General features: G+C 62.6%; 59 protein-coding genes and 1 tRNA gene. 31 read left to right on the top strand and 29 right to left on the bottom strand.

The genetic code is table 11. From position 1 onward, the window contains the following. Positions 1 to 117: 117 nt before the first annotated feature. The 6 genes from D3M59_RS09500 to D3M59_RS09470 all read left to right on the top strand — a co-directional run bounded on the left by D3M59_RS09500 (position 118) and on the right by D3M59_RS09470 (position 5,849). Positions 118 to 1,170, top strand: a complete 1,053-nt coding sequence (locus tag D3M59_RS09500; protein WP_233543221.1) for a potassium channel family protein — start codon at positions 118 to 120, stop codon at positions 1,168 to 1,170. Positions 1,171 to 1,245: 75 nt separating this feature from the next. After that, positions 1,246 to 2,661 (top strand): 30S ribosomal protein S12 methylthiotransferase RimO, encoded by a 1,416-nt coding sequence (rimO, locus tag D3M59_RS09495; protein ID WP_119533430.1) that lies wholly within the window; start codon positions 1,246 to 1,248, stop codon positions 2,659 to 2,661. A gap of 229 nt (positions 2,662 to 2,890) precedes the next feature. Continuing rightward, on the top strand, positions 2,891 to 3,100 hold the full coding sequence (locus tag D3M59_RS09490) for a cold-shock protein (RefSeq protein WP_119533429.1): 210 nt from the start codon (positions 2,891 to 2,893) through the stop codon (positions 3,098 to 3,100). A 549-nt stretch (positions 3,101 to 3,649) separates the two neighbouring features. Further along, positions 3,650 to 5,047 (top strand): leucyl aminopeptidase family protein, encoded by a 1,398-nt coding sequence (locus tag D3M59_RS09480; protein WP_119533427.1) that lies wholly within the window; start codon positions 3,650 to 3,652, stop codon positions 5,045 to 5,047. 120 nt (positions 5,048 to 5,167) lie between these two features. Continuing rightward, positions 5,168 to 5,548: a MarR family transcriptional regulator gene (locus tag D3M59_RS09475; RefSeq protein WP_233543220.1), complete on the top strand. Its 381-nt coding sequence runs from the start codon at positions 5,168 to 5,170 to the stop codon at positions 5,546 to 5,548. A gap of 10 nt (positions 5,549 to 5,558) precedes the next feature. Continuing rightward, on the top strand, positions 5,559 to 5,849 hold the full coding sequence (locus D3M59_RS09470; RefSeq protein WP_119533426.1) for an SH3 domain-containing protein: 291 nt from the start codon (positions 5,559 to 5,561) through the stop codon (positions 5,847 to 5,849). Here the strand turns inward: D3M59_RS09470 and mltG are convergent, their stop codons facing one another. The 3 genes from mltG to D3M59_RS09455 all read right to left on the bottom strand — a co-directional run bounded on the left by mltG (position 5,850) and on the right by D3M59_RS09455 (position 8,411). Continuing rightward, the gene (gene mltG / locus D3M59_RS09465) at positions 5,850 to 6,767 is read right to left on the bottom strand and encodes an endolytic transglycosylase MltG (RefSeq protein WP_119533603.1); all 918 of its coding nucleotides are present in this window, start codon (positions 6,765 to 6,767) and stop codon (positions 5,850 to 5,852) included. Positions 6,768 to 6,808: 41 nt separating this feature from the next. Further along, positions 6,809 to 8,068, bottom strand: coding sequence for a beta-ketoacyl-ACP synthase II (fabF, locus tag D3M59_RS09460; RefSeq protein ID WP_119533602.1), 1,260 nt, complete (start codon positions 8,066 to 8,068; stop codon positions 6,809 to 6,811). 106 nt (positions 8,069 to 8,174) lie between these two features. Continuing rightward, positions 8,175 to 8,411, bottom strand: a complete 237-nt coding sequence (locus D3M59_RS09455; RefSeq protein WP_119533425.1) for an acyl carrier protein — start codon at positions 8,409 to 8,411, stop codon at positions 8,175 to 8,177. Between the two features lie 103 nt (positions 8,412 to 8,514). Here D3M59_RS09455 and D3M59_RS09450 point away from each other — a divergent pair, with 103 nt between their 5' ends. From D3M59_RS09450 to D3M59_RS09440, 3 genes are all read left to right on the top strand, one after another. After that, the gene (locus D3M59_RS09450; protein WP_119533424.1) at positions 8,515 to 8,991 is read left to right on the top strand and encodes a vgr related protein; all 477 of its coding nucleotides are present in this window, start codon (positions 8,515 to 8,517) and stop codon (positions 8,989 to 8,991) included. 83 nt (positions 8,992 to 9,074) lie between these two features. Continuing rightward, positions 9,075 to 11,660 (top strand): TonB-dependent receptor, encoded by a 2,586-nt coding sequence (locus tag D3M59_RS09445; RefSeq protein WP_119533423.1) that lies wholly within the window; start codon positions 9,075 to 9,077, stop codon positions 11,658 to 11,660. After that, positions 11,653 to 12,936 (top strand): FAD-dependent oxidoreductase, encoded by a 1,284-nt coding sequence (locus D3M59_RS09440; protein ID WP_158581990.1) that lies wholly within the window; start codon positions 11,653 to 11,655, stop codon positions 12,934 to 12,936. Before D3M59_RS09445 ends, D3M59_RS09440 begins: the two co-directional genes overlap by 8 nt. On the opposite strand, the gene grpE is transcribed toward D3M59_RS09440, so the two are convergent. Both grpE and hrcA read right to left on the bottom strand, forming a co-directional pair. Beyond that, positions 12,933 to 13,481, bottom strand: coding sequence for a nucleotide exchange factor GrpE (gene grpE, locus D3M59_RS09435; RefSeq protein ID WP_233543219.1), 549 nt, complete (start codon positions 13,479 to 13,481; stop codon positions 12,933 to 12,935). The genes D3M59_RS09440 and grpE overlap by 4 nt on opposite strands. After that, positions 13,478 to 14,509: a heat-inducible transcriptional repressor HrcA gene (gene hrcA / locus D3M59_RS09430; protein ID WP_119533420.1), complete on the bottom strand. Its 1,032-nt coding sequence runs from the start codon at positions 14,507 to 14,509 to the stop codon at positions 13,478 to 13,480. The genes grpE and hrcA overlap by 4 nt, the downstream gene beginning before the upstream one ends. Before the next feature lie 79 nt (positions 14,510 to 14,588). On the opposite strand from hrcA, the gene rph reads away from it, so the two are divergent. Further along, entirely contained in the window at positions 14,589 to 15,305 is a 717-nt protein-coding gene (rph, locus tag D3M59_RS09425) for a ribonuclease PH (protein ID WP_119533419.1), read from the top strand. After that, on the top strand, positions 15,302 to 15,907 hold the full coding sequence (gene rdgB / locus D3M59_RS09420; protein WP_267896957.1) for an RdgB/HAM1 family non-canonical purine NTP pyrophosphatase: 606 nt from the start codon (positions 15,302 to 15,304) through the stop codon (positions 15,905 to 15,907). Before rph ends, rdgB begins: the two co-directional genes overlap by 4 nt. Here the strand turns inward: rdgB and D3M59_RS09415 are convergent. Beyond that, positions 15,904 to 16,512: a CAP domain-containing protein gene (locus D3M59_RS09415; protein ID WP_119533417.1), complete on the bottom strand. Its 609-nt coding sequence runs from the start codon at positions 16,510 to 16,512 to the stop codon at positions 15,904 to 15,906. The genes rdgB and D3M59_RS09415 overlap by 4 nt on opposite strands. 48 nt (positions 16,513 to 16,560) lie before the next feature. Then, on the bottom strand, positions 16,561 to 17,115 hold the full coding sequence (locus D3M59_RS09410) for a CAP domain-containing protein (protein WP_199662483.1): 555 nt from the start codon (positions 17,113 to 17,115) through the stop codon (positions 16,561 to 16,563). Between D3M59_RS09410 and hemW the strand changes: the two genes are divergently transcribed. Continuing rightward, a complete protein-coding gene (gene hemW / locus D3M59_RS09405; protein WP_119533416.1) occupies positions 17,114 to 18,289 on the top strand; it encodes a radical SAM family heme chaperone HemW in 1,176 nt (391 codons plus the stop codon). The genes D3M59_RS09410 and hemW overlap by 2 nt on opposite strands. On the opposite strand, the gene D3M59_RS09400 is transcribed toward hemW, so the two are convergent. After that, a complete protein-coding gene (locus D3M59_RS09400) occupies positions 18,286 to 19,419 on the bottom strand; it encodes a penicillin-binding protein activator (protein WP_119533415.1) in 1,134 nt (377 codons plus the stop codon). The genes hemW and D3M59_RS09400 overlap by 4 nt on opposite strands. A gap of 14 nt (positions 19,420 to 19,433) precedes the next feature. Here D3M59_RS09400 and rsmI point away from each other — a divergent pair, with 14 nt between their 5' ends. From rsmI to D3M59_RS09385, 3 genes are all read left to right on the top strand, one after another. Beyond that, the gene (gene rsmI, locus D3M59_RS09395) at positions 19,434 to 20,273 is read left to right on the top strand and encodes a 16S rRNA (cytidine(1402)-2'-O)-methyltransferase (RefSeq protein ID WP_119533414.1); all 840 of its coding nucleotides are present in this window, start codon (positions 19,434 to 19,436) and stop codon (positions 20,271 to 20,273) included. 120 nt (positions 20,274 to 20,393) lie between these two features. Beyond that, positions 20,394 to 21,341, top strand: coding sequence for a glutathione synthase (gene gshB, locus D3M59_RS09390; RefSeq protein ID WP_119533413.1), 948 nt, complete (start codon positions 20,394 to 20,396; stop codon positions 21,339 to 21,341). Beyond that, the gene (locus D3M59_RS09385) at positions 21,338 to 21,973 is read left to right on the top strand and encodes a DedA family protein (RefSeq protein WP_119533412.1); all 636 of its coding nucleotides are present in this window, start codon (positions 21,338 to 21,340) and stop codon (positions 21,971 to 21,973) included. Before gshB ends, D3M59_RS09385 begins: the two co-directional genes overlap by 4 nt. On the opposite strand, the gene D3M59_RS09380 is transcribed toward D3M59_RS09385, so the two are convergent. Genes D3M59_RS09380 through fsa form a run of 3 tightly spaced genes read right to left on the bottom strand, consistent with a single transcriptional unit; the run spans position 21,974 to position 24,154 of the window. After that, on the bottom strand, positions 21,974 to 22,906 hold the full coding sequence (locus D3M59_RS09380; RefSeq protein ID WP_119533411.1) for a tyrosine recombinase XerC: 933 nt from the start codon (positions 22,904 to 22,906) through the stop codon (positions 21,974 to 21,976). Continuing rightward, positions 22,888 to 23,451 (bottom strand): DUF484 family protein, encoded by a 564-nt coding sequence (locus D3M59_RS09375; RefSeq protein WP_119533410.1) that lies wholly within the window; start codon positions 23,449 to 23,451, stop codon positions 22,888 to 22,890. Before D3M59_RS09375 ends, D3M59_RS09380 begins: the two co-directional genes overlap by 19 nt. 49 nt (positions 23,452 to 23,500) lie before the next feature. Next, positions 23,501 to 24,154 (bottom strand): fructose-6-phosphate aldolase, encoded by a 654-nt coding sequence (fsa, locus tag D3M59_RS09370; RefSeq protein ID WP_119533409.1) that lies wholly within the window; start codon positions 24,152 to 24,154, stop codon positions 23,501 to 23,503. 92 nt (positions 24,155 to 24,246) lie between these two features. Here fsa and D3M59_RS09365 point away from each other — a divergent pair, with 92 nt between their 5' ends. Next, positions 24,247 to 25,011 (top strand): enoyl-CoA hydratase, encoded by a 765-nt coding sequence (locus tag D3M59_RS09365; protein ID WP_119533408.1) that lies wholly within the window; start codon positions 24,247 to 24,249, stop codon positions 25,009 to 25,011. Here the strand turns inward: D3M59_RS09365 and D3M59_RS09360 are convergent. From D3M59_RS09360 to D3M59_RS09350, 3 genes are read right to left on the bottom strand one after another with little or no spacing between them, the layout of a single operon-like run. Continuing rightward, entirely contained in the window at positions 25,008 to 25,409 is a 402-nt protein-coding gene (locus D3M59_RS09360) for a TadE/TadG family type IV pilus assembly protein (protein WP_158581989.1), read from the bottom strand. The two genes, D3M59_RS09365 and D3M59_RS09360, sit on opposite strands and share 4 nt — an antisense overlap. Then, a complete protein-coding gene (locus D3M59_RS09355) occupies positions 25,406 to 25,822 on the bottom strand; it encodes a TadE/TadG family type IV pilus assembly protein (RefSeq protein ID WP_158581988.1) in 417 nt (138 codons plus the stop codon). The genes D3M59_RS09360 and D3M59_RS09355 overlap by 4 nt, the downstream gene beginning before the upstream one ends. A gap of 38 nt (positions 25,823 to 25,860) precedes the next feature. Beyond that, entirely contained in the window at positions 25,861 to 27,153 is a 1,293-nt protein-coding gene (locus tag D3M59_RS09350) for a TadE/TadG family type IV pilus assembly protein (protein ID WP_158581987.1), read from the bottom strand. Between the two features lie 159 nt (positions 27,154 to 27,312). Here D3M59_RS09350 and D3M59_RS09345 point away from each other — a divergent pair, with 159 nt between their 5' ends. The 3 genes from D3M59_RS09345 (at position 27,313) to D3M59_RS09335 (ending at position 28,799) form a co-directional block, all read left to right on the top strand. Further along, positions 27,313 to 28,185, top strand: a complete 873-nt coding sequence (locus D3M59_RS09345) for an IS1595 family transposase (RefSeq protein ID WP_407695450.1) — start codon at positions 27,313 to 27,315, stop codon at positions 28,183 to 28,185. Between the two features lie 81 nt (positions 28,186 to 28,266). Next, positions 28,267 to 28,539, top strand: coding sequence for a type II toxin-antitoxin system Phd/YefM family antitoxin (locus D3M59_RS09340; RefSeq protein WP_119533403.1), 273 nt, complete (start codon positions 28,267 to 28,269; stop codon positions 28,537 to 28,539). Then, on the top strand, positions 28,536 to 28,799 hold the full coding sequence (locus tag D3M59_RS09335; protein WP_119533402.1) for a Txe/YoeB family addiction module toxin: 264 nt from the start codon (positions 28,536 to 28,538) through the stop codon (positions 28,797 to 28,799). The genes D3M59_RS09340 and D3M59_RS09335 overlap by 4 nt, the downstream gene beginning before the upstream one ends. Positions 28,800 to 28,865: 66 nt before the next feature. Here D3M59_RS09335 and D3M59_RS09330 read toward each other — a convergent pair whose 3' ends face one another. Beyond that, on the bottom strand, positions 28,866 to 29,651 hold the full coding sequence (locus D3M59_RS09330) for a hypothetical protein (protein ID WP_119533401.1): 786 nt from the start codon (positions 29,649 to 29,651) through the stop codon (positions 28,866 to 28,868). Between the two features lie 186 nt (positions 29,652 to 29,837). On the opposite strand from D3M59_RS09330, the gene D3M59_RS09325 reads away from it, so the two are divergent. Both D3M59_RS09325 and D3M59_RS09320 read left to right on the top strand, forming a co-directional pair. After that, the gene (locus D3M59_RS09325) at positions 29,838 to 31,052 is read left to right on the top strand and encodes a toxic anion resistance protein (RefSeq protein ID WP_119533400.1); all 1,215 of its coding nucleotides are present in this window, start codon (positions 29,838 to 29,840) and stop codon (positions 31,050 to 31,052) included. After that, the gene (locus tag D3M59_RS09320) at positions 31,049 to 31,771 is read left to right on the top strand and encodes a hypothetical protein (RefSeq protein ID WP_119533399.1); all 723 of its coding nucleotides are present in this window, start codon (positions 31,049 to 31,051) and stop codon (positions 31,769 to 31,771) included. Before D3M59_RS09325 ends, D3M59_RS09320 begins: the two co-directional genes overlap by 4 nt. On the opposite strand, the gene D3M59_RS09315 is transcribed toward D3M59_RS09320, so the two are convergent. From D3M59_RS09315 to pgi, 4 genes are read right to left on the bottom strand one after another with little or no spacing between them, the layout of a single operon-like run. After that, positions 31,768 to 32,976 carry a CaiB/BaiF CoA transferase family protein gene (locus tag D3M59_RS09315; RefSeq protein ID WP_119533398.1) on the bottom strand — a complete coding sequence of 403 codons (1,209 nt, stop codon included), beginning with the start codon at positions 32,974 to 32,976 and terminating at the stop codon, positions 31,768 to 31,770. The genes D3M59_RS09320 and D3M59_RS09315 overlap by 4 nt on opposite strands. Continuing rightward, positions 32,973 to 34,559: a phytoene desaturase family protein gene (locus tag D3M59_RS09310; RefSeq protein WP_119533397.1), complete on the bottom strand. Its 1,587-nt coding sequence runs from the start codon at positions 34,557 to 34,559 to the stop codon at positions 32,973 to 32,975. Before D3M59_RS09310 ends, D3M59_RS09315 begins: the two co-directional genes overlap by 4 nt. Beyond that, on the bottom strand, positions 34,559 to 35,899 hold the full coding sequence (gorA, locus tag D3M59_RS09305) for a glutathione-disulfide reductase (protein WP_119533396.1): 1,341 nt from the start codon (positions 35,897 to 35,899) through the stop codon (positions 34,559 to 34,561). The genes D3M59_RS09310 and gorA overlap by 1 nt, the downstream gene beginning before the upstream one ends. Then, positions 35,896 to 37,407 (bottom strand): glucose-6-phosphate isomerase, encoded by a 1,512-nt coding sequence (pgi, locus tag D3M59_RS09300; protein ID WP_119533395.1) that lies wholly within the window; start codon positions 37,405 to 37,407, stop codon positions 35,896 to 35,898. The genes gorA and pgi overlap by 4 nt, the downstream gene beginning before the upstream one ends. Positions 37,408 to 37,487: 80 nt before the next feature. Here pgi and lepB point away from each other — a divergent pair, with 80 nt between their 5' ends. From lepB to era, 3 genes are read left to right on the top strand one after another with little or no spacing between them, the layout of a single operon-like run. Then, positions 37,488 to 38,336: a signal peptidase I gene (gene lepB / locus D3M59_RS09295; protein WP_119533394.1), complete on the top strand. Its 849-nt coding sequence runs from the start codon at positions 37,488 to 37,490 to the stop codon at positions 38,334 to 38,336. Continuing rightward, a complete protein-coding gene (gene rnc, locus D3M59_RS09290) occupies positions 38,333 to 38,995 on the top strand; it encodes a ribonuclease III (protein ID WP_119533393.1) in 663 nt (220 codons plus the stop codon). The genes lepB and rnc overlap by 4 nt, the downstream gene beginning before the upstream one ends. Continuing rightward, a complete protein-coding gene (gene era, locus D3M59_RS09285) occupies positions 38,992 to 39,885 on the top strand; it encodes a GTPase Era (RefSeq protein ID WP_119533392.1) in 894 nt (297 codons plus the stop codon). The genes rnc and era overlap by 4 nt, the downstream gene beginning before the upstream one ends. A gap of 8 nt (positions 39,886 to 39,893) precedes the next feature. On the opposite strand, the gene D3M59_RS09280 is transcribed toward era, so the two are convergent. Further along, positions 39,894 to 40,610, bottom strand: a complete 717-nt coding sequence (locus tag D3M59_RS09280; protein WP_119533391.1) for an NAD-dependent deacylase — start codon at positions 40,608 to 40,610, stop codon at positions 39,894 to 39,896. Positions 40,611 to 40,679: 69 nt separating this feature from the next. Between D3M59_RS09280 and D3M59_RS09275 the strand changes: the two genes are divergently transcribed. The 5 genes from D3M59_RS09275 to nth are packed head-to-tail and all read left to right on the top strand — an operon-like array spanning position 40,680 to position 43,578. Next, the gene (locus D3M59_RS09275) at positions 40,680 to 40,943 is read left to right on the top strand and encodes a DksA/TraR family C4-type zinc finger protein (RefSeq protein WP_119533390.1); all 264 of its coding nucleotides are present in this window, start codon (positions 40,680 to 40,682) and stop codon (positions 40,941 to 40,943) included. Between the two features lie 42 nt (positions 40,944 to 40,985). Further along, entirely contained in the window at positions 40,986 to 41,384 is a 399-nt protein-coding gene (locus D3M59_RS09270; RefSeq protein ID WP_119533389.1) for an acyl-CoA thioesterase, read from the top strand. A 35-nt stretch (positions 41,385 to 41,419) separates the two neighbouring features. Further along, the gene (locus D3M59_RS09265) at positions 41,420 to 42,178 is read left to right on the top strand and encodes a DUF72 domain-containing protein (protein ID WP_119533600.1); all 759 of its coding nucleotides are present in this window, start codon (positions 41,420 to 41,422) and stop codon (positions 42,176 to 42,178) included. Positions 42,179 to 42,199: 21 nt separating this feature from the next. Beyond that, positions 42,200 to 42,910, top strand: coding sequence for a 4-hydroxy-tetrahydrodipicolinate reductase (gene dapB, locus D3M59_RS09260; RefSeq protein WP_119533388.1), 711 nt, complete (start codon positions 42,200 to 42,202; stop codon positions 42,908 to 42,910). Beyond that, a complete protein-coding gene (nth, locus tag D3M59_RS09255) occupies positions 42,907 to 43,578 on the top strand; it encodes an endonuclease III (protein WP_119533387.1) in 672 nt (223 codons plus the stop codon). Before dapB ends, nth begins: the two co-directional genes overlap by 4 nt. On the opposite strand, the gene alr is transcribed toward nth, so the two are convergent. The 3 genes from alr to D3M59_RS09240 are packed head-to-tail and all read right to left on the bottom strand — an operon-like array spanning position 43,547 to position 45,329. After that, positions 43,547 to 44,578 carry an alanine racemase gene (gene alr / locus D3M59_RS09250; RefSeq protein WP_233543218.1) on the bottom strand — a complete coding sequence of 344 codons (1,032 nt, stop codon included), beginning with the start codon at positions 44,576 to 44,578 and terminating at the stop codon, positions 43,547 to 43,549. The two genes, nth and alr, sit on opposite strands and share 32 nt — an antisense overlap. Positions 44,579 to 44,588: 10 nt before the next feature. After that, positions 44,589 to 45,008 carry a GFA family protein gene (locus tag D3M59_RS09245; RefSeq protein WP_233543217.1) on the bottom strand — a complete coding sequence of 140 codons (420 nt, stop codon included), beginning with the start codon at positions 45,006 to 45,008 and terminating at the stop codon, positions 44,589 to 44,591. A gap of 9 nt (positions 45,009 to 45,017) precedes the next feature. Next, positions 45,018 to 45,329: a UrcA family protein gene (locus tag D3M59_RS09240; RefSeq protein ID WP_119533384.1), complete on the bottom strand. Its 312-nt coding sequence runs from the start codon at positions 45,327 to 45,329 to the stop codon at positions 45,018 to 45,020. Positions 45,330 to 45,475: 146 nt separating this feature from the next. Here D3M59_RS09240 and D3M59_RS09235 point away from each other — a divergent pair, with 146 nt between their 5' ends. Further along, the gene (locus D3M59_RS09235) at positions 45,476 to 46,378 is read left to right on the top strand and encodes a LysR family transcriptional regulator (protein ID WP_119533383.1); all 903 of its coding nucleotides are present in this window, start codon (positions 45,476 to 45,478) and stop codon (positions 46,376 to 46,378) included. On the opposite strand, the gene glmS is transcribed toward D3M59_RS09235, so the two are convergent. From glmS to phaR, 5 genes are all read right to left on the bottom strand, one after another. Then, the gene (glmS, locus tag D3M59_RS09230; RefSeq protein ID WP_119533382.1) at positions 46,379 to 48,202 is read right to left on the bottom strand and encodes a glutamine--fructose-6-phosphate transaminase (isomerizing); all 1,824 of its coding nucleotides are present in this window, start codon (positions 48,200 to 48,202) and stop codon (positions 46,379 to 46,381) included. 1 nt (position 48,203) lies between these two features. Further along, positions 48,204 to 49,559: a bifunctional UDP-N-acetylglucosamine diphosphorylase/glucosamine-1-phosphate N-acetyltransferase GlmU gene (gene glmU / locus D3M59_RS09225; protein WP_119533599.1), complete on the bottom strand. Its 1,356-nt coding sequence runs from the start codon at positions 49,557 to 49,559 to the stop codon at positions 48,204 to 48,206. A gap of 94 nt (positions 49,560 to 49,653) precedes the next feature. Continuing rightward, positions 49,654 to 50,226, bottom strand: a complete 573-nt coding sequence (locus D3M59_RS09220; RefSeq protein ID WP_147416736.1) for a hypothetical protein — start codon at positions 50,224 to 50,226, stop codon at positions 49,654 to 49,656. 306 nt (positions 50,227 to 50,532) lie between these two features. Next, positions 50,533 to 50,946: a hypothetical protein gene (locus D3M59_RS09210; protein WP_119533379.1), complete on the bottom strand. Its 414-nt coding sequence runs from the start codon at positions 50,944 to 50,946 to the stop codon at positions 50,533 to 50,535. Continuing rightward, positions 50,943 to 51,464, bottom strand: coding sequence for a polyhydroxyalkanoate synthesis repressor PhaR (gene phaR, locus D3M59_RS09205; protein WP_119533598.1), 522 nt, complete (start codon positions 51,462 to 51,464; stop codon positions 50,943 to 50,945). Before phaR ends, D3M59_RS09210 begins: the two co-directional genes overlap by 4 nt. A gap of 129 nt (positions 51,465 to 51,593) precedes the next feature. Here phaR and D3M59_RS09200 point away from each other — a divergent pair. After that, a tRNA-Arg gene (locus D3M59_RS09200) sits at positions 51,594 to 51,670 on the top strand. 207 nt (positions 51,671 to 51,877) lie between these two features. Here D3M59_RS09200 and D3M59_RS09195 read toward each other — a convergent pair. Then, positions 51,878 to 55,480 (bottom strand): beta strand repeat-containing protein (locus D3M59_RS09195; RefSeq protein ID WP_407695446.1); only part of this gene is annotated, 3,603 nt, incomplete at its 5' end.

Raw genomic sequence — 55,480 nt, 5'->3', positions numbered from 1 at the left:
ACTGCCCCTTAACCATCCCGTCGAAGATGGGCCGCATCTAGTCGGCTCCTCCCGCCTTGGCCAGTCTGCCCCATGAAGGCTTTACCGCGCCCCCGACCCGGCATTAAGCTGCCGCCTATGCAACGTCGGCTGCGCGTCATGTCCTCACCGCCCGGCGTGCTCCGGCAGAAAAGCCAGCTCAGTGCCTGGTCGCAGTTCGGCATTCGCATGGGCCTGCTGCTTGTGCTGCTGGCCTTCATCATCGCCGTCCATTGGATCGAGCGGGACTCGTTTCGCGACAATCTCGACGGGGAAATGAGCTTTGCCGACATCATCTATTTCACGATGATCTCGGCCACCACGACCGGCTACGGCGACATCGTGCCCGTCACCGAGCGCGCCCGCCTGTTCGACGCGCTGGTCGTGACGCCCATTCGCATCTTCTTCATCCTGATCCTCGCGGGCACCGCCTACACCTTCGTCATCAAGAGAACCTGGAACAACTGGCTTATGCAAAGGCTGCAAAAGACGCTGACCGGCCACATCATCGTCGCCGGGTTCGGCAATAGCGGGTCGGAGGCGGTGGGCGAGCTCATCCAGCGCGGCTTCGACCCCCGCCGCATGGTCGTCATCGACCAGAGCAATCCGGCCCTGGAAAGAGCGGAGGCGCTTGGCTGCATGGTGATGCAGGCCGACGCCACGCGCGATTCCACGATGGAGGCCGTCCGCGTCAGCGAGGCGCGCGCCGTCATCGTTTCGGCCGGCCGCGATGACACTTCCATTCTCATCTGCCTGACTGCCCGGCACCTTGCCTCAGCCGTCCCGATCAGCGTCGTCGTACGTGCCGGCGACAATGAATTCCCGGCCAAAGCGGCCGGCGCGACTACCGTCATCAACCCGGTCAGCTTCGCCGGCCTGCTGCTCGCAGGGTCGACCGAGGGCGCGGGCATTGCCGACTATATGGCTGACCTGGCCTCCGCCAGCGGCCGCGTTCGCCTGCACGAGCGGGAGATCGAGCCGTTTGAGGTCGGCAAGGCGCTCAAGGACGCCGCCGTCGGCGTTGGTCTTCGCATCCTCCGCGGCACCCAGTCGATCGGCTGGTGGGAGCCCGAGGCGGTCCGGCTGGAGGCTGGCGACCGGATCATCGAGATCATTCCCGATCACCTCTTCCCCCGCGTTCCTACCGTTTAGAGAATCGCTCCGCTGGCCCCTATGCAGGCGGGAGTCGCTTTTGCCGCAAAAAGCGTTATAGGGCAGCCGCTTCCCATGGCTACCAAACTACCCTCCCCGCCGCGCGTCGGCATGGTCTCGCTCGGCTGTCCCAAGGCATTGGTCGACAGTGAACGCATCCTCACCAAGCTTCGCGCCAACGGCTATGACATGTCACCCGACTACGCGGGGGCGGACGTGGTGCTGGTCAACACTTGCGGCTTCCTCGATAGTGCGAAGGAGGAAAGCCTCGAAGCGATCGGCGAGGCGATGGCCGAAAACGGCCGCGTCGTCGTCACTGGCTGCATGGGCAACGAGGCCGAGGTCATCCGCGCCCGTTTCCCCGACATTCTCGCCGTCACCGGACCGCAGCAATATGAGGCTGTCGTCAATGCCGTTCTGGAGGCCGCGCCTCCGGTCCCCAACGCCTACCTCGACCTGGTGCCGGAACAGGGGCTGAAGCTCACACCGCGCCACTACAGCTATTTGAAGATTAGCGAAGGCTGCAATCACCGCTGCGCCTTCTGCATCATCCCCTCAATCCGAGGCGATCTCGCCAGCCGCCGCCCCGACGCCATCCTGCGGGAAGCGGAGAAGCTGGTCGCGGCCGGCACCAAGGAATTGCTCGTCATCAGCCAGGACACCTCGGCCTATGGCGTCGACCTCAAATTCGCCTCCTACCCGCTGAAGAGTGGCGGTGAAGTTCGCGCCCACATGACCGACCTCGCGCGCGAGCTTGGCCGGCTTAAGACGCCCGAAGGCGACACTCCCTGGGTCCGCCTCCACTATGTCTACCCCTACCCCCACGTCGACAGCGTTATTCCGCTGATGGCTGAAGGGTTGGTCCTGCCCTACCTCGACATCCCTTTCCAGCACGCCAGCCCGAAGATCCTGAAGTCGATGCGCCGCCCTGCCAACGAGGCAAAGGTGCTGGAGCGCATCGCCGCCTGGCGCCTCGAGTGCCCGGAGATCGCGATCCGTTCCAGCTTCGTTGTGGGCTTCCCGGGCGAGACGGAGGAAGATTTCCAGTATCTCCTCGACTGGCTGCAGGAAGCGCAGCTTGACCGCGTCGGCGCCTTCCGCTTCGAACCCGTCGAAGGCGCCGCGGCGAACGCCCTGCCTGATCCGGTGCCCGAAGAGGTCAAGGAAGAACGCTACCAGCGCGTTATGGAACTGACCGCCCGGATCAGCGCCGAAAAGCTCGCTGCCAAGGTCGGCAAGACCATCGACGTGCTGATCGACCGCGTCGACGAACTTGCGCCGCCGTCGGAAGCTCCCGACCGCGGTCACTTCGATGCCCCCCACGCCGCGCATCATCATGACGTCGGTGCCACGGGTCGCTCGAAGGCTGACGCTCCCGAAATTGACGGTGAAGTTCACCTACGCGACGCCCACGGCCTTAAGCCCGGCGATTTCGTCAAGGTGCTTGTCGAAGAGGCGGACGAACACGACCTTTACGGCGTTCCCGCCTAGTTACACCTCTCCTCCAAGGGAAGGCCGAGGCGGGCACCGACTTACCGAAAGCGGCGCTGCTCAAACTATTCAGTGCCATGGCTTACAATCCGCTTGGCAAGAGCGCATACACAGCTGGCTACCAGTCGATTTTCGACGGTCCAAGGTTCTTACCAACCCTTTCTCCTTCGTGGACGTCTCCTAGCTGAGAACGGCCAATGTCGGCGCGTTCCGCAAGAAGGAATTCAGCATGGCCAACTTTGGCAAGATCACCACATTCGACGTCGCGAAGGGTGCCGGAATGATCCAGCCCGAAAAGGGCGGTAACCCGCTACGCTTCGAACGGAGCGCCTTGAAGTGGGACCGCTCGGATGACCCGTCGGCGGACCAACGCTTGACGTATGATGACGGCAAGGACGCCAACGGGAACGCCTGCGCCGTCAACGTCCAGCCAACTTAGTTTCGGGGGCCGGGCGGAGGGAAACCTCCGCCCGCATGCCGATCCAATGACCGCGCTCCATCAGTTCCGGATGTTCTTTACTGCGAAAGAAGAATTAGCGTTCCACGCCGCGAACAATCACGCGGCGGCCCCGCCTGTCCCCCCTTCCCTGATCGACGCTATTGAACGCTGGGAAAACGAAGGCGGTCAAATCTTGCTGCGGTTCAAGGCACTAAGATGATGTGACGTACGAGAAACCCTATATGGTTCGGAAGATTACGACAGAACGAACCAATAACGAGCTAGCGTCTGATCGTTCGGACGCGGCCACCTTCCTCGAACAATGCCGAAATTGGGACCGGGAAGGTGCTGGCCTGGGTCGACTTCCGCTACCGCTGCAATTGCACCGGCGACCAAATCGCTGGTGGCCCATAAGCGACCGCACGGCTTGCAGATGCGCGACGACATCAGTGGAACGTGACCTCGGGATCACCGAGTTGAGGCAGGAACTGAGCGAAGATGCGGCGCCGCGCTTGTCGATGAACTCGTCGAAGCGCTATCGACGAATGCATGACCGATTTCGCTACAATGCTCCATGCCGACCGCGGCGGTCCGGCGCACACCATCCATCTCGTTGACAAGAATAACTTTGGCGGATGGGCAAAGCGGCAGTCCACGTCGCGACGCGCATTGCTTGAGGCAGCGCGGTTCGATGGCAAGACGGGTTTCCAGTTCGCATTCCTCCCCGCTGAACAGGGCGACGGGTTCGACGTCGTCTCGGCAGTCGCAAACGTGCAGGAACTTTCGCCTTGGTGTCTGGCGCGGCTTGGCGAGGCGCTACCCGCCGGCCGATACCGGCTTGCCGAAGGTGAGCCGGGGCCCGCCATGCTCGGCTGGCTACTCGGGCAGCACCGGTTCACCGACTACAAGTCCAAGCCGGACCCTGACCGAGGTCCACGCGTGCTCCTGACACAGCAGGCCGCCGACATCGACGAGACGGTCGCCTTGGCCGAAGCGACGGTCATGGTCCGCGACCTCGTCGATACGCCCGCAGCCGACCTCGGTCCCGTTGATCTCGAGGCCGCCGCCCGAATGCTCGCAGATCGGTTCGGCGCCAAGGTTGAGGTCGCCGCAGGCGACGTCTTGGAACAGGGCTATCCGATGATCGCGGCCGTCGGCCAAGGTGCGATCCGCGAACGGGCGCCCCGCCTGATCGAACTGCACTGGGGTAAGAATTCCGACCCCCGGATCGCAATCGTCGGCAAAGGCGTCTGCTTCGACAGCGGTGGCCTCGACATCAAGCCAGCCGGCGGCATGCGCCTCATGAAGAAGGACATGGGCGGCGCGGCCCACGCGCTGGCGCTGGCCCACCTCGTCATGAACCTGAAGCTGCCTGTCCGGCTTCACTTGCTCGTTCCCGCCGTCGAAAACAGCGTGTCGGGATCGGCAATGCGCCCCGGCGACGTCATCGGCTCGCGAAAAGGGCTGAAGGTGGAGATCGACAATACCGATGCTGAAGGGCGACTTATCCTTGGCGATGCCCTGACCAAGGCTAGCGAGGGCGAGCCTGAGCTGGTGCTCGACTTTGCTACGCTGACGGGAGCAGCGCGTGTTGCGCTGGGTCCGGACCTTCCCGCCATGTTTGCCAATGACGAGGATCTGGCCCACGCGCTACAGGACAGCGCCAAGGCCGTGACCGATCCAATTTGGCGGATGCCGCTGTGGGACGGCTATGACGAAATGCTGAAATCGGACCTCGCCGATCTCGCAAACAGCGCGGACTCGCCGATGGCTGGAGCCGTGACGGCGGCCTTGTTCCTCCGCCGGTTCGTTCCCGACGGCACGCCTTGGGCACATTTCGACACCTTCGCATGGCGCCCGTCCCCCAAGCCCGGGCGTCCCAAGGGCGGCGAAGCCATGGGCCTGCGCGCGTCCTTCGACATGCTCAAGCGCCGCTTCACGGCGTAACGGTCCCGCACCGATCGGCCTAAGCGGCGGTATTTTCGTCCAATTTACCGCACGCTACGCAACTAAAGCTCGTCTCCTCGGTTACCATGACAACCGCGAGACAATGGAGTTTTCCGACCAATGGGCGAACCATCGCTATCGGGCTGGATGCGTGCACTGATCGAATATGTCCGGTCCGGCGAGCCCGACCTGACCAACCGGCAGATGGCGCTGCTCATGCTTGTCTACCAGACGCCCGGCCCCCACACGGTCCGCGGTCTGGCCAAGGCTCTTGGTGTTTCGAAGCCCGTTGTCACGCGCGCCTTGAATACATTGGGCGCACTCGGCTATCTGCGCCGCGAGCGAGACCAGGACGACCGCCGCAACGTATTTGTCGTCCGCACGAACGACGGGGCCAATTTCCTTGAAGGGTTCAAACGATACCTCCGTGCCGGGGACGGCAGCGAACAGCGTCCCTTCATCGGCCAACGGGAAAAAGAGCCAGCATTCGCAGGTCGTTGACGGCTTCGCATTGAGTGGGGTTTCCAATCCTCCGGACCCGCTCACACACGCGTATCGCAAGGACCTTGCTGACACCGCCCTCGCTGGCAGCGTGATCGCCTCGCACTATGCCGAGCCGCTCATCCGCCACCTCGTCGCCGACGCGCCGCTCCTGTTGGACTCGGACAATGATTCCGAAGTCCTTACCCAGCTCAAGGCGGGCGACGAGCTCAGGATGCTCGACTCTAGCCGTGGTTGGGCTTGGGGCTATGGGCCGGACGGCCGCGTTGGCTACGTCCGGGCCGAAGCCGTCGGCACCTAGCTACATCTCGCCGCGTGCGCGGCGGATCGCATACCACTTTTGGACATTGGCATTATGCTCGGCCAGAGTGTCGGCAAAGACATGGCCCCCGGTGCCATCCGCAACAAAGTAAAGCGCCTTGGTCGGCGCCGGATCGAGTACTGCGGCTATGCTTTCTCGCCCCGGATTGGCGATTGGTCCCGCCGGCAGCCCCGGCTCGCGGTAGGTGTTGTAGCCAGTGACCGCATTCAGCTCCGACCTGCGGATGCGACGGCCAAGCGGCTTACCCTTGGTGATCGGGTAAATGACTGTTGGGTCGGCATCCAGCTTCATTCCGATCTTCAGGCGGTTGCAGTAGACCCCCGCCACCGTGCGCCGTTCGGACGGCTTGCCCGTTTCCTTCTCCACGATGGAAGCAAGGATGACGGCTTCCTGAGGCGTCGATACCGGACAATCGCCCTTCTTCGTCGGCCACAATGCCGCAAGTTCCTTGTTCATGGCGTCCGTCATCCGCTTCAGTACCGCAGCACGAGGCTCCCCTGCCTGCCAGTCATAGCTGTTGGGCAGAACGCTGCCTTCAGCTGGGAGAGGCGCCGCGCCGGTCAGTTCCGGAATTGCCGCCAGCTTTTCTTGGACGATAATCGACGGCGTGCCTTCGGCGATCGTCAGCAGGCGGACAACGGGCCGGCCGTGCTGCAGGATATCAAGGATCTTGGCCGCGCTCGTGCCGGCCGGAATTTCAAACTCACCGGCTTGTACGGGGTCGCCGGATCCAAGCAACTTGGCCATCGCGCGGAAGGTCGTCGCATTCCCCGGGATCAGCCGCTCAGTTTCAAGCTGGCGGGCGACCGATGCCAAACTGGAGCCTTCGGCAACAGTGATGCGGTGCGTGCCTTCGCGAGGCCCGCTGCTCCACCAAAGCGCCCCGATCGCCGCCATTGCCGCGACGATGGCGACGATGGCAAGGCCGAAGAGCTTTTTCACACCGCCTTCACGACAAGCGAGGCATTCGTTCCGCCAAAACCAAAGCTGTTGTTCAGCGCAGCACGGACCTGACGCTTCTTAGCCTGGTGCGGGACCAGGTCGACGCCGGCAGTGCCTTCGCTCGGATTGTCGAGATTAAGCGTCGGCGGCACGATCTGGTCGCGGATCGCGAGGATGCAGAAAATGGTTTCTACGGCCCCGGCCCCGCCCAGCAAGTGCCCGATCGCCGACTTGGTCGAGCTCATCGACACATTTGCTACCTCGTTACCGAATAGCCGGCGAACTGCACCCAGTTCCAGTTCGTCGCCGAGCGGCGTCGAAGTACCGTGGGCGTTGATGTAATCGATGTCGGCCGGCGTCATTCCTGCCTTTTTCAACGCCATTTCCATCGACCGGAACGCGCCCGAGCCTTGCGGATGCGGCGCTGTGACGTGGTAGGCATCACCCGAGAGGCCGTAGCCAACAACCTCGGCGTAGATTTTGGCGCCGCGAGCCTTCGCATGCTCATATTCTTCAAGCACGACGACACCCGCGCCCTCGCCCATCACAAAGCCGTCACGGTCCTTATCGTAAGGACGGCTGGCCTTTTCGGGTTGATCGTTGAAGGCAGTGCTGAGCGCACGTGCCTGTGCGAACCCGGCAATGCCGATCGGGCAGATGGTCGCTTCCGAGCCGCCGGCCAACATGATGTCGGCATCACCATCCTTGATCATCCGCGCGGCGTCGCCGATCGAGTGGGCGCCAGTCGAGCAGGCGGTCACGACAGCATGGTTTGGACCCATCAAGCCGTACTTGATGCTGACCTGGCCCGAGATCAGGTTGATCAATCGGCCGTGCACGAAGTGCGGGCTGACCCGACCGGGACCCTTTTCGTGAAGCACAAGCGACTCAGATTCGATGCCCGGAAGGCCGCCGATGCCCGACCCGATCGAACAGCCGGCGCGCAGCCTCGTCGCCTCGTCCATTTCGAGGAGGCCGGCATCTTCGATCGCCTGTCCGGCAGCATCGATGCCGTAGATGATGAAAGGGTCGACCTGGCGCTGCACCTTATGATCGACCCGCTTGTTGGGATCGAAGCCATATTCGTGATCGGCCGGCTTAACTTCGCAGGCGATGTGGCACTTCTGGTTCGACGCATCGAAGTGCGTGATTTTTCCCGCACCGGACTTGGCGGCCAGAATATTCGCCCATGTCGTTTCCACGTCGCCACCAAGCGGCGTTACCAGACCCAGACCTGTCACCACGACACGGCGCATGCGCATTACCCCTTTTCGATTTCCCTCAAATGCAAACGGCCTCCCGCAGGAAACGGGAAGCCGTTCGTGCCGCCTTCATCGGCGGGCGGCAGCCAATCGGCCCCGATTAGCCCTTGTTGCTGTCGATATAGACGATCGCATCCTTGACGGTCGTGATCTTCTCGGCCGCATCGTCCGGGATCTCGACGCCGAATTCTTCCTCGAACGCCATCACCAGTTCGACGATGTCGAGGCTGTCCGCGCCCAGATCGTCGATGAAGCTCGCTTCTTCGGTGACCTTTTCCGCTTCGACGCCGAGATGTTCGACGACGATCTTCTTCACCCGATCGGCGGTCTCGCTCATGTGGATTTTCCTCCGTTAGATTTTGCGCTGCCCTAGCGGCGGGCGCGGCATACGGCAAGCATATCTCGACTCAAGCACTGCAGCTTCCTACCTGCGCAACCTGATGAAAATCCGCCGCTCGCTCACCGCAGGTGAAATCGATCTCGCCAGATCCGTATTCGGAGATGCAATCGACTATGAGCGCGTGCGGCTGGTTCGCGGCAAATGGTGGCTTTTCCAGCCCCGCGGAATCGTGATGGCGCCCACCGGCAACATACACTTCCATCCGGATTCCCGGCTCTGGTCGGATGATTTCTCGCAGGAACGACTGTCGCTGCAGGGGCTGTTCATTCACGAAATGACTCATGTCTGGCAGGCGCAGACCAAGGGCCGCTACTATCTGGTCCTGATGCGCCATCCATTCTGCCGCTACGATTATCGGTTGATCGAGGGCCGGCCGTTCGACCGGTATGGGCTGGAACAGCAGGCCGAACTTGTCCGACACCGCTTCATGGCGGACCGCGGGCAGACGGTTGCGCATTTACCGGATGACGGTTTTCTGCCGTTCACCAAATCCGTTACAGTTTCGCAACAGTCTTAACACGAAATTGCCGACCCCCTTTTCGCGGGCCGCAATAAGCATAGGCTGCCCCCGTCGATTCAGATCCAACGGGGGATTTCGAGATGACCAGCCCAACATTTGGTGTGCGTAGCCTCCTGATCGGTGCCTCGGCACTCGCATTCGTCACGCCCGCATGGGCACAGACGGCCGAGGAAACCCAAGCACAGGAAGCCAATACCGCGACGGAAGCCGAGCAAGGCGATCTGATCATCGTCACGGCAACCAAGCGCGCGTCGACGGTTCAAGACGTTCCCTTCTCCATCAACGCGCAGACGCAGGAAGACATCCAGCGTTCTAATGCGACGACGATCGAGGATATCAGTCGCAACGTGGCCGGCCTTGCCGTCCAGAACCTCGGACCGGGCCAGAGCCAAGTGTCCGTTCGCGGTGTGTCAGCGGGACAAATCGTCCGCGACCAACCGGGTGTGAAGGAGCAGGTCGGCGTTTATCTCGACGAGTCCGTTATTTCGCTTTCGCTGTTCACGCCCGATCTCGACCTGTTCGACCTGAACCGCGTTGAGACGCTGCGCGGACCGCAGGGCACGCTATTCGGATCGGGCAGCGTGGGCGGCACACTGCGTTACATTACGAACCAACCCCGCCTTGGCCGGACCGAAGGCATGGTCGAAGCGAACATCAATACGGTTGAAGAAAGTGACCTCGGCGGGCATTTGAAGGGCGCGGTCAACGTTCCGATCGGCGAAACCGCGGCGATCCGCGCGGTCGGCTACGCCCAGAAGTTCGCCGGTTTCATTGATGCCGAGGGTCCGGCAGGCGGCAAGAACGTCAATGACGGCACCCGCGTTGGTGGTCGCGTTTCGATCCTGTGGCAACCTGTCACCGAACTCAAGATCACGCCACGCGTGGTTTACCAAGAGGTCCGTGCCGATGGCTTCAACCGGCAGGAAATCTTCAACCTGTTCGGGAACACGCTTAGCACAACGCGGCCGCAGGTCGACCTTGGCGAGCGGGAGCAATACCTCCTGCTTCGCGAGAAATTCAAAGACGACACGCTGATTGCTGACCTCACCGCATCTTATGATTTCGGCCCAGTCGAGCTGACATCGGTGACCAGCTACATCAACCGCGACATCCTCGTCTCGCGCGACGCCTCGGCACTGACAGGCTCGATTTCCGACGATGCCGTCGACCTGCCCGATGCAGCCGTGTTGCTGCCGTCCAATCTCGTCGACACTACCGACCTTAAATCCTGGACGCAGGAGCTTCGCCTTGCCTCGACCGGCAGCGGTCCGTTCCAATGGGTGGTTGGCGGCTTCTATTCCAGCGTCGACCGCGACTATTCTCAGACGTTGCCGACACCCGGTTACGCCGACGCGGTGGGCGGCCCGACCGGCGGAACGGCGGACCCGGATTCGCCGTACAACAGCTTCCTGACCTACGACATCACCCAAAAGGCAATCTTCGGCGAAGCCAGCTACGACTTCGGCCAGTTCAAGCTGACCGGCGGCGGCCGATATTATGACTTCAAGGAAGATCGCACCTTCGACAACCAAGGCATCTTCACCGGCGGCAACAGCCTCAGCCAGACGACAAAGTCGGACGGCTTCAGCCCGCGCGTCATCGCGACGTGGGAGCCGAATAACAACCTAAGCGTCAACGTCCAGGCCGCGAAGGGCTTCCGCCTCGGTGGTGCCAACGATCCGATTAATATCCCGATCTGCTCGGACCAGGACCTCGACATCTTCGGGCCCTATTCCGGCACGTCCTACAAGGACGAGACGTTGTGGAATTACGAAGCCGGGGTGAAGTATCAGCGGCGGGGCGTCACCTTCAACGTCGCGGCATTCTACACCAAGATCAAGGACCTGCAGGTCACGCTCGACGCTGGCAGTTGCTCGTCGCGCATCGTGTTCAATGTCGACAAGGCACACACGAAGGGCATCGAAGCGGAACTTGCCTTAAGACCGGTCCAAGGTCTGGACCTATCATTCTCCGGAAGCATCATCGAAGCGGAATTCGATACGACCCTGCCCGGGGACCTCGCGGCTACTACCGGCATCCGTAACGGCAACCGCCTCCCGTCGGTACCGAAGTTCCAGGGTGCCGCGTCGGCGACCTATTCGTCGCGCTTCTCCGACAACGCGGAATGGTATGTAAACGCGAGCGTCCAGCACGTTGGCAATCGCTACACGCAGCCGTCAGACCAAGAGGGCAATCCGCGGACCTTCATTTACCGGCCCTCCCCGTTTGCGCCGGGCCTCAGTTTCGATCCGGACTTCGGGGGCATCCCGCAGAATGTCGGGACAACGGTCAATTTGAAGCTGCCGTCCTACAACCTGGTCAACCTTTCGGCCGGCGTCGAATGGGATAGCGGGCTAGAGGTCGTAATCTACGCCAACAATCTCTTCGACGCGAACCCGAAGCTGTCGTTCGACCGTGAACGCGGCGGTCGAGCTCGCCTCGGCTATAATATCGGCCAGCCACGGACGATCGGCCTGACGATCCGGCAATCGTTCGGGTCGGCTCCGCCTCCGCCCCCTCCGCCGCCGCCACCGCCCCCTCCGCCGCCGCCACCGGCGACGCAGACCTGCGCGGACGGTTCGGTTATCCTGGCGACGGATGCCTGCCCGGTCCCGCCGCCACCGCCACCACCTCCGCCTCCTCCGGCCGAGCCGGAGCGTGGCTGACCAGCCGGAACCTGACGATAAGGGCGGCGCCCTTTCGGGCCCGCCGCCCATTACCCGCCGGTCGTTGATCGGCGGCATGGCGGCCGGGGCAATCGCTCCGGCCGTCTTGCGTGCGGCGTCGCCAGGAAGCGCCGCGCATGTCGCAGTCATCGGCGCTGGCGTCTTCGGCAGTTGGACCGCCGAGCACCTCCGCCGCGCGGGCCACCGCGTGACCCTGGTCGACATGGCCGGCCCCGCGAACAATCGCGCCAGTTCTGGCGGCGAAAGTCGGATGACCCGGGCCGGCTACGGTCGTGACGCGATTTACTCGAGAATGGCGTTCGACAGCCTCAAGGAATGGCAATCGCTCAGCGGAGCCTCCGGACTCCCGATCTTCGTTCCTCACGGGGTGCTGTTCTTCACATCGAAGCGCGACGATTATTTTGCTCAGTCGCTGGTCGTAAACAGGTCGCTTGGCCTGCCCGTCGAGGAATTGAGCCAAGCGGAGTTGGCCACGCGTTTCCCCATGATCGATTTTGCCGGGGTCGAGATGGGAATGTTCGAGCCCGGCTTCGGTGCATTGATGGCCCGGCGGGCTGTACAGACGCTAGTTCAGCGGTTCGTCGCCGGTGGTGGCCAATATCGCCAGGAGACCGCGCGTATCGAACCAACTTCGGGGCCGCTCAAGAGAGTCCAGCTTTCGTCTGGGCCCCTAGAAGCCGATGCCTTCGTCTTCGCACTTGGCGCTTGGCTGCCGAAGCTGTTTCCGAGCCTGCTCAGCAAGAAGATCTTCGCCACGCGACAGGAAGTGTTCTTCTTTGCGTCGCCCGACGGCGACCGGCGCTTCCTCCCTGCATCCATGCCCGGCTGGGCGGATTTCAACGATGGCGACGTTTATTATGGCTTTCCCGACCTTGAGGCCCGGGGCGTCAAATTTGCCCACGATACGCACGGCGTACTGGTCGATCCCGACACGCAGAGCCGCCAGCCGACCAAAGCGGCGCTCGACGAAATTATCGCGTTCCGGGACCGTCGCTTCCCCGCACTCCGCAACGCCCGGCTAACCGAGAGCCGCGTCTGCCAATATGAAAATAGCTCGAACGGCGATTTCCTGATCGACCGTCATCCGGCTATGGCCAACGTCATCCTGGTCGGCGGCGGGTCCGGCCACGGATTCAAGCACGGTCCGGAGGTTGGTCGCCTTGCCGCCGCTCTGATTTCCGGAAGCGGCCCCCAAACGGAGCCGCGCTTCAGCCTTTCAACGAAAGCCGAAACGCAGCACCGCGAGGTTCATTAACCCGCCTTGGCAACCGCGACGAGAGCCGGACGGAGCAACCGGTCCTTGAGCATGTACCCCGATTGCATTTCCTCGACGATCGTGCCGGGCTCGGCCTGATCCGTCGCCAATTCGATCATCGCCTGGTGACGATGCGGATCGAGCGCCTCGCCCACCGAGCCGACTTTTACGATGCCGTTCCGGGCGAAGACCGAATCCAGTTCGCGGAGCGTCGCCTCGATACCGTCGACGAAGCTCTTCAGCTTCTCGTCCTGTCGCGCGGCTTCCGGCACATGGCTCAGCGCACGATCAAGGTGGTCGCGAACGCTCAGCATGTCGCGTGCGAAGCCGGTCGAGGCGTAAGCAGCGGCCTGCTGCTTCTCCGCTTCAAGGCGGCGACGCACATTCTGCGTCTCGGCGGCGGCGTACAACGCCTTGCTGTTAGCCTCCTCTAGCTGCTTTTGCAGTTCCGCCACCCGGTCATGCTCGGCAAGTTCCGGCGCGTCCGCGGCAGTTTCAGAGCGAATGTCTTCGGCTTCGTCGTGAAGGTCTTTTTTGTCCATCATCTCATATATCTCGTGAGGGCTTGCGCCGTGAAATCCACCATGGGGACGACGCGCGCATAGTTCAATCGCGTCGGCCCGATAACCCCGACAACGCCGACCACCTGCCCATCGCTCCCGCGATAAGGGGCAGCAATGACCGACGAGCCCGACAGGGCGAACATGCGGTTCTCGCTACCGATGAAGATGCGACACCCCTGCCCTTCGCGCGCCCCTTCCAGCAGACGAGCAATTTCCTGCCGGTCCTCCAGTTCGTCAAGCAACTTGCGGACGCGCTCAAGGTCGGCAGCGGCCGTTTCGTCGATAAGATTCGCCTGGCCGCGGACAATGAGGACGGGACGGTGAGCATGATCTTCGCCCCAGTCGGCGAGACCGCGCGCGACCAGCTCGGCGGCCGCTGCATCAATCGCTTCGCGCCGAACCATGATTTCCTGCCTTAGCCGCGCTTCGGCCTCGGCAAGGGTCAGGCCGGACAGCCGCGCGTTTACGAAATTGGCGACGTCAGCAAGCGCGACCGCGCTGGTCCCGCCGGGCAAGGGCACGACGCGGTTCTCCACGCTGCCATCCATCCCGACCAGAACCGCCAGAGCCCTGTCCACGCCCAGCGGCACGAAATTCAGCTGGCGAAGCCGGAAGTCCGATTTCGGCGCGAGCACAACGCCGGCGCAACTCGACAGGCCCGACAATGTCGCCGTTGCCGCGGCCAGCGCTTCCTCGACGGGCCGGTCCTTGATCTGCGCTTCGATCACTGCCCGTTCGCGCGCTGGCGGAAGGGCGCTGTGCATGATGCCATCGACAAACAGCCGCAGCCCGGTTTCGGTCGGAATTCGCCCAGCCGACGTATGTGGATGAGTCAGCAGGCCGCGCTCTTCCAGTTCCTGCATCACGCCCCGGATCGACGCGGGCGACAGGCTTACCGAACCGGCGAGCGCCTTCGATCCGACTGGCTGGCCGCGGTCGAGATAGGCCTCTACCACGAGCCGGAAGATGTCGCGCATGCGGTTGGTCAGGTCGCCGATCGGCTCGCTCATGCCGGCGCATGTAGGGCGAAGCCATTTGAAAGCCAACGATTGCCGGTCTAGGGGCGGCACAAATCACAAGGAGAATTTCATGCGCCCCAGCGGACGCGCCCCCGACCAGATGCGCGAATTGCGGTTCGAACCCGGTTTCACAAAGCATGCCGAAGGCGCCTGCCTCGTCAGTTTTGGCGAGACGCGTGTGCTCGTCACCGCCTCGGTCGAGGAAAAAGTGCCCCCATTCCTGCGCGGAAAGGGCCAAGGCTGGGTCACGGCCGAATATGGCATGCTGCCCCGCGCGACCCACACACGCGGGAACCGCGAAGCGGCCAAAGGAAAGCAATCCGGCCGCACCCAGGAAATCCAGCGGCTCATCGGCCGCAGCCTGCGCGCCGTGGTCGACCTTTCAAAGCTAGGCGAGCGCCAGATCGTTATCGACTGCGATGTCATTCAGGCTGACGGCGGCACGCGCACCGCTTCGATTTCCGGCGCTTGGGTTGCGCTCCGCATCGCGGCGGACAAGCTTCTCGCTTCGGGCGCGTTGACGGTCGACCCGATCGTCACGCAGGTCGCCGCCGTGTCGTGCGGCATCTATGAAGGAACTCCGGTCCTCGACCTCGATTATATCGAGGATTCGAGCGCCCATTCGGACGGCAATTTCGTGCTGACCGGCGATGGCGCCATCGTGGAGGCGCAGTTGACTGCAGAAGGCGCGACATTCGACGAGGAAGGGCTTCTTCGCTTGCTACGGCTTGCCAAGATCGGCTGCTCCGACATCTTTGCCGCGCAGCTCAAGGCGGCAGGCAAGTGAAGGCGATCGGGCCGAAGCTGGTCATCGCGACTCACAACGCCGGCAAGCTTCGCGAAATTCGCGAACTGCTGTCACCGCACGGCATCGAATGCGTCGGCGCGGCGGAACTGGACCTGCCGGAGCCCGAGGAAACCGGAAACACATTTATCGACAATGCTGAACTGAAAGCCCGCGAAGCAGCGGATCTCAGCGGGCTTCCGGCATTGGCAGACGACAGTGGCCTGTCGGTTGATGCGTTGCACGGCATGCCCGGCATTTTTTCGGCACGCTGGGCCGAAGATGCGGACGGAAATCGCGACTTCAGGCGCGCAATGGAGCGCGTCTGGCACGAGGTCGAAGCGGCAGGCGAGGAAGCGGGCCACGATGCCCACTTCGTCTGCGCACTTTCCGTCGCCTGGCCGGACGGCAGCATCGAAAGCTTCGAGGGCAAGGTGCACGGAACCCTTGTCTGGCCGCCACGCGGCGAGCGGGGGTTCGGCTATGACCCGATGTTCGTCGCCAACGGCATGGACCAGACCTTCGCCGAGATCGACCCAGATCAGAAACACGCGATCAGCCATCGGGCCGATGCGTTCAAAAAACTGGTTGCGGCCCTAGGTTAGTCGCGCCGCGTGGCGATTTGCGCCGGGCTTGCACTGGGTTCTGTCGCGACGAGCGGATCGCGACCTGCAACCAGATGGAAGCCGTCCTTGTTGCCTGCGGGCGAGTATCGGCATACGAAGTAATCCGTCGTCGCATTCGATGCGACGGCACAACCGACATGCGTTGTCGTCGGCCAGACGATCTGCGTGTAATGCGCTACCGCTTCCCAGCGGCCGTTCGAGCTGTTGTGCGGAAAAAGACCGGCCCGGAACAACTTCTGTTCGTCGACCATAACTTGGATCATCGTATCGTAAGAAAAGACCCCGCGCGGACCGCGCCAGAGGTTTTCGCCGGCAACCTTGCGGCGACCCGGCGTCTTGTCATGACCGTAAATGCCGGTGCGGGCCATATAGTTAGCATGGGCCATGGCGCCGGCAGCAAGGTCGTCACTCCACTGCAGTGGGGCGACCCCGAATTCACGACGCGCCGCGTTGTGCAGGCTGATAGTGGTCGCCCTGAGCAAAAGTGGCCCTCGATCGGCTGGCCCCGGCCAGTTGGGGCTGGGCAGCGTGGCGGCAGACGCCGGGGCGGCAAACAGCATGGCAAGGACGAGCAGGCGCTTCATTCCGCCTATTGTGCCCAAACGGGGTTAACAGGCGGCTGATGCGGATGCTTAACGCATCACTACGCCGACCACGTTTCCGGCCGGAAGATAGCGGCACACCAGATAGTCGCTCGACCGATTACTGGCAGTCGCGCAACCTACTCGCTGGGTCGTCGGCCAGACGATCTGTGTGTAATGCGCCACCTGCGACCAGTCGCCTGTGCGGCTGACTGCTGGGAAGCGTCCCGGACGAAAATAGCGGCGTTCGTCGACCAACAGTCCGATCATTTCAGCATAGCTGTAGGCAGTGCGCGTCCCGACCCACAGATTCTCGCCCTGCTTCGGCCTCCGTCCGACCTGCGGATCATGTTCAAACCGGCCCGACCGCGCCAGTCGCTGCGCATAAATCGCCGCATCGCGCGCCAGCGACTGGTCCCAGGCCAAAGGGCCTACCCCATATTCCCGCCTCGCCCGGTTATGGGCCGAGATCATCGTCGTTCGCAGCAGCATTTCGCCGCGCTCGGCAGGCCGCTGGTCTCTCCACGGAATGGTGGCAGATTGCGGATTGGCGATGGCCGCCGCTGGCAAGAGCAGCATAAGGGCCGTAAGGGACGCGCGCATCATGGCCAGCAGCGCTACCCTCGACGACCTGAACGCGAAACGAACGGCGGCACCGCCCCTCGCCCTCTATGTCCATTGGCCGTTCTGCATCAGCAAATGCCCCTATTGCGACTTCAACAGCCACGTTCGGGCTACAGTCGATCAGGCCGGATGGCGCGACGCCTTGCTCGCCGACCTCGCGCACGAGGCCGCGCTGCTGCCCGATCATCGACTTTCGTCCATTTTCTTTGGCGGAGGCACTCCGTCCCTGATGGACCCGGCGACCGTCGAGGCGATCATCGCCTCCGCCCGCGGCCATTGGCAGGCAGACGAAGATGTCGAAATCACATTGGAGGCTAACCCGAACAGTGCCGAGGCCGAGCGCTTTGCCGATATCGCCACAGCAGGTGTCAACCGGATCAGCCTTGGTTTGCAGAGTTTCGACGACAAGGCGTTAGGCTTTCTGGGCCGCGCGCACAGCGCCGATGAGGGCCTTCGCGCGCTGGACGCCGCCCAATCAGCCGTAAATCGCGTCAGCTTCGACCTGATCTACGCGCTGCCCGGCGACGACGAGCAGCGCTGGTCTCGCAACCTCGACCGGGCGCTCTCGTTCGGAACCGAGCATCTATCGCTTTACCAGCTGACGATCGAGCCCGGTACGCGCTTTGCGACGATGGTCGCTCGGCACGACTTCGAACCACTTGATGCTGACATGTCGGCCAACCTCTTCGAACTTACTCAGGAGCGAACGGCGGCCGCGGGTCTTCCGGCCTATGAAATCAGCAACCACGCAAGGTCGGGCTGCGAGAGCCGCCATAACCTCGCCTATTGGCGCTACCAGGATTATGCGGGAGTGGGTCCGGGCGCGCATGGACGGCGCAGCGGCCTGCGCACTGTCCGTCACAAGAAGCCGGAGAACTTCCTGGCTGCCGTCGTCCGCAACGGCCACGGCATTTCTGAAGAGGAATTGCTGACCCGCGACGAGGCAGCACACGAAGCGTTGGTGATGGGACTACGCCTGAGCGAAGGCATCGACGTGCCCGACCTTGAGGACCGGCTCGGCACCAAACTGCTCGACCAGCGCGCGACCGACCGCATGGTGACACATGGGCTCGTCGAGCGCTACGGACGTCGCCTTCGCGTCACCCCGCCCGGCCGTTTGCTCCTCGATTCAGTCCTCGCCGAGATCGCCGCCTAGAATTTGGTCGCGGCAGGCGCGATCGTCGTCACACCATTGGCATTGACCTGTCGAACTTCCAGCAGCCGTTCCGCAACGCCGTCCCTGCCAAAGCGGAAATTGCCGTCTACGCCACCGAAGCCATCGGAATCGATCAAGGTGCCCACCGGGAAGGGACGCCCCGTACGCCAGCTTTTCGAACTGCGCACGGCCAACAGCACCGCATCATAGCCCAAGCTACCGAGCCGGTAGGGCGTTTTGCCGTACCTGGCACGGTAGCGGTTCACCATCTGATTGAACCGGAAATCGGGTGCCGCAGCGTACCAGGCACCTCGCAGCGCTGGGGTCCTTCCCAGTGTCTTGTCGGTCGCCCACAATTCAGTGCCCAGCCTGCGCGGGCCTACCTTAATCAACGGGGCTGCCATCGCCGCCATCCGGCCCGAATCGCCGATCAGCACCGCATCAAAAGATCCCCGGTTATTCAGGCGGCGCGCAGCAAGGCTCATTGCACCCCTGCTCCGGGTATAAGTCTCAATCGCCGTTACGCGGCCTCCCGCTCTTCCGACTGCCTTTGTGAATGCCTGAGTCGAGCGCTGACCATAAAGGCCCGTCGGCACCAGCGCAGCGAAGCGCGTTGCGCCCTTGCTTCGGGCGTAGCTGACGACCCGGCCGATCGACTGGTCGGGGGTGAATCCCATGATGTAGACGCCGTTGCCCGCAACGCCTTCGTCATTGGAGAAGGAGATGACCGGAACGCCCGCCTGCCGTGCAACCGGAGCGGCCGCTCGGACATCCTCGGCCAGCAGCGGGCCGAGGATCAGCCCGCTTCCGTCGGCGATTGCGCGCTGGGCGGCGCCCGCCGCACCCCCCGGCCCAGCACTGTTGTAGACATTGATCTTCAGGTTCTTCTCGCCAGTGTCGGCCAGCGCGAGGTTTGCCGCATTGACAATGGAAGTCCCTACCGGTCCGTCGCCCCCAGTCGTGGGCACGATGATCGCCACCACCCGCGGACCAGTAATGACCGGAAGCTCCGGTTCGATGACCGGCGGACCGCCGGGGCCCCGCTGACAGCTCGCTAGCGCAAAGGCTGCGCCGCAAATTCCCAGCAGGACCGTGCGGCGCGCTTGCCGTGGAGTGAAGGAAAATGCCATTGCCCTACTTCCTGATGAACCAGCCTCTTCCCCCCGGTCTCTACATCGTCGCGACGCCTATCGGCAATCTTGGCGACATGACGTCGCGCGCCGCGGACACATTGTGCCGCGTTGACCGCATCCTTGCAGAAGACAAACGGGTCACTGCGAAGCTGCTGTCGCACATCGGTGCGACCGCGCCGATGACGGCCTATCACGATCATAGCGACGAAGCGCTGCGCGACCGGATCCTAGCCGATCTTTCGTCTAAGGCGATCGCCCTCGTCAGCGACGCGGGCACGCCGCTCATCTCCGATCCGGGCTACAAGCTTGTGCGCGCTGCCCGCGCCGCCGGGCTAGCCGTGCACACACTACCAGGCGCCAGCGCGGCCATTGCCGCCCTCACTCTTGCCGGCCTTCCTACTGATCGCTTCCTCTTCCTCGGCTTCTTGCCTGCGAAGGCGAAGGCTCGCGCCGAAACGATCGCTGAAGTCGCGAACGTGAGGGCGACGCTGGTGTTGTACGAGGGCGGCTCCCGCCTGGCAGAAAGCCTTGAAGCCCTATCGCACGGTCTTGGCCGCCGCGACGCCGCAGTTGTTCGTGAAATCAGCAAGCTTCATGAAGAGACGGTGACCGGTAACTTGGCTGAACTTGCCGATCGTTATGCCGCCAATGCGCCAAAAGGCGAGATCGTCATCGTCATCGCTCCCCCGCAACAGCGAGCCGAAGCGAGCGACGACGAGTTGGACTTAGCACTGAAGGATGCGCTGGGCCGGCTCTCGCCTTCACGAGCTGCTCAGGAGGTCGCTGCAGCGCTCAACATCCCAAGGAAGCGGGCCTACGCACGCGCGCTCGAGCTTGGAGCTAACGGCTGAACCCCATGTCAACGAGGCTTGCGAACGGCGCGCGGAAACCCTCGCTGCATGAGATTTCCCGTCAGCTGCCCAATGTCTGGCGCGGGTGACATTCGCATCGCCTTCGCTTAGGCGGCGCTGATGAGCCTGACCGTAGCCGTCCAAATGGATCCAATCGAATCGATCGGCCTCGCCGGTGATTCAACTTTCGCACTGATGCTCAGCGCGCAGGCGCGCGGCCACCGCCTGTTTCACTATCTCGCGCCTGACCTCGGCTATGAGGACGGCCGGGTGTTCGCCAAGGCGCGACCAGTCACCGTCCAGCGCATTGAGGGCAATCATTATACCGCAGGCGAGCCCGTTTCACTGGATCTCGCGAAGGATGTTGACGTCGTCCTGATGCGCCAGGATCCACCATTCGACATCGGCTACATCACCGCTACCTACCTCTTGGAGCGCGTTGCGAACGATACGCTGGTGGTCAACGATCCCCGCTCGGTCCGCGATGCTCCGGAAAAGTTGTTCGTGCTGGATTTCGCGCGCTTCATGCCGCCCACGATGATCAGCCGAAATCTCGCCGATATTCGCGCCTTCCATGCCCGGCATGGAGAGATTGTCGTGAAGCCGCTGCATGGCAAGGCGGGCGAAGGCGTATTCCGCATCGGCAAGGACGGAACCAACCTCACTGCCCTGACCGAATTGTTCGGGACGATCTGGAAGGAACCCTTCATCGCGCAGGCCTTTCTTCCTGCGGTTTCCGAAGGCGACAAGCGGATCGTGCTGGTTGATGGGGAAGTCGCGGGCGCTATCAACCGCGTCCCCGGCAAAGGCGAATTTCGGTCCAACCTCGCCGCTGGCGGGTCGGCCCAGAAAACGGAGTTGACGAGCCGGGAGCGCGAAATTTGTCAGGCACTCGGCCCTGAATTGAAGAAACGCGGGCTACTCTTCGTCGGTATCGACGTTATTGGCGGCATGCTAACCGAAATTAACGTGACCTCGCCGACCGGCATCGTCGCCATCGATCAGTTTAATGGCACTGACACGCCCGCCCGCATCTGGGACGCGATCGAGGCGAAAGTCGCCCGATGAGTGACTGGATTGTGCGCCTGATCGAACAATCAGGCTATCTCGGCGTCGGCTTCCTGATGTTTCTCGAAACTGTGTTTCCACCGATCCCGTCAGAAGTGATCATGTCGATTGCCGGTGTCGCGGCCGGACAGGGCAAGCTAAACTATTGGGGCGTTGTTGCTGCCGGAACGACCGGCGCGATGCTAGGCAACATTCTATGGTACCTCGCTGCGCGCGCGCTAGGTATTCAGCGGCTGGAGCCCATTATCCGCCGATGGGGCCGCTGGCTGACGATGAGCTGGGCAGAAGTGAAACGTGCCGAAGCATGGTTTTCCAAGCATGGAACGTTCTTCGTCTTCCTTGGCCGCTTGTTGCCGACGGTGCGGAGCCTGGTCTCGGTTCCCGCAGGCCTGTTGAAGATGAGCTTTCGCCGATTCATGTTCGCGTCAGTCCTCGGGACGGCTGGATGGACCGCACTTCTCGCCGGAGCCGGATTCAAGCTCGGCGAAAATTATACTGAAATCGACAAGTTCATCGGCCCCGCGTCGAACGCCATCCTGGTCATTCTGTTCGTCGGCTATGTCTACCGCGTCTGGACCCACCGTCACATGCCCGAAGACCAACAGTCGAAGCCCGACCTGACCAGCCTTTGATCAGGCGCGCGGGTGCGCGTGCCTGTAGACGTCGAGCAACCTGGCGGCGTCGACCTCGGTATAGATTTGCGTTGACGACAGACTGGCATGGCCCAGCAGTTCCTGAAGCGAGCGCAGGTCCGCTCCTCGCGCCAGCAGGTGGGTTGCGAAGCTGTGCCGCAAGGCATGCGGCGTAACGCTGTCCGGCAATCCGAGCCGCGCCCTCGCTCCGCGAACCGCGCGGCGCACCAGGTCAGCGTTCAGCGGCCCGCCCTTTGCGCCGACAAACAAGCGTGCATCGCCAGCCAGCGGATAGGGGCAGAGGGCCACATAAGCAGTAATCGCCTCGCGCACCGCAGGGACGATCGGGACAATGCGGGTCTTGCCGCGCTTACCCGTGACCCGCATTGCCTGCCCCAGCGGCAGGACCCGTGCCGTCAAGCCCATGGCTTCGGCAATACGAAGTCCAGAGCCGTAAAGCAGCAGCAGGATCGCCATGTCGCGCGCGCCGATCCAGTCGTTTGGTGCAGCGGCGGCTGCGTCTTCAGCAAGCGCGACCGCATCCTGGGGACTGGCCGGGCGAGGCAGCGTGCGCGGCCGCTTGGGCGCTCGCGTGCGCGGCAGTTGCGGCTGGTTGCCCTGCTCCTCGGCCGCATAGCTAAGGAACGCCCGGACCGCCGACATTTCTCGCGCGGCGGATGAAGCGCCGAGACCCTCGCTCCGCCGATCCGCCAGAAAAGCCCGAAGGTCGGCCGCTTGAAGGTTCAGCAGGCCGAACCTGCCAATCTCCTCACCGCGATGGCGACCGAGAAAGTCGATGAAGCGGTGGGCCGTCGCGACATAGGCGCGGACTGTGTGCGGTGAGCGCCGTCGATCATGTGCCAGATACCCTCCCCAGCGCGCCGCGAGGGCACGTGCGGGATGTTCAGCTTCGTCTAAAGATCGTCCAGGCACCGACGGAGCATAGCGCCAAGGCTTGCCCCAAGGAATCCCAGCAATTGCGCGCCGTGCCGCGCATCGAGGCCCGCCTTTACCCGCTGGCCGAGCAGCAGGATCCCGTAAGGCAGTGGTGCATCCGCAGGCAGGAGAATCAGCGCCTCCGAGCGGATGCTGGTGGCAACCCGTCCGAACAAGGAATGGCCCCGTTCCACGGTCCGCATCGTCACGGGATCAATCTGAGCGATGGCGCGGTCGATCAGCCGGCGCTCGACCGTTTCGTTCGCGCCTTGTTGCACCCGAAAACCAAGTCCATCGGCAACCAGCGCCAGCGAGACATGGTCGAGGCCGAGAATCAGCGGCCACTCATCGGTCACGACCGCGAACAACTCTTCCGGGCTGCCCGCTTCCATCAGCGCTAACACGGCGCGGTGGATCGCGGCTGTCGCACCCGAATGCCCGCGGGCGAACGCGATCAAGTCTTCGTTGGCGCTTTCCGCCGCTCCCAGACGGTCACGAAGCGTCGCGACAGCGCGCTCTTCGAAGGAAATGACCCTACCCATGCCGCGAAATTAGCGCGGCAGAGTTAACAATCCGCCCAACGCGGCAGGATCAACCGATCTGCTGTCCCGTAGCTTCCCAGTCCTTCAGGAAGGCTGCGATGCCATTGTCCGTCAGCGGATGCTTGAACAGTTGGCGAATGACTGACGGCGGCGCGGTCATCACGTCAGCGCCCAGTTTCGCGGCATCATGCACGTGAATCGGGTTGCGGACGCTCGCAACGAGGATTTCGGTGCCGAAGTCGTAATTGTCGTAGATGGTCCGGATGTCCGCAATCAACTCGATGCCCGGATAACCGACATCGTCGTGACGTCCGACGAACGGGGAAATAAAACTTGCGCCCGCCTTAGCCGCCAGCAGCGCCTGGTTGGCGGAGAAGCACAGCGTCACATTGACCATCGTCCCGTCGCCGGTCAGCGCCTTGCAGGTCTTAAGGCCGTCGATTGTCAGCGGCACCTTGATCGCGATGTTGTCCGCAAGCTTGCGGAGCGTTTCCGCCTCTTTCATCATGCCGGCATGGTCGAGCGCGACCACTTCGGCCGAAATCGGTCCCGGGCAGATGCCGGCAATTTCCTTAACGACTTCGATAAAATCCCGACCGGATTTCTTGATCAACGACGGATTGGTCGTGACGCCGTCGAGCAGCCCGGTGTCCTGCAAATCCTTGATATCGGCGATCTCAGCAGTGTCGGCGAAGAATTTCATCGTTGGCGGTCCCTACGGTTCGGGGGAAATTTGCGTACCCCTAGCCCCTGCGCTCAAACAGGTCACCCGATTCGCTTGCAGAAAGGCAATTGATGGACGCCCATATCATGGTCGAGCGAGGTTCGAACGGCGTCCTATCGGTGGTGATGGCGCGGCCGGAACGCCGCAACGCGATTACCGTCGCTATGTACGCCGCCATGGCCGACGCGATCGAGAGCGCGGCAAACGATCCGTCGATTAGGCTGATTACGCTGGAAGGCCAGGGTGAAGACTTCACGGCCGGCAACGATCTAGGCGACTTCCTAAGAGAAATGCCAACGCCGGGCTCGGGCGAGGACTTGCCGGTCTGGCGCCTACTGCGCGCCTTGGCGAAGAACCAAGTGCCGCTCATAGCCGCCGTGCACGGTAATGCGGTCGGCATTGGCACCACGATGCTGTTCCATTGCGATTTCGTCATCGTCGAGGAAGGCAGCCGTCTCGTTATGCCCTTCGTCGATCTCGGACTGGTGCCGGAGGCAGCGAGTTCGCTCCTCCTTCCCAAGCTGGCGGGTCGGCGCAGCGCCGCGCGTTATCTTTTGCTGGGGGAGCCGTTCGGTGCAGCCGAGGCGATGGCGATGGGTCTTGCAAGTCACGCCGTTCCCAAGGGTCAACTCAAGAACGCGCTGGATTCGCTGGTGGGGCGACTGCTGGCCAAACCGCCCGAAGCGCTACGCCAGACGCAGGCGTTGCTGCGCCAGGAGGCGACGGACGAAATCCTGACCCGGATGGAACTCGAGAACGGCCATTTCAGCGAACGGCTTCAGTCGGATGAGGTTAAGCAGGCCATCGCCAAATTCTTTGCGGCGCGCGCACGTTAGTCAGCGCGCCAAACTCGCTTTGAGCGCGTCACACTAATCGTGGGACCCGGCAGCAGCAGTAAGTCGGTCGGCTGCGTATAGGTCACACGTAAGTCGACATAGCGATTGCCATTAGTGTCAGTACCTTCGGCCGGCGGGGGAATGTCGAATTCACCGGGCCCGATCCCGTAGACAGCATCGGTAATCTTCGTTTCAATCTGCGTATTGGTCGGTGCAGGATAAATGGTCGCCAACCGAGCGCCCTCGCCAAGCGCGTGTTGAATGCCCGACATGGCGCGAAACACCAAGCCCAGCTGAACGATCATCCAGACCATGACAATGAAGGCTGGCAAAGCGAAGGCCATCTCAATAACCGCGGCGCCTCGAGCGTCTTCTCTTATTCGGGCAAGCATTTTCATTGTGTCCTCAAGCCGGATGTTGCGGTCAGGTGATAAGTTCCATCCGCGTTGATGGCAGAGAAGTGCAGTGAAAACATGGGCGTATAGCGATCCGTGGCAGTAACCATCAGGTAGCGCGCCTCTTTCTGGCCGGACGGACATGAGGCCTCATAGTCTGACTGAACGACTTGATTACATTCTAGCTGATAGGTGACGGTCACGTTGTCTTCAGAGATTCCTGCCTGTGCCGCGGCCTCAGCCTTGATGACCGACTCCACCGTATCATCCACAGTCGTTTGCATGACTTTTTCAACGGCGCGCTGAGTGGCCTGCTCTAGTGCCAACTTTCGCCCAAAGGCATTGCTAATGTCGACCACGCCAATAGTCAGCACTGCTAACATCGGCGCCAACAAGGCCAACTCGATCGTCGCCACGCCCCGCTCCTCTGAGCGCAACCTTAGTGCCGCGCCGATCATGCGACCAACCTCACTCGGCGGCCGCCGTTAACGGGCTGCATGCCAGCTGATGCGCAGTCCTTCTTGAGATTCGTGCTGCTATTGCCACTCCAGACGATGCGCTTGATGACGAACTGGGTGCATTTGGCTGCCGTGCTGCTGCCCCCGTTCCAAGTGATCTGCTGTTTCGGAAAATAAATCACGCCGGTGACGCCACCTGATGAGCCGCCATTAATCTTGTTGGGACTGCTGCTGCTGATGTTTCCCGTTGGCGACGAATCTGTGGCGCGGCGATCCTGATAGATTGCCATGCCCTTCCACTTGCCCGTCGTAGGCGCCGAGATATCTAACACCGCTTGGGCATTCATATCCCATGATCCGATGGTGGCACTCGCTGAGGTATTGGTGTTTCCAAGAATGATTGTTACGCCGGTACCTTCAAGCGTGCCTTGGATGTTCACGCTTCCGCCATTGATGAAATAGGTTCCGGGATTGAGTTTCGCCTTGCGGTTCGACCCGATGTCGATGGAACTGTAACAACCAGGATTCCAAGTCGTACCGTTACCGTTCGAACCGGTCAGCTGGGGCGCGCCAGTGCAGTTCCCTTGGTCGGTCGAATCCGGGGTTAGGTTGCTGTAGGGATCAGCCTGAGCTGGCACGAACGGATCATACTTGCCCACGCGCCAATTGTTCGATTGTTGAATACCGCCGGCAGCAGCGATCACCGTTGCGGTAATGGTTGAGCTGCCTTGAGCGGCTGCCGCATTGGCAGATACCGAATTCGTGATCATCCCGCAGTCCATCGTGATCGTACCATTACCGGATCCTAGAATGCCGGTCTTAGTCGTATTCTCTAGGCTGACGACGCAGTAATCGTCGGTGCCTGGGACACTAGCCGCTGTCGCCGAGGCGCGGATCAACGGAGCCTGGGTCATGAATAGAGAGCTGAACGATAGCTCCTTGCGCACCCCCAAAACAACCTGCACCTGTTGTTTTTGCGCCGTGGTGTCCGCTGGGTAACTGACGTCCGGATAGCCCGTTGCCAGCGCAATTCCGGTCAGCTGGTTCAGCGTGAGGTCACGATTTACTGCGCTGGCCGTATTGCTCGTGCTTCCCGACTGGACGCGATCGTAGACACCGGCGATAGCAGCCGAGTCCGCCGCGCGCTGCAGTTGTCGCTTCCACAACGCCCACTGGATTGTATCAGTGGCAATGCCGGCAGCACCCATCAACATGGGAAGTGCCGCCCCGGCAAGAATGAGCACATTGCCCCGCTCGTCGTTCCAGAGCCTTTTGAACGGATTGCGCATCGAAAAGTCCCCAGTTGGATGGACGCGTTTCGAAGGCATCTATCCGCTTCACGGTAAGCAAACCGTTCCGGGAAATGGTTGACGAAACCCTAACGACGTTGCGGGCTTCCCGCTTGAAGCGGTATTTATCCCCTTGAAACATGTAAGCGGATTTGATATATAATCCGCATGACACAGACACTTCGCCAGTTTCAGGACCGCTTCCCCACCGAGGAAGCCTGCCTGGACCACCTATTCCAGGTTCGCTACGGCACTGACTTTGAATGTCCGAAGTGTGGCCGTCCGGCGAAATACAGCCGCGTGAAGGCCCGCCGCAGCTACCAGTGCAACTGGTGCGCGCATCAGGTCTATCCGACTGCCGGAACGCCGTTCGACCGGACCCGCACCAGCCTTCGCGATTGGTTCTATGTCATGTTCCTGTTCACGACGACGCGGAACGGCGTTGCCGCCAAGCGTGTCCAGCGTGAGATCGGTGTTACCTACAAGACGGCATGGCGCATGTGCCATGAAGTGCGGAAATACATGGCGCAAGTTGACGGTGACGACGCTCTGGGCGGCCCCGGTGAGGTCGTGGAGATCGACGAAACCTATGTTGGCGGCAAGGAAAAGGGCCAAGGCAGCATGAAGGAAAAGACCATCGTGCTTGGCATGATGGAACGGGACGGCGCAGTTACTACCCGCGTTATCGAGAACGTTCGCCGCGTGACGCTTTTCCCGCACATTTGCGAAAACGTCCTGCCGGGGTCGATCATCAACACCGACGAACTGGTTAGCTACAAGAGTATTAGCTTACGCGGCTATCGCCACCAGACGGTGAACCATCGCGAAGGCCGCTACGTCAGCGACTACGGCGCGACCGTGAACAGCATTGAGGGTTTCTGGGCGCTCCTAAAGCGCGGCATTCACGGCACTCACATTCACGTCAGCCCGAAGCATCTTTCGAAGTATCTGGGCGAGTTCGAGTTCCGCTGGAACCATCGCCACACGCCGCACCTGATGCTTGATCGGCTCCTTTACTCTTTCACTCGGTGAGAGGGCCGACGGCTTAACCGCCCGTTCATCCTTGCATTGTACAGGATTCTGTACATATATTGCGTGCCACAGGGGAACTGTATGGACGTCGTGAACTACTCTGACGCGCGTCAGAAGCTGAAAGAAATGATGGATCGCGTCGTCGCCGATATGACGCAGATCGTCATAACTCGCCAAAAGGCAGACGCGGTTGTGATGATGTCCTTGGCCGAGTGGAACTCCATCCTCGAAACGCTCCACCTTTTGTCCTCACCGACAAACGCGGAACGCCTTATCTCCGCCATGGCGGAGCTAGAGGCTGGCGAGGGCGTTGAACACGAACTCATGGACGATGACGAACTCGTCGGGGCGTGAGGGTCGTATTCGCCACCAAGGCTTGGGAGGACTACCTTCATTGGGCCGATAATGACCGAAAGGTTTTTCGGCGCCTGAATAGCCTTATCAAGGAGTGTCGCCGAACCCCGCATGAGGGGACAGGAAAGCCGGAACCGCTGAAAGGCTGCGACGGCTACTGGTCGCGACGAGTTACCGAGAAGGATCGTCTCGTTTATCGCGTTGAGGGGAAGGCTGGGGATCAGCGGATTGAGATCGCTCAGTGCCGCCTCCACTATTAGAGCGCCCCTTCGGCGGCTCGCCATGAGCCATTGCCTTTAAAAGGCGGTCAAATCGGTCGTGCCAAGTCATCGGTTCTCCTCCGGCGCTTCTAACACGAAAGCCGCGTCAATGTCCGGCAGGTTCCGCACGTCAATATTAAAGCCTGCATTCGCGGCCTCTACGTCATCCGCCGTCACAGAAACCCAGAATTTTACGTGTAGTGGCGGCGGCATGTTTTGTGGATAGGCGATGTTGAGCGGCTCTTGGTCGTCAGGAGCAGCGAAAAAAGTTAGCCCTCCTACCTTTAGGTTGATTTGCGCGGTTTCGACGACGGATGCCGGAAACTCCATCGGTTTCATCAGCGGCATCCCGGCGTGCCGATCAGAGAGGACCCGACCAATTTCAAAATACGCGGCTTCTCCATGCCGAAGGTCAATTTCCCACCCATCTTTGGAGCACAGCCCGCGCGGCGCGCCGAATAAGTGCAACTTGGCGGTCACTCGACGAAGTGTTCGCTTGTCAGGGCGATTGTTCCGAACAACGACATAGGCCCGATTGCAGTAAAGGCCGTCCACGCGAGCCGACTTGTCAGTTTTAATTGGCGAAGTCTCAACGTGGACGCACCTTTCAATTATCAAATCGGGCCGCTTTCGAAGCCACTTCCGGACGAGTGGGCGGGCGTCAATCGACACAAGCCAGACCAAGAGGGTGAGCAAAAAGACCCAAAGAAGAATCTCTCGGTTAAGCACGCCCAACCACCGCGCCCAGACCGCCCAAGCCTGCGCTTGGTCCTCCCAGTCCTTTGGAAGCCAAAGGATGAAAATTAGGAACGCCACCGCCGCATACGTGCGGATCGAAATTGCCTTGAGCATTTTCTAACCCTGCCCCGTTACGGCTCCGTTGTGGAGTCCGGAGGGTAGGCTTTTCAGTTACATGCTTCAACGGGATAATCCCCCTTGAAGCTACGCGTCTTACCCCTATAATACACTTATAAGCCTCTTGCGCGGGGATGGAGGGCGTTCCACCTTCCCGGGCAACAGGGAAGAAAAGGATTGAATATGGCCAGCGACCCGTCGAGCACGACCGCGACCGCAACGAAGATCAAGCTGGAGCCGCCCGAGGCGCTTCAGCCGATCACCGTGCAGGAGGCGGCCGGCCTGGTACCGCTGAAAACCGAGGAGACGAGCGAACTCGACCAGAAGGTCGCGAAATTTGTCGAGGAATTGGCAGCGCTGGATTCCAACAGCCCCGAGTTCGGCAAGAAGGTCGATGCACTCACTGCGATGGGCCGCAAGGAAATCGCCGAGGCCGCAGGCGCTTCGAACCGCTTCCTCGATCGTCCGGTCAAGGCCATCGACAGCGACACGGGTATCGGCGCCGACTTGACCGAGCTTCGCCGTACCGTCGAGGCCCTCGACCCGAAGGAAAATAGCAAGTCGTTCACGACCCGCAAATTCCTGGGCATCATCCCCTTCGGGAAGCGCATCAATAATTACTTCGACAAGTACCGCAGTTCGCAAACCCACATCTCCGCGATCCTGTCGCGCCTCGGCAATGGCAAGGACGAGTTGCTGATGGACAATGCCGCGATCGACACGGAGCGCGCCGGGCTGTGGAAGACGATGCACCGCCTCGAACAGATGATCCACATCTCCAAGAGCCTCGACAAGCAGCTGGAGGATAAGGCGAACGAACTCGACGCGACGGAGCCTGCCAAGGCCAAGGCGATCCGCGAAAGCGCTCTGTTCTATACGCGCCAGCGCACCACTGATCTGCTCACCCAGATGGCAGTCACTGTTCAAGGCTATCTCGCACTCGATCTCGTCAAGAAGAACAATGTCGAGCTGGTGAAGGGCGTTGATCGCGCTTCGACCACCACGGTTGCCGCACTTCGCACTGCCGTGACAGTCGCCCAGGCAATGACCAACCAGCGCCTCGTGCTAGAACAGGTAAGTGCGCTCAATGCCACGACGGCAGGAATGATCGACACCACCGGCGAACTGCTCCGGACTCAAACCGGTGCGATCCATGAACAGGCAGCGAGCTCGACGATCCCGCTTGAAACGCTGCAACGCGCCTTCCAGAATATTTACGACACGATGGACCAGATCGACCAGTTCAAGCTGGCTGCGCTCGCCAACATGAAGCAAACGGTCGACACGCTTGGCAACGAAGTCGAGAAGTCGAAGGGCTATATCGCCCGGGCCGAAGGCGTCGCCCAAGGCAAGCTTGAAAATGCCGCCTCCCCCTTCACCCCGATCGAGCAGAAATGACGACTGACAAAGCCGACCAGGCGATTGCCCGCGCCGACCGCGTCATGCAGCAGCTGGACGAACGGGGCGGTGCCGTTCGCGACGCCGCCCGGCGGGAGCGCCAGCGGCTGAACGCCGGACTGGGCCGCGCCGTTACCCGGGCCGGCATCGCCGTAGGCGTGATCAGCCTAGCGACGATCATCATCGGAATGATCGTTCCGATCGGAATGTTTGGCTTCCTTGCCGCAGTCGGCTTAGCCGTCGGTGTCGCGGCACTCCTGCTGGTAGGCGGAAACAAGGAAATCGCGGCGCCCAACGTTACTCCCGACTTGCCCAACGGCCAGATGGTTCAGCGCTTCGACAGCTACCTATTCCGTGCACGCCGCGCGCTTCCTGCGCCCGCGCAGGCTGAACTGGATCAGCTTTCGGCAGCGCTTCCTGCCCTCCGCCAGACGCTGGAGCGGGTTCCGGAACTTGATCCCAGCGCCCAGGACGCCCGCCGGCTGATGTCCAGCCACCTTCCGGGTCTCATCGATCGGTACCTGCATGTGCCGCCCCCGTATCGCAACGAACGCGACGGCGAAGGCGTCAGCGTTGATCAGCGCTTGGTCGAAGCGCTGTCCGCGGGGCGTCAGGCCCTGACGGAAATCTCGGAGAAACTGGCCCGGGCCGACCTCGCCGCCTTCGAAACACAGGGCCGTTTCATCCAGTCCCGGTACAAGGACGAGGCGATCGACTAAGCCACGATGCCGGCGGCCTTGAGCCGCCGGTATTCGTCGTCGCCGAGCATTTCCCGCAACAATCGGCCGTGCTCGCCGAGCGCTGGCGGCGGCAGTGGCGCGTCGCTGCGCTCACCGTCGATGCGGATGGGGCATCCGACCATCGGTACTTCGCCAAGGTCGCCGCCACCCGCCTGGATGCGCGCACCGCGATATATTGCCTGCGGGTCAGCCAGCGCCTGGCTGATCGTGTTGATCGGCCCGGCCGGGATGCCAGCCCGTTCCAACTGATCCAACCATTGGGCGGCAGACCTCGAACCGATGATTTCCGCAATCATCGGCACCAACCGGTCGCGCGAGGCGACGCGGGCGGCGTTGGTCGCGAAGTCGGGATCAGCGGCCCACTCGGTCCGGCCCAATATTTCCGCAAGCCGCGCGAACTGCCGGTCGTTGCCAACCGCGATAATGATCGCTTGGTCCGACGCTTGGAACGGTTGGTACGGCACGATGTTCGGATGGCCAGCGCCAAGCCGCTTTGGATCAACGCCGCTGACCAGTGCATTGGACGCTTGGTTCGCAAGCATGGCAAGCTGCGTGTCGAATAACGCCACGTCGAGCGTTGCGCCTTCGCCCGTCTGTTCGCGCCGGTAGAGCGCCGCAAGAATGGCGTTGGCAGTGTACATGCCGGTGAACAAATCCGCGACCGCCACGCCGACCTTCATCGGTCCGCCGCCCGGCTCCCCGTCCGGCACGCCGGTCAGGCTCATCAGCCCGCCCATCCCCTGGATGATATAGTCGTAGCCGGCCCGCGCGGAATAGGGGCCGTCCTGTCCGAAGCCGGTAATCGACGCGTACACTAGCCGGGGGTTCGCAGCTCGAAGGCTGTCGGCGTCCAGCCCGAATTTCTTCAGACCACCGACTTTGAAATTCTCCACGACGACATCTGCGTCCGCCGCCATTTTGCGGACGAGCGCCGCCCCTTCTTCGGTGCCGAAATTGATCGCGACCGACTGCTTTCCGCGATTCGCGGCCAGGAAATAGGCGGCGACTTTTTCCCCATCATGCTCGTGCCAAGGTGGTCCCCAATGTCGCGTATCGTCCCCTTCACCGGGGCGCTCGACCTTGATCACCTCGGCGCCAAGGTCGGCGAGCAGCTGGGTCGCCCAAGGGCCCGCCAGCACGCGGCTGAGATCCAGCACACGGACGCCGGCGAGGGGCTTACTCATGCGCGGCGCGCCCAGGGCTTGCGGTCGTCCAAGATCGCCTGGGCTGCATTATGTCCCGGTGCCCCGGTTACGCCGCCGCCGGGATGCGCCCCCGATCCACACAGGTACAGACCCGGCAGCGGCATCCGGTAATTGGACGCCCCAATCATCGGCCGCGCGCTGAACAGCTGGTCCGACCCCATCTTGCCGTGGAAAATATCGCCGCCAATCAGGCCGAAGCGTCTCTCGAGGTCCAGCGGCGAATGGATTTGCCGGGCGATCACCGACTTGGCGAAGCCCGGTGCGTGTGCATCGACCGTCGCGATAATCGTATCGGCCGCCGCTTCACGCTCGGCATCCCACGACCGTCCGTCCGGCAGCTTGTAGCGGAAGTGCTGGCAGAACAGGCTGGCAACATGCTTGCCCTTCGGGGACAGGCTGTCGTCGAGCGTTGAGGGGATCAGCATTTCGACCACAGGTTGCGACGACCAGCCGTTGAGCGCGGCGTCGGCGTGGGCGCGGTGCATATAGTCCATGCTCGGCGCGATGATGATGCCGGCGGTCAGGTGATCGCCGCGACCGGGCAGCGCCGGGAAGTTCGGCAGCTTGTCCAGTGCGACATTCATCCGGAAAGTCGCGCTTTCACAGCCCCAGTGATGAAAATGCTGCTCGACCTGGTTGCTGACCGTGCCCTTGGGCACCAGCCGGTCGAACAGCAGCTTCGGGTTTACGCCGGCGACGACTGTCGACGCGCGCCAGCTCTTGCCGCCCGAAACCACGCCCGCGGCACGTCCCTTCTCGACGATGATTTCGCTGACCGGTGCATTAAGGACGATGTCGACCCCCGCCTCGCGGCAGGCCTTGGCCATCGCCTGCGTGATCGCACCCATGCCACCTATCGCATGCCCCCACGCCCCGGGAACCCCAGCCGCCTCACCGAACAGGTGGTGCAACAGCACATAGGCCGTACCCGGCGTGTAGGGAGACGCGAAATTGCCAACGATGCCATCGAACGCAAAGAGCGCCTTGGCCATTTCGCCGTCGAAGAAGCGGTCAAGGATGTCACCTGCGCTCTTGGTAGCGAACTCGTGCACGGTCCGCACCTCGTCCGTCGACAGGCCGACAAGGTCCCTGCCCAGGCTCGCCAGCCTCGGCAGCCCGCGCAGCCCTGCTCCCGCTTCGGGCGGTGCCTTTAACAGCCACTTGCGGATCAGCGGGACAACTGTTTCCAGCTCTTCATTGTAGCGGTCGTACGCCGCTCCATCGCTGGGAACGTGCCGGGCTAGCTCCGACCGTGTCAGCCCGTTGCGGCCCGACAGCAAATAGCTCCGCTTTGGCCCGGGAAGGAAATTGTCGATTTTGCGCAGCACCACCTTCAGGCCATGCCGCTCCAATTCCAGGTCGCGGATGACCTTTGGCTGCAGCAGGGACACGGTGTAACTCGCGGCGCTGTTGCGAAAACCGGGGTGGAACTCGTCGGTCACTGCTGCCCCGCCGACCTTGTCGGCGGCCTCCAGCACTGCGACCTTCAGGCCCTTCTTTGCGAGATAATAGGCGCAGGTCAGGCCATTGTGCCCCGCCCCGATGATAAGAATGTCGTGCATCAGCGCATCAAGACCAGTTCTTCGGACATGGTGGGATGAAGGGCAACCGTTTGGTCGAAGTCGGCCTTCTTGAGGCCGGCCTTCACCGCGATGGCAGCCGCCTGCAGGATTTCGGGCGCATCCGGCCCGATCATATGGATGCCGACTACCTCGTCGGTAGCTGCGTCAACCACGAGCTTGTAAAGCGAGCGCTCGTTGCGGCCTGCCAGCACGTTCTTCATCGGCCGGAAATCGCTGGTGTAGGTTCGCACCTGCCCCAGCTTGTTGCGCGCCTCGCCCTCGGTCATTCCGACGCCTGCAATCGGCGGGTGCGAAAAAACGGCGTGCGGCACGCAGCCATAATCTACCGTCCACGGCTTCTTGCCGAACTCAGTGTCGGCGAAGGCATGACCTTCGCGGATCGCGACCGGCGTTAGTTGGATGCGGTCGGTTACATCGCCGACCGCGAATATCGACGGCACGCTCGTGCGGCTGTTCGCATCGACCTTGACTTGGCCCTTGTCGCCAAGCTCGACACCGACGCCTTCAAGCCCAAGCCCCTCGACATTTGGCACGCGCCCTGTCGCGAACAACACCGCGTCGGCCTCTAGGTCATCGCAGCCGCGCATCGACAAATGCAGCTTGCCGTCATCGCGCCGCTCGATCTTGTCGAACGAGGAGTTGAAGCGGAACTCAATGCCCTTGATCATCGAGATTTGCAGCAACCGGTCACGCATCTGCTCGTCATAGCCGCGAAGGATCGTCTCCGATCGATTCACGACGACGACATGGCTGCCGAACTGGTGAAAGATCCCAGCAAATTCGTTGGCGATATAGCCGCCACCGGCGATTACGATCCTCTTCGGCAGCCTTTCAAGGTGAAACACCTCGTTGGAGCTGATGGCATGCTCCACGCCCTCGACTTCGGGCATGAAAGGCCGTGCGCCCGTCGCAATCAGAATTTTTCCTGCGGTAACCGTCTTACCCGACGCCAGCCGCACCTCGTTCGGACCAGCGAGCGTTGCCCGCTCGTGGAAAATGGTCACGTCGTGGTTGGACAGCGTCTGCTTGTACAGGCCCTCTAGGCGACTCACCTCCGCCAGCACATTGTCCCGCAGCACCGGCCAACTGAACGAGCAGCTGGGTATATCCCAGCCGAACATCGCCGCGTCGTTCAGATCCTCGGCGAAATGTGCGCCATAGACGAGTAGCTTCTTGGGCACGCAGCCGCGAATGACGCAGGTGCCGCCGACCTTATGCTCTTCGGCCACCGCGACCTTCGCGCCATGGGCCGCGGCGATCCGCGCCGCGCGCACCCCGCCCGATCCGGCGCCGATCACAAACAGGTCGAAGTCGGTCACAGTCCAGCCCTTTCGATAAGGTCGCGGGTCGACGGGTCCAGCTTCACGCGCCCTTCCGGTTCGTCGAGCGAGCGAGCAATTTCCTTGCCCAGCTCCACGCCGAACTGGTCGAACGGGTTGATGCCTAGAAGGACCGCATTGGCAAAGGTGCGGTGCTCGTAAAAAGCGATAAGAGCGCCCAGCGACCTGGCGTCGAGCCGGTCCAGTAAGATTGTCGAGGATGGCCGATCGCCCGGATAAGCCCGCGCCGCATCTTCGTTCGCTCGGCCCGCCATCAGCGCGGCGCCTTGCGCAAAACAATTGGCGAGCAGCAACTGGTGATGCCGCAGGTCCATGCTGTCTTCATTCTCGACCACGGCGACAAATTCAACCGGCACCGGCACAGTGCCTTGGTGAAGCAGCTGGAAGACAGCGTGCTGTGCATCTGTGCCGACCCCGCCCCACGTAACTGGCGCGGATGCACGGCTTAACGCTTCGCCATCGGCTGTGACCGACTTGCCGTTTGATTCCATCTCCAGCTGCTGGAGATAGTCGGGGAGCAGCTGCAGCCGCTCGTCATAGGCGAAGACGGCGCGCGTTTGAGCATGCCGGACCTGCGCATAAAACTGGTCGGCGAAGGCCGCCAGCAACGTCACATTGGCCGTGCCGTCGCTGAGCTTCACATGACGGTCCATCTCCGCCGCGCCCTCGAGCAACTCCTCGAACGCCCCCCAGCCGAGCGCCAGCGCGATAGAAAGGCCGACGGCCGACCACAGCGAATAACGTCCGCCCACGCCCTCGCCAAAAGGCAGGATGCGTGTCTCGTCGATACCGAACTCGACAGCCTTGTCGGGTGCAGCAGTCACTGCGATTACCTGGCCATATGGGTCGCTAACGCCCGCGTCGCGCAGCCATTCCAGCGCGGCGTCCAGATTGGTCAGCGTTTCCGTTGTTGTGAAGGTCTTGCTGACCGCGACGACCAGCGTCGATGCAGGATCGAGGCCCCAGGTCGCCCGGTCGAAGGCTTCGCCGTCGATATTGGCCAGCACCCGCACTTCGAACCGGTCGGCATCGCGGCCTAGCGCGTCGATGACCAGGTCAGGACCCAGCGCCGACCCACCAATGCCAATGTGAAGAATCGATTCGATTTCGCCGAATGCCCCGCCCTCGATCGCGTCGACCAGGCTGCGCATCCGCCCGTGCCGCTCCGCCGCCAGGCGATTGTCCTCAGGACTGCCCTCACCGCGCTCGGCAACGTGTGTCGCAGTCCGACCCTCGGTAACATTCGCGATGCCGCCGGCAAACAATGTCTCGCGAGCCGCCTTATATCCGGCAGCTTCGGCCAGCAGCTCGAACGATGACAGCAGAGTGCTGTCGAGGTGCGTCTTCGACCAATCGAAGTGGATGCCCGCGACGTTTCGGCTGAGATTCGCTACCCGCTCCGCGTCGTCTGCGAACAGGTCTGACAGCCGCTTTGCCGAGCTGGATTCGATTGCCGTCCACGCGGCGTTGCGGTCAAGATTCGCCATCGCCAGCCTCATAGAGGGACGCGGGGCAATTTCCATCCCCGCTTGACCTTCCCCGCCCTTCCCTCAAAAGCGGGCGAGACATGAATTTCCCCTTCTCCCGCCGCAAGGCTTATTCCGTGCCGCCTACCGAAAAGACCAAGGAAACGCCCGGCAGCTTCCTGAAATCGCTGCTGATTCTGGCGTTCGCGGCCTGGGTTCTGCGAAGCCTGATCGTCGCCCCGTTCAGCATTCCGTCCGGCTCGATGCTGCCAACGATGATGATCGGCGATTATCTGTTCGTGTCCAAATGGCCGTATGGTTACGCTCGGGTAAGCTTCCCGTTCGGCTTCCCGCCCTTCGATGGCCGAGTTTTCGGCTCTACGCCCGAACGCGGCGACGTGGTCGTGTTCATGGGTCCGGAGGATGTCGATGTAGTGAAGCGCGTGATCGGCCTCCCGGGCGACACAATCGCTGTCCAAGGCGGTCAGGTCATCCTCAACGGCCGCCCAGTCCCGCGTCAGCCGATCGAGGACAAGGTCCTTCCGATCACACCCAACAGCCCGTGTCGCGTCGTCCCGCCCGCCGTGCAGATGTACCGAGATGACGCAGAGGGCCGGCCCGGTTGTGTCTATCCTGCTTACCGCGAGCAATTGCCCAACGGTCCTAGCTTCACCGTGCTCGACCAGACCGACGCCGGCATGGCCGATGTCTTCGGCCCAGTCCGCGTTCCCGAAGGCCACCTCTTCCTGATGGGCGATAATCGCGACGACAGCCTCGATAGCCGCTATGCGGTCGAAATCGGCGGCATGGGCTTCGTGCCCATCGACCGCATCGTCGGCCGCGCCGAGCTTGCCTTCTGGTCGACCGACGGGAGCGCCTCGTGGATCAATCCGATCAGCTGGTTCACAGCGCTTCGTACCGAGCGCATCGGGACCGACTACCACCCGTGACCCAGCTCCCCCCTTTCATCGCCGAGACACTCGGTCGCGCTCCTTCGGATGCCAAGTTGTTCGAACGGGCACTAACTCATGGCAGTCATGGCCGCGAAACCTATGAGCGGCTGGAATTCCTCGGCGACCGGGTGCTCGGCCTCGTCGTCGCCCATTGGTTGTACGAGCGGTTCCCGAGCGAGCCGGAAGGCAAAATGAGCCGCCGCTACAATGCGCTTGTTGCCCGCGAGACCTGCGCTGACGTCGGCCGTGACCTCGATTTGCCGCGCCATATCCGCCTTGGCCGCCAAGCTCGCGAAGACCATGCCAACCTCAGCGACAATGTCGTAGGAGACGTGGTCGAGGCGGTGCTGGGCGCCCTATTCATTGACGGTGGGCTCGAACCTGCCGACCGCTTCGTGCGCACCAATTGGGCCCCCTTCCTCGAAGAGCAGAAGCGCGCACCGGTGCATCCGAAGTCCGCGCTTCAGGAACGGGCGGCCGCGAAGAACTTGGGCGTTCCCGCCTATGAACTGGTCAGCCGCTACGGCCCGCACCACGCCCCGCGCTTCAAAGTGAAGGTTACTCTCGGCCGCCACGGCGAAGCAGAAGCCGAGGGCGCCTCGAAACAGGAAGCCGAAACCGCCGCGGCAGCCGCGCTACTGGAGAAGATTTCATGACTCGACGCTGCGGCCTCGTAGCCGTCCTCGGCGCGCCGAATGCAGGCAAGTCGACGCTGGTAAACGCCCTGGTCGGACAAAAGGTCGCGATCGTCAGTCCCAAGGCGCAGACCACCCGCGCCCGCCTGATGGGCATCGCGATAGAGGGCGACGCGCAGATCTTGCTCGTCGACACGCCTGGCATCTTCACTCCTAATCGCCGGCTTGATCGGGCCATGGTCAAGGCCGCCTGGGAAGGCGCCGAGGACGCCGACCGCGTGGTACTCGTTATTGATGCGGCGGCCAAAGTCGGCCCGCGCGTTGAGCAGGTCATCGAAGGCGTCGAGGCCCGGCCGGAGCCCAAGATCCTCGTCCTCAACAAGGTCGACATCGCTAAAAAGGAAGACCTGCTAGTCCTCGCGGCACGGCTGGCCGAGCGACTTAAGCCCGAACAGATTTTTATGATTTCTTCGACCACCGGCGACGGCGTCGCGGATCTTAAGGCGCACCTCGCCTCCGCGATGCCCGAAGGCCCTTGGCACTTCCCTGAAGACCAGTTGACCGACGCCACCGACCGCATGGTGGCCAATGAGCTAACCCGTGAGCAACTCTACCTGCAGCTCCACGCCGAAGTTCCCTATTCCGCGGCCGTCGAGACGGAGAAGTGGGAGGATCGCAAGGACGGCTCAACGGTTATCCACCAGCAGATCCTGATCGAGCGCGACAGTCAGAAGGCAATTGTCGTCGGGAAGGGCGGCGCCCGCCTGAAAGCCATTGGCCAGGCCGCCCGCGAAGCCATCGCCGAACACCTCGGCCGCAAGGTCCACCTGTTCCTGCATGTGAAGGTCAACCCGCGCTGGGACGAAGATCGCGGGCTTTATCAGGACATCGGCCTGGATTGGAGCGAGTAAAGACAGCGTTATACGTTTGGCGACCCTGCCAATACCTCTTCTACCCACTTGGGGACCTCCACGCTCGCCGGTCCATAGCGCCGCTCATCGAAGAACAAGCTACCCTGGCTCGGCTCCAAGTTGATCTCCAGCGTCCGCGCCCCGTGATATCGCGCGGTCTGGACGAAGCCCGCCGCCGGGTAGACCGCGCCTGACGTGCCGATCGACACAAACAGATCGGCTCGCACGATAGCCTGGTCGATCCTCTCCATCTCATAGGGCATTTCGCCGAACCACACGATGTCGGGCCGTACCATGCCGACGGTCTGGCAAGCCGGGCAGGCACCGCCGTTGCCCATCGGCCCAGCCCAGCCGAACCGCTCATTGCATCGGAGGCACCAGCCGCTCGCCAGTTCCCCGTGCATGTGCAGCAGGCGCTTCGCCCCCGCCCGTTCGTGTAGATCATCGACATTCTGGGTGACGATCAGAAGGGCGCCGGGCCATTCGGCATCCAGCCGCGCCAGCGCCGTATGCGCTGCATTGGGCTCCACCTCGGCCAGCCGCGCCCGCCGCGCGTCGTAGAAATTGTGAACCAACGCCGGATCGCGCGCAAAGGCCTGCGGCGTCGCGACATCTTCGACCCGATGACCTTCCCACAGCCCGTCTGGCCCGCGAAACGTCGCCAGCCCGCTCTCCGCGCTGGTCCCCGCTCCGGTCAGGATCACGATATTGCGCAAGTTGCTCATCTTCTGATCCTTACAACATCTGGAACTTGGACCAGTCTGTCACCATTTACGTATTGGAAGGAAACGCAATTGGCCGGCGGATGGACGCGCGATGGCGCGGTGCAGGACCAGATAGATGACACGGTGAAGGACGCGATCCAGGCGGCGCGCCTGCGCATGCCTGCTGGAGAGAGCGCGGAGGACTGCGACGACTGCGGTGAGCCAATCCCGGTCAAGCGCCGCGCTGCACTGCCCGGGGTGCGCACTTGCGTTGCCTGCCAGTCGGAACGCGACCGGGCCGTCGTGCATTCCGCTATCAACCGGCGCGGCAGCAAGGACAGCCAGCTTCGGTAACGATATTGACACGAATGTAAGCGACCGTCAGGGTCGAGGAACATGAATAATCAGGCTTTTCATCACCCGATTGGCATCCAAGCTGAGGACATCGACCATATGGGTCATGTCAACAACAGCGTGTATCTGAAATGGGTGCAGGAGGCGGTTGTTGAGTTCTGGGAAAAGGTTGCCCCACCCGAAGCTGTCGCCAAGCACCTGTGGATCGCGCTCAGCCACGAGATCAAGTACCGCCGCCCGACCTTCCTCGACGACCTTGTCGTCGCCGATGTGATCGCGGAACGCGTGGAAGGCGCCAAGGCCTTCTTCACCACCGTCATCAAGCGCGGCGAGGTCGTTCTGGCCGAGGTGAAGAGTCAGTGGTGCTGCCTTGACGCGGTCACCCACCGACCCGCTCGCCTCGCCCGCGACGTCGCGGCCCGTTTCCTGCCCAAGGACTGACGGAGCGCCTGGCGCCGCGGACCGTTATGGCCTCCATGACGAGGCCTGTGACCCGTATCGGCATTGGCGGCTGGACCTATCCGCCGTGGCGCGGAACATTTTATCCGAACGATCTGCCGCAAAGGTGCGAACTCGAGTACGCCGCCCGCCAGTTCGGTGCGATCGAGATCAACGCCACCTTCTATGGCCGCCAGAAGCCCACGAGTTGGCAAGCCTGGGCCGACGCGGTGCCCGACGATTTTCAGTTCGCGGTGAAAGGCTCGCGGTACTGCGTCACCCGTCCCAAGCTGGCGGAAGCGGGCGAAGGTATCGGCAATTTCCTGGCGCAGGGTCTCACTGCGCTCGACAGCAAGCTAGGTCCCATCCTCTGGATGCTTGCCGCTCATCGACAGTTCGATCGTGAAGATATCGGGGCGTTCCTCGACCTGCTCCCGGCCAAGCGTGACGACGTTCCCCTCCGCCACGTCATCGAGCCGCGCCACGAAAGTTTCCGCGACGAGAAATTCTTCGCGCTCTGCCGCGACCATGATGTGGCGATCGCATTCGGTGACGATGACGAATTTCCGACCGTCGACGCGGACACGGCCAGCTTCGGTTACGCCCGCCTCCAGCGGATGAGCGAGGACAACGCCACCGGCTATGACGGGGAAGCGCTGGATGGCTTCGCGAAGCAGGCACGAAAATGGACGGCTGGCGGCCGCGACTCCTACATCTTCATGATCAACGGTGCGAAGGTTCGGGCGCCGCAGGCAGCCCTCGCCCTCCAGCAGCGGCTGGGCATTGCGCACGACTGACGCATCGGCCATCAACCCGCGATGCGCACCGACCAGCAACCCGTCCGCATCGCCCTGTTCGCACCAGACGGCCGCATGGGCAAAGCGATCAAGGCCGCGATCGATGAGGATTCGTCGTTCCTGCTGTCGAACGACAATGGCGACGTGCTTATCGACTTCTCAGGCCTCGGCGCTTTGCCGACGAGCCTCGACCGCGCCGTGAGTGCTGGCGTTCCGATCCTCATCGGCACGACGGGTCTCGATGAGCTTGCAGACGAGACGATTGCCAGGGCGGCGGAGAGCGTCGCGGTCCTTCGCGCTCCCAATACCTCGCTAGGTGTAGCCCTGCTCGCCGACCTGGTCGAGCGCGCGGCGGCTGTACTGGGGCCCGAGCATTGGGACATCGAAATCGCCGAAGCCCATCACCGGAAGAAGGCCGACGCCCCGTCGGGCACCGCACTTTATCTAGGCGAGGCTGCAAAGCGAGGAAGAGGCAAGGCGACCGAGGAGCGCGGGCGCGACGGTACGGACCTGAATCGCGAAAAGGGCGCGATCGGCTATGCCTCCATCCGCGGAGGCACCGTGGCGGGCGACCATGACGTGATGTTCCTGGGCCCAGACGAGCGGCTGATCCTCTCGCACCGCGCCGAAAGCCGCGCCATCTTCGCCAGGGGTGCCCTCGCTGCCGCCCGCTTCCTGCGCGGTAAGCCCCCCGGTCTCTACACCATGCGCGACGTCATTGACTCGCTGTGAAGAAAGCCGACATTTTCGAATTCTACCGGCGGCTGGCGGAGGCGAACCCCGCGCCAGAGACTGAGCTGGAATATGTGAACCCCTACACTCTGCTCGTCGCCGTAGCCCTATCGGCGCAGGCGACCGACGTTGGGGTGAACAAGGCAACACGCACGCTATTCGCAAAGGTCCGGACGCCGCAGCAGATGCTCGATCTGGGCGAGGAAGGGCTGAAGGAACACATTAAGACCATCGGCCTGTTCAATACCAAGGCGAAGAATGTCATCGCTGCAGCGCGAATCCTGGTTGATAAATTCGACGGCGAAATTCCGCGCGAACGCGGCGAGCTGGAGACTTTACCCGGGGTAGGCCGCAAGACCGCCAACGTCGTCCTCAATGTCGCATTCGGCGAGCCGACGATCGCGGTGGACACGCATATTTTCCGCGTGGGAAATCGGACGGGCCTTGCCAGGGGCAAGACGCCGTTGGAAGTCGAATTAAAGCTCGAAAAGGCAACCCCGGCACCGTTCATCACCCATGCGCACCACTGGCTGATTCTGCACGGTCGCTATACCTGCAAGGCACGAACGCCCGAGTGCTGGCGCTGTCCAGTTGCGGACCTGTGCGCCTTCAAGCCCAAAACCCCCGCGCCAAAAGCTAGACCCAGCGCCGCTCCAGCCGCTCACTGAGCCCAGTTAGCAGCTCATACTGGGACAGACCCGACGCCTCCGCCGCGGACGGCAGTTCATAATCGAGGGTCACCCAATCGCCTTCCCGTGCATCGGGCGCCGCGCTGGCATCCATGATCAGAAGGTCCATCGACACCCGCCCGATCAGCGGCAGGGACAAGCCATCGATGCTGGCCGCTCCGCGCCCCGCAAAGCAGCGCAGGTAACCGTCGGCATAGCCGATGTTGACAACAGCTGCCTCGGTATCGGCCTGCGCGGTCCAGGTCGCCCCGTAACCGCAGGCCTCGCCGGCCTTGATCGTCCTGCGCTGAATGATCTCCGCCTCCGGGAAGGCAACCTGCCTGATCTTTCCATCAGCCTCCTCACGCGGCGTGCCGCCGTACAGCGCGAGGCCGGGCCGGACGAGGTCGAACGCATAGTCGCGGCCAAGGCAAATGCCCGCGCTGTTGGCGAGGCTATAACGCCTTGCGCCAACGGTTGCGGCGACGGCGGTAAATCGGTCGCGCTGGACCGCGTTCATCTCGCTATCCTCGTCTGCACACGCCAGGTGACTCATCAACGTTTCGATCTTGAGGCCATCCAGCAGGTGCACCTCGTCGGTGCGCAGACCCAGCCGGTTGATGCCAGTATCGATCATGACATCACACGGCCGTCCCGGGGCGGCCTCCTTCCAGCGCGCAACCTGCTGCGGCGTATTGAGGACCGGTCGCGCGGACGAAGCGAGGGCCGTGCCTATGTCATCGGGTCCGGCGCCGTGAAGGACGCTGACCACCGTTCCGTCCGGGATGTTGCCCAGCGCTTCGGCCTCTACCCAGGTCGATACGAAGAAGTTCCGGCAGCCTTCGGCCGCCAGCCAGTTCATCACCTCGCGGGCACCCAGCCCATAGCCGTCCGCCTTGATCGCCGCGCCGGTCGCGGTGCCGGACATCTTCTGCAGCCAGTGCCAGTTCTGCTTGAGAGCACTGGAATCGAGACGAAGGCGGAGTGCAGCATGAGTCACGCCGGTGGCCCTAACCAGCGTCTCCGCCTTCGTCGAGGGCGGCTTTCGCCCTCTCCCAATTGCGGCCGTCGAAATGCTCGATTGCAAGGTCGAGCGGTTGGTCGAGGCAATTGGCATTGACGCTCCAAGCCTCGGGATGGCTGCGCGGCTGGTAAAAACTCTTCACCCCGCAAACCGAGCAGAACAAATGCTCGGCTGCGCCCGAGCCGAAGCGGTAGCTGGTTAGCTTGTCGTCTCCGCTCTCGAGCCGGAACTGGTGATGCGGAACCATGACGTGCATGAATCCGGTCATCGAACAGATCGAGCAATTGCAGTCGAGCGCCGGAACCGGCGAATTGGCAACGCTCGCCCTGAATCGAACCGCGCCGCAATGACATCCGCCCGTGATCTCCATCACTCGGCAATGCCCTTTGCGGCGCAACTGTTTCAACTGGTTTCTTTAGCGGGCAGCCACTTCTATCGGCTGGCCAGAGGCAGCGGCGATTCGCTGGTCTCTTTCCGGCGCGAAGCGCCCTCGTGCATCTGACCGGCAGGCCCGGACCTTGTTCTGGCCGGCGAGATCGGATGGCGATGCCGTGCCGCAAACCTCGGCAATTGCCTGAAATAGTCGGCGATCGAGGGTGCGCTGCCCGGACTTACTCGACAGGTCGAGGTCGGCTGTCTGGACGGTGCTCGTCACCGCTTCGACTGGTTGCGCTGCCAGCGGCAAAGGCGCGAGTACGATCAATAATGCTGGAATCAACTTGGTCATGTCGCGTCTCCCTCATTCAGGACCGGCGAGCACCGGAGCGACCATCCATCTATGTCAGCAAATCAGTTTTGATAAGCAACGAGTTTGTGTTATCGTTCTGCAAAATTGCAGAATGAACCGAGAACCTGACGGAGCTAATCAGCGTCATGCTCGACTGGAACGACCTGCGCTATTTTCTCGCAGTCGCCGATCACGGCAGCACATTGCGAGCCGGTCGAGAACTCCGCACCAGCCAGACCACGGTGGCGCGCCGCATTGCCGCATTGGAAGCGGCCACCGGCTTTCCTCTCTTCGATCGGCGCCAGGCGGGCTATGCACTGACACCTGTCGGTGAGAGTCTGCTGGAACGCGCACGGGCGGTCGCCGGTGCAGCCGCACGGTTTGAGGAAGCCGCCGCCGCGTCCGCACGCGAAACCGGCGGAATAGTCCGGCTGACCACCGAAGACATTTTCGCTGATGCGCTGCTGAGCCCAATGCTCGTAGATTTGTACGAAAGACATCCCGAAATCCGGATCGAGCTCGACAGCAGCAGATCCCTTCGAGACTTGGGAGCCGGCGAGGCTGATATTGCCTTGCGCAGCACATCCAAATCAGCCCCCGCTGGGATCGTCGGCCGTCGGATCTGCGACGATGACTGGACCTTCTATTGCAGCCGTGACTACGCGCAGCGACATGGCGGCGTACCCCACAGCAAAGCGGAGCTTCGGCAGCACTCGCTAGTTGGCGGCGGCGGTGGAAACCTGTGGCGCGCCTACGAAGCCATCCTCGAAGAGTTCGGGCTTCGCGAACAGGTTACGATCCAGCAGGGCACGTCGACCGGACTACTCACCGGCATCCGTGCCGGCATGGGGATTGGGGTCCTCCCCTGCGTGATCGCCGATGGAGAATCGGACCTTGTCCGATGCATGCCGCCGAAAACCGGCCACGGTCGCGTGATGTGGCTGCTGACGCACGAACGCGTTCGCCACACTCCGGCGGTTCGACTGGTGATCGATTTTCTCTACGAACGGTTGAAGAAGCGAGTGGGCGAGCTCAACCTCGCCGCCTGATCACTCGACCGTCACGCTCTTTGCGAGGTTGCGCGGCTGGTCGACGTCGGTGCCTTTGGCCACCGCCACGTGATAGGCGAGCAGCTGGACCGGGACGGCGTAGACCAGCGGCGCGATCAGCGGGTGCACTTCCGGCATCTCGATGGTGGCCATGCATCCCTCGCCCGCGTCGGCAAGTCCCTTTGCGTCGCTGATGAGCACGATCTTGCCGCCCCGGGCACGCACTTCCTGCATGTTGCTGACGGTCTTTTCGAACAGCGGTCCTGACGGCGCCAGCACGATCACCGGGACCAGATCGTCGATCAGCGCGATCGGTCCGTGCTTCATCTCGCCCGCGGCATAGCCTTCCGCGTGGATGTAGCTGATCTCCTTCAATTTCAGCGCACCTTCCAGCGCCATCGGATATTCGGGGCCGCGACCAAGGTAGAGCACGTCACGCGCCGGCGCGATGAGGTGCGCCATGGCCGCAATGTCCTCGTCATGGCCCAGGGCCTGGCTCATGGCTTCGGGCGCTTCCTGCAGGTGAGCGACGATCTCGCGCTCCTGCTCCTCGCTCAGCCGTCCCTTGGCACGCGCGAGGTTTGCAGCGAGTGCGGCCAGCACCGCCAGCTGGCAGGTAAAGGCCTTGGTCGAGGCCACCCCGATCTCGGGACCGGCATGCGTCGGCAGCAACAGGTCGGCCTCGCGCGCCATCGAGCTGGTCGGCACGTTGACGACCACGGCGATGGTCTGGCCCTGCTCGCGGGCATGGCGGAGCGCCGCCAGCGTGTCGGCGGTCTCGCCGGACTGCGAGATAAACAGCGCCAGCCCGCCCTTCTCGAGCACCGGCTCGCGATAACGGAACTCGGACGCGACATCGATGTCGACCGGAACCCGGGCGAACTGCTCGAACCAGTATTTGGCGACCATGCCGGCATAGAAGCTGGTGCCGCAGGCAACGATGGTGACACGGTTCACGGACCCGAGGTCGAAGTCGATGTCGGGCAATGCCACCCTGCCCTCGAACGGGCGGACATAGCTTTGCAGCGTCTGGGCAACGACGATCGGCTGCTCGAAGATTTCCTTCTGCATGTAATGCCGGTGGTTGCCCTTCTCGATCGTCGCCGCCGACGCACCGGACTCGACGATCTCGCGCGTGACCGGCTTATTGTCGCGGTCGAAGATCTGGACACTGTCCCGCTCGACGATGACCCAGTCGCCTTCATCGAGGTAGGCGATGCGCTGGGTCAGCGGCGCCAGCGCCAGCGCGTCGGAGCCGAGGTAATTTTCGCCCTCCCCATAGCCGACCGTCAGCGGCGCACCCATGCGCGCGCCGATCACCAGGTCGGGATGGTCCTTGAACAGGAAGGCGATCGCAAAGGCTCCGTGCAGACGCGGCAGAACAGTCGCCACGGCGTCCTGCGGCGATGCGCCCCGCTCGACTTCGCGGGCGACAAGATGCGCCACGACTTCGCTGTCCGTCTCGCTGAGGAAGCTGCGGCCTTCCGCCTGGAGTTCCTCGCGCAGCGGCTTGAAGTTCTCGATGATGCCGTTGTGGACCAGCGCCACCGGCCCGACGATGTGCGGGTGGGCATTATCGACGGTCGGCGCGCCATGGGTCGCCCAGCGCGTGTGCGCGATGCCGACATCGCCGTGCAGCGGAGCAGCATCCAACTCGCGCTTCAGATTCTCGAGCTTCCCCTCGGCACGGCGGCGCTCAAAGTCGCTTGCCTGCACGGTGCAGATGCCCGCGCTGTCATAGCCGCGATATTCGAGCCGCTTGAGGCCGTCGAAGAGCCTTCCGGCAACCGCTTCGCGACCGACGATACCGACAATTCCACACATCTTACTTTACGCCCTTCCTGGCCGCCTGCTTGTCCCGGAACCGCTTGGCCCAGCCGACAAAACCGCGTTGCTCCCCGCGACCTACAGCTAGGCTGTCGGCCGCGACATTCTTGGTAATCACCGATCCTGCGCCCACGATCGCGCCCTCGCCTACCGTAACCGGCGCCACCAGCGCGGTGTTGGAGCCGATGAAGGCGCCGTCGCCGATTTCCGTCCGCGACTTGTTGAAGCCGTCATAATTGCAGGTGATTGTCCCGGCGCCGATATTCGCCTTCGTGCCGACGTCCGCGTCGCCGATGTAGCTCAAATGGTTGGCCTTCGCGCCCTCACCCAGCCGCGCCTTTTTCACCTCGACGAAATTGCCGACCTTGGCGCCCGTTTCCAGCACGGCACCCGGGCGCAGTCGGGCGAACGGACCAACCTCGCATCCGCTGGCGATCGTGGCGCCTTCGATGTGGGAAAAGGCCCGAATGGTTGCGCCGTCGGCGATCTTCACGCCAGGGCCGAACACGACGTGCGGTTCAATGGTGCAGTCGCGTCCAAGCTCTGTGTCAGCGGAGAACCAAACGCTTTCCGGATCGATCAGCGTCGCGCCCTGCTCCAGCGCTTCCTCGCGCCGGCGGCGCTGCCAGTCGAGCTCCAAGTGCGCCAGTTCGGCGCGGCTATTGACCCCGGCGGTCTCGAACGCTTCACCTTCGATTGCTACCGCGTGACGGCCCTCGTCATTGGCGATCATGACGACGTCTGGCAGGTAATATTCGCCGGCCGCATTGGCATTGCCGACCTTGGCAAGCCAGCGAAACAGGTCGCGCGAACTGACCGCCATCATGCCGCTGTTGCACAGTTTAACCGCGCGTTCTTCTTCGGTGGCGTCCTTATATTCGACCATCTTGGCGATGTGGTCGCCCTCGCCCAGGATGACGCGACCATAGGCCTTGCCATCTTCAGGGGAACTGGCAAGCACGACGACGCCCGGCGTGTCATCGGCCTCAAGACGTGTAAGCATTCGCTGTAGCGTTTCGCGGGTCACGAAGGGGGTGTCACCGTACAGGATTACCACCGGCCCTTCGAACCCTGACAGAGCATCCTCTGCCATTTGCACTGCGTGTGCCGTGCCCTTCTGCTCCGCCTGCAACGCGGTCTCGACTCCGTGACCGTCAAGCGCCGCTTCAAGCTGGTCGCGGCCTTTACCAACGACAACGACGCGCCGCTCCGCGCCCAAATCCTCGACAGTTGCGAGGAGGTGGAGGAGCATGGGCTTGCCGGCGATCGGATGAAGCACCTTGTGGGTGTCCGACCGCATCCGCGTACCTTGGCCGGCCGCGAGGATGACGGCTGAAAATTTCGACTGGTTCATGCCGCTCGCCATTACACGCACTTTGCGCCTTTTCCATACAGGAAGGGCCCCGGTACGCGACCGGAGCCCTTGCCAATCGACGAAACTCTTCCGCTTAGCTTGCGGGCGTTGTCTTTGACTTGGCGGGAGTACGCTTGCGAGCGGTGCTGCTCGAACGCCGCTTGGCCGCCGGCTTGGCGGCAGTCGACGCGCTGGTTGCGCGCTTCGTTGCCGGGGCTTTGCGGGTGGCGCCTGTCTTTTTCGGCGCGGCACGCTTGGCAGCCGGCTTGGAGGCAGTCGAGGTCGAGGACTTGAGGCCCACGGCCTTTTTCGCGCTCGCGGCTGCACCGCTAACTGCGGCCTCAGCATCGTCAACCCACTTACCCGACATAACACGCTGTGCTGCATCGGCGACCGCTTCCGCGATCAGCGAGCCGAGCTTGGAGGCATTGGTCATCATCGTCGTCGCGGCTTGGCTGGCGCTGTCAGCGGCATCGAGACCCGCATCGCGAATGGCCTTGCGCGCCTTGGGGCTGGCGGCAATTGCCGCGGCCGCCGCGGTCAGGCCGGCAGCAAGCATTTCGCGGCTCATGGCCGCCTTCGCAATCTTGTCCATCGTGGTTTTGTTGGAACCGCCGCTGCTGCTGCTCTTGCTGCTACTCGTGCGACGCGTGGAACCTTTAGCCATCACTGCCTCCCTTTCGTATCTGTTCCGCGTGAAAGCGGTTCAGCGCAGGAACGGTTCCGAAATAAACAATGACAGAGACAAGTAAAAGGGAGCTGTCGCACCACACGACAACTCCCTTGAACATGGTCAGCGACCGGGCGCTCCAGCCCGGAAGGACAAAGGACGACTGGTTAGGCCATCACCTTCCGAGCGAACAAATCCGACCTCTTAGCTGAACCATGAGACATCGGATCACCTCCTTTCGCTGCTTAATTGCAACACCAACATGTTGTGGATGGAGGGAATAAACAAGACTTGTAATTGTGGTCAGATTCGACAATCTTCGATGCTTCGCGCCGCTTCCGGCCAGCTTGGGATCGCCAGCGTCGCGCCCCCTCCCGTCACCAGGAACCGCCCCCGACTGAACGCGATCGCGTCGAGCAGCGGGTCGTTGGCCTGTAGGCGTCCGCCCGCCGGCACCGTACGCCCGAGCGCGCTTGTAGCGATGGCCAGCGGCTGCGGCGCAAGGCCGGGACGCAAGATAGTAACTGTCCGACTGGCCCGGTCGCAGCGGATAATAAGGTAACCGCCATAACGTGCCTCGGAACCGGTCGGTGTCGCGATATGCGTCCACTGGCCCGGCGCGATCGTCAGCGCCTTTCCGGATTCGAACGAGATAGGGCCGACTTGCGCCGCAGCGGGCGTCGCCAACGCGAGGAACAGCAATATAAAACGAATCATTTGCCGAGCTTATCGACCTTTGCCTGCAAAGCAGCGAGCTCGGCCTTCAACTTAGCCAATTCATCGCCCGATCCGTCCTTCTCCACCTTAGCCTTCTTGCCAGCCAGGGATTGCGCCGCTTCTTCGAACATCGCCATGTTGCGCTTGGCGAGGTCGGTGAACATGCTTGGCCCGAAGGCGCCGGCAACGGTCGCACTGTTCTTCTGGAACGCTTCCATTGCAGCCTCGAGATATTGCGGAACGGCACCCTGCATCTGCCCGCCGTAAAGCCCGATAAGCTGGCGCAGGAAGTTGACTGGCAACATCGTCGCGCCGCGCGACTCCTCGTCGACGATAATCTGGGTCAGCACCTGGTGCGTGATGTCTTCGCCCGTCTTGGCGTCCACCACCTCGAAATCCCGGCCCTCGCGGATCATCGCCGCCAGCCGGTCCAGCGTAATGTAGCTGCTGCTCTCCGTATCGTAGAGCCGGCGGTTGGCGTATTTCTTGATCGTCACCTTGTCTGCCGGCTTGGCCATCATACGCTCCGTGGAAATTTGACGAGAACCTAGTCGCCGCAGTCCCGCGCCGCAACATTGCCCTTTCGCACCCGCGAACGCGGAGAGCCGCTTGCCCCGCCGAAGATGCCAAGCTAAGCGGGCCGCAACGCACCCATAGCTCAGCTGGATAGAGCGCTGCCCTCCGAAGGCAGAGGCCAGAGGTTCGAATCCTCTTGGGTGCGCCATTTCCTCAGATGCGCAGAATACTTCTTGTCCCGCCCGACAGCGCGAAGATGGGGCACGTACGCACCTTGATGGCCGAAAGCGAACGGACCGCTGCAAGACCTAGAGTTTGGCAATGCAGACCATTTAGAGCCGGTCATCACCCATGAGTTAGGCGTGAGGCTGCCTCAGCAGCCCCGCGCCATGGCCGGAAGCACCGCCGCGCGCGATCAACCGTGCATCAGCGCGAGTGAAACGCTCGCCATGTCTAATGCCGCTTGATCCATCGCGCTCGACTGGCCGAAGGAAGATCCTTGCGACAGGGACTCCGCGACGCTGGCCCACGCCGGTGAGCCAAATTCGAAGTCGCCGGCATCGAGCGAGCTCGCCTTGACTCCGTCAAGCGTGATCGAGTCCGTCGTTCCCCAGCTGATAACCGTCTTGGACCCCACCTTGACGATGGTGAGGTCGCTGAAGTCGTCGACTCCCGACAGGGCGTCGAACACGATCTTGTCGATGTTGACCGCGAAATCGGTGATGACGTCGTCGCCGCTTTGAGCACTGATCACGAAACTGTCATTGCCCTGGTTGCCGGTCATCGTGTCGTCGCCCCGGCCGCCGTGGAGCGTATCGTTGCCCCGTCCGCCCAGCATGATGTCGTTGCCGGGTGTCAGACCGAACTCGGCTGCAACGTCGTCGACCAGGGTGATGTCGCCCGATCCGCCGGTGCCGTGCGTGTCGATCGCCATGCGGCCGTCACCGAAAAGCGTGTCGTTGCCATCGCCGCCGCGGAGCGTATCGTTGCCGGCGTCGCCGAGCAGGATGTTTGCTCCATTGTTGCCAGTGATGAAGTCGTCGTAGATCGACCCCGACACATTTTCGAAGCCGGTCGCCAGCATCATCCCCTGTTCCGTGTTTTGGGCCGTGCCGAGACGGGTCAGGTCGAACGTGATTCCGGCCGCTGTGATGTCGGTGGAATTGCCGAACAGCGACAGCGTGTCGTCACCCGTGCCGCCGTCCAGCGTGTGGTTCCCGGTGCCGACCTCGATCAGGTCGTTGCCACCGCCGCCGGAGATGGTGTCGTTCCCGGTGACCCCGCTGCCGTTAGACCCGCCCCACAACCAGTTGTCGTCGCCGTTGCCGGTGATGACGTCGTTATAGATCGTGCCCGAGGCATGCTCGATGTCTATCAGCGTATCCTTGCCGTGGCCGGTATCCTGGGCAACGCCCTGGACATTTAGGTTGACGGTGACTCCAACTGCGGCGGCTAGGAAGCCATAGGACACTCGATCCTTGCCGGCTCCGCCGTTGAGAATGTCATCGCCCTCCTCGCCGCGAAGGAAGTCGTCGCCGTCCCCGCCGAGCAGCTCGTCGTTGCCCTGTCGGCCATACAGGAGGTCGTCACCGCCGCCGCCGCTCAGCTGGTTGGCGCCGGATCCGCCAATGATCACGTCGTCATGCTGCGAGCCGATGACATTTTCGAAACCGGCAAGCGTGTCGTCGTCGTCCGCGCCGGATGCACTGCCTGCAGTCAGGCTTACCGTGACCGAACTGCCAGCGTTGGCATAGCTGGCCGTGTCAACACCGCTTTCGCCGTCGAGCGTGTCATTGCCCAGGCCGCCTTCCAGCACGTCATTTCCATCGCCGCCTTTGAGCACATTGGCATTGGCGTCGCCGGTGATGGCGTCGCCTAGCTGGCTGCCGTTTACATTCTCGATTCCGGTGACCGTGCCGCTATTGCCATAACCGTCGATCATCGCCCCGGCGTCCAGGTTGACGGTCCAGCCCGCCAATGCCGCTGCGGCGCTTTCCGCTAGGCCGTCGGCGTCCGCGTCGGGCAACAGCCAGCCGCCGCTTGCGTCCAGCGCCAGCAGGTCGATGCCTGAGCCGCCGTCGATGACCGCCGCCGCCGCGCCGGTCTGGAACCGATCGTCGCCGCCGTGGCCGTAAAGATTGTCGCCGCGGCTGCCGCCGAAGAAGTTGCGGTTGTCGTCGCCGTGGAAGGTGTCGACATAGGCTGTGTCTGCACCCAGCGATTCGATGTCGACCATCGTCTCGACATTGCCGAAGCCGTCGTTCGAGATGACGCCCGTGCGCAGGTCCGCCACGGCTCCTTGGGTTGCGCGCAGTTCGAAGAAGCTGACCCGGTCACCGATGCCGTTGACCCCTTCGCCGTCATCGATCCCGCCGTCGAAATAATCGACGCCGCCATTGCCGCGCAGAAGGTCGTTATTGGCTCCGCCATAAAGCTGGTCGTTGCCTAGGCCGCCCCGCAGTCCGTCATTGCCGTTGCCGCCATAGATGATGTCGTCGCCGCTCACTGCGAGCGAGTTTTCGCCGGTGTCGCCGCGGAGCGTGTCGTCGCCGTCACCGCCGTAGATGGTGTCGTTGCCGCCTTGGCCCTGAATGAGGTCGTTGCCGCCAAGACCTTCAATGACATTGTCGCCGCCGTCGCCGTTGAGCGTGTCGGCGAATTCCGATCCGACGACATTCTCAATGTTGGCGAGCGTGTCGTTGCCGTCCGCGCCAGAGGCAAATCCGAGGCCGAGATTGACGCTAACCGACCCGTCGGCATTGGCGTAGGTCGCGGTGTCGATCCCGCCGCCACCGTCGATCACGTCATTGCCGAGGCCGCCTTCCAACAGGTCGTTGCCCGACACGCCGCCAATCGTCGCGACATCGGCCCAGGTCGTGATCGGGCCCGATCCCCCGCCTCCATGGGTGTCCGGGGAGACATGGCCGTCGCCGTAGAGCGTGTCGTTGCCCGCTCCACCAACCAGCGTGTCATCTCCCCCGCTGCCCGCGAGCAGATTGTCGTTGCCGTCGCCGGTCAGGGAGTCGGCGAATTGCGAGCCCGTCAGATTTTCGAATCCATTGAGCAGCATGATGCCGACGCCGGTGTTCTGGCTCGCGCCCTGCAGTGCCAGGCTAAGGGTTATCCCGGTGGCCGAGGTGAGTGCGCTGTAGCGGAACGTGTCGATCCCGTCGCCTCCGCTCAGCACATGATCGCCTGCGCCGTTTTCGATCAGGTCGTTGCCTTCCTGGCCGTCGAGCGTGTCGTTGCCCGTGCCGTCCGAAGCGCCCCACAGCCAGTTGTCGCCGCTGTTGCCGGTGATAGTGTCGCCGAAGGCGGTGCCGGACGCAGCCTCGATGTCGATCAGCGTGTCCATCCCGAGGCCAGTGTTCTGGGCCAACCCCTGGATTCGAAGGTCGACGGTAACCGGCCCGGTCGAGCCGTTTGCGAAGGACGCCCGGTCGAAACCCGCCCCGCCGTCGAGCAAGTCATTGCCGGTGCCGCCGCCCAGATAATCGTCGCCACTGCCGCCATAAACGGTGTCGTCGCCACCGCGCGCCTGCAGGAAGTCATGCCCGTCGCCGCCGTCGACGACATTGGCCTCGCTATTGCCATACAAGATGTCGTTGAAGGCGCTACCCGTCAGATTCTCGATATTGAACAGCTGGTCGTAGCCGTCGGCGCCGACCGCCTCGCCGAAGCCGCCTTCGTAGAGATACGCCTCCACAGCCCCGCCGGCATTGGCGTAGCTGGCGGTATCGATGCCGCCGCCGCCGTAAATCTGGTCGTCGCCAAGCCCGCCCTCAAGCGTGTCGTTACCGCCTGCGCCGGTATCGGCGGTCGTCACGATCGGCCCCGACCGGCCGACCCCGTGCGTGTCCCAGTTTATGTCGCCGTCGCCGTAGAGCGTGTCGTCGCCCGCTCCGCCGGACAGGCTGTCGTTGCCCGCACTGCCGGCGAGCACATTGGCATTGCCGTCGCCCGTCAGGCTGTCATTGCCAAGTCCGCCCGACAGGTTTTCGATGCCGTCCAGCATCCA

Source organism: Sphingomonas edaphi, from assembly GCF_003583725.1.
GTDB lineage: Bacteria > Pseudomonadota > Alphaproteobacteria > Sphingomonadales > Sphingomonadaceae > Sphingomicrobium > Sphingomicrobium edaphi.
This window is presented reverse-complemented; position numbering and strand designations above follow the sequence as displayed.

Coding starts and splice junctions, on each gene's coding strand:
- mltG (WP_119533603.1), bottom strand. CDS start 6,767: ATGGCGGCGATCGGGGCGCTTTGGTGGAGCAGCGGGCCTCGCGAAGGC.
- D3M59_RS09455 (WP_119533425.1), bottom strand. CDS start 8,411: ATGAGCGAGACCGCCGATCGGGTGAAGAAGATCGTCGTCGAACATCTC.
- D3M59_RS09480 (WP_119533427.1), top strand. CDS start 3,650: ATGACCGATTTCGCTACAATGCTCCATGCCGACCGCGGCGGTCCGGCG.
- D3M59_RS09320 (WP_119533399.1), top strand. CDS start 31,049: ATGACGACTGACAAAGCCGACCAGGCGATTGCCCGCGCCGACCGCGTC.
- D3M59_RS09360 (WP_158581989.1), bottom strand. CDS start 25,409: ATGAAAATGCTTGCCCGAATAAGAGAAGACGCTCGAGGCGCCGCGGTT.
- glmU (WP_119533599.1), bottom strand. CDS start 49,559: ATGAACCAGTCGAAATTTTCAGCCGTCATCCTCGCGGCCGGCCAAGGT.
- D3M59_RS09500 (WP_233543221.1), top strand. CDS start 118: ATGCAACGTCGGCTGCGCGTCATGTCCTCACCGCCCGGCGTGCTCCGG.
- hrcA (WP_119533420.1), bottom strand. CDS start 14,509: ATGAGCGAGCCGATCGGCGACCTGACCAACCGCATGCGCGACATCTTC.
- pgi (WP_119533395.1), bottom strand. CDS start 37,407: ATGGCGAATCTTGACCGCAACGCCGCGTGGACGGCAATCGAATCCAGC.
- fsa (WP_119533409.1), bottom strand. CDS start 24,154: ATGAAATTCTTCGCCGACACTGCTGAGATCGCCGATATCAAGGATTTG.
- D3M59_RS09270 (WP_119533389.1), top strand. CDS start 40,986: ATGAATAATCAGGCTTTTCATCACCCGATTGGCATCCAAGCTGAGGAC.
- D3M59_RS09450 (WP_119533424.1), top strand. CDS start 8,515: ATGAAAATCCGCCGCTCGCTCACCGCAGGTGAAATCGATCTCGCCAGA.
- D3M59_RS09235 (WP_119533383.1), top strand. CDS start 45,476: ATGCTCGACTGGAACGACCTGCGCTATTTTCTCGCAGTCGCCGATCAC.
- era (WP_119533392.1), top strand. CDS start 38,992: ATGACTCGACGCTGCGGCCTCGTAGCCGTCCTCGGCGCGCCGAATGCA.
- D3M59_RS09325 (WP_119533400.1), top strand. CDS start 29,838: ATGGCCAGCGACCCGTCGAGCACGACCGCGACCGCAACGAAGATCAAG.
- D3M59_RS09385 (WP_119533412.1), top strand. CDS start 21,338: ATGAGTGACTGGATTGTGCGCCTGATCGAACAATCAGGCTATCTCGGC.
- D3M59_RS09265 (WP_119533600.1), top strand. CDS start 41,420: ATGACGAGGCCTGTGACCCGTATCGGCATTGGCGGCTGGACCTATCCG.
- rph (WP_119533419.1), top strand. CDS start 14,589: ATGCGCCCCAGCGGACGCGCCCCCGACCAGATGCGCGAATTGCGGTTC.
- D3M59_RS09445 (WP_119533423.1), top strand. CDS start 9,075: ATGACCAGCCCAACATTTGGTGTGCGTAGCCTCCTGATCGGTGCCTCG.
- rsmI (WP_119533414.1), top strand. CDS start 19,434: ATGAACCAGCCTCTTCCCCCCGGTCTCTACATCGTCGCGACGCCTATC.
- D3M59_RS09315 (WP_119533398.1), bottom strand. CDS start 32,976: ATGAGTAAGCCCCTCGCCGGCGTCCGTGTGCTGGATCTCAGCCGCGTG.
- fabF (WP_119533602.1), bottom strand. CDS start 8,068: ATGCGCCGTGTCGTGGTGACAGGTCTGGGTCTGGTAACGCCGCTTGGT.
- dapB (WP_119533388.1), top strand. CDS start 42,200: ATGCGCACCGACCAGCAACCCGTCCGCATCGCCCTGTTCGCACCAGAC.
- D3M59_RS09490 (WP_119533429.1), top strand. CDS start 2,891: ATGGCCAACTTTGGCAAGATCACCACATTCGACGTCGCGAAGGGTGCC.
- glmS (WP_119533382.1), bottom strand. CDS start 48,202: ATGTGTGGAATTGTCGGTATCGTCGGTCGCGAAGCGGTTGCCGGAAGG.
- D3M59_RS09220 (WP_147416736.1), bottom strand. CDS start 50,226: ATGGCTAAAGGTTCCACGCGTCGCACGAGTAGCAGCAAGAGCAGCAGC.
- D3M59_RS09280 (WP_119533391.1), bottom strand. CDS start 40,610: ATGAGCAACTTGCGCAATATCGTGATCCTGACCGGAGCGGGGACCAGC.
- D3M59_RS09475 (WP_233543220.1), top strand. CDS start 5,168: ATGGGCGAACCATCGCTATCGGGCTGGATGCGTGCACTGATCGAATAT.
- D3M59_RS09415 (WP_119533417.1), bottom strand. CDS start 16,512: ATGAAGCGCCTGCTCGTCCTTGCCATGCTGTTTGCCGCCCCGGCGTCT.
- phaR (WP_119533598.1), bottom strand. CDS start 51,464: ATGGCCAAGCCGGCAGACAAGGTGACGATCAAGAAATACGCCAACCGC.
- D3M59_RS09375 (WP_119533410.1), bottom strand. CDS start 23,451: ATGGGTAGGGTCATTTCCTTCGAAGAGCGCGCTGTCGCGACGCTTCGT.
- D3M59_RS09340 (WP_119533403.1), top strand. CDS start 28,267: ATGGACGTCGTGAACTACTCTGACGCGCGTCAGAAGCTGAAAGAAATG.
- D3M59_RS09400 (WP_119533415.1), bottom strand. CDS start 19,419: ATGGCATTTTCCTTCACTCCACGGCAAGCGCGCCGCACGGTCCTGCTG.
- D3M59_RS09365 (WP_119533408.1), top strand. CDS start 24,247: ATGGACGCCCATATCATGGTCGAGCGAGGTTCGAACGGCGTCCTATCG.
- D3M59_RS09350 (WP_158581987.1), bottom strand. CDS start 27,153: ATGCGCAATCCGTTCAAAAGGCTCTGGAACGACGAGCGGGGCAATGTG.
- lepB (WP_119533394.1), top strand. CDS start 37,488: ATGAATTTCCCCTTCTCCCGCCGCAAGGCTTATTCCGTGCCGCCTACC.
- D3M59_RS09210 (WP_119533379.1), bottom strand. CDS start 50,946: ATGATTCGTTTTATATTGCTGTTCCTCGCGTTGGCGACGCCCGCTGCG.
- D3M59_RS09310 (WP_119533397.1), bottom strand. CDS start 34,559: ATGCACGACATTCTTATCATCGGGGCGGGGCACAATGGCCTGACCTGC.
- D3M59_RS09330 (WP_119533401.1), bottom strand. CDS start 29,651: ATGCTCAAGGCAATTTCGATCCGCACGTATGCGGCGGTGGCGTTCCTA.
- D3M59_RS09410 (WP_199662483.1), bottom strand. CDS start 17,115: ATGATGCGCGCGTCCCTTACGGCCCTTATGCTGCTCTTGCCAGCGGCG.
- grpE (WP_233543219.1), bottom strand. CDS start 13,481: ATGATGGACAAAAAAGACCTTCACGACGAAGCCGAAGACATTCGCTCT.
- hemW (WP_119533416.1), top strand. CDS start 17,114: ATGGCCAGCAGCGCTACCCTCGACGACCTGAACGCGAAACGAACGGCG.
- D3M59_RS09240 (WP_119533384.1), bottom strand. CDS start 45,329: ATGACCAAGTTGATTCCAGCATTATTGATCGTACTCGCGCCTTTGCCG.
- rimO (WP_119533430.1), top strand. CDS start 1,246: ATGGCTACCAAACTACCCTCCCCGCCGCGCGTCGGCATGGTCTCGCTC.
- gshB (WP_119533413.1), top strand. CDS start 20,394: ATGAGCCTGACCGTAGCCGTCCAAATGGATCCAATCGAATCGATCGGC.